The 56,673-nt window shown below is 73.5% G+C and carries 50 protein-coding genes (1 of these 50 cut by a window edge); 30 read left to right on the top strand and 20 right to left on the bottom strand.

The window, feature by feature from the left end:
- Positions 1–880 carry the 5' portion of a polysaccharide deacetylase family protein gene (locus tag ACIRS4_RS15880; RefSeq protein WP_404195416.1) on the bottom strand. Its footprint begins 8 nt before the window's first position, so the window shows 880 of its 888 coding nt (coding positions 1–880); the start codon lies at positions 878–880; the stop codon falls past the left edge of the window.
- Positions 881–1,044: 164 nt separating this feature from the next.
- Positions 1,045–2,184 (bottom strand): glutathione-independent formaldehyde dehydrogenase, encoded by a 1,140-nt coding sequence (locus ACIRS4_RS15875; RefSeq protein ID WP_404195413.1) that lies wholly within the window; start codon positions 2,182–2,184, stop codon positions 1,045–1,047.
- Positions 2,185–2,331: 147 nt separating this feature from the next.
- Between ACIRS4_RS15875 and ACIRS4_RS15870 the strand changes: the two genes are divergently transcribed.
- From ACIRS4_RS15870 to ACIRS4_RS15855, 4 genes are all read left to right on the top strand, one after another.
- Positions 2,332–2,520 carry a hypothetical protein gene (locus ACIRS4_RS15870; protein ID WP_358797823.1) on the top strand — a complete coding sequence of 63 codons (189 nt, stop codon included), beginning with the start codon at positions 2,332–2,334 and terminating at the stop codon, positions 2,518–2,520.
- Between the two features lie 151 nt (positions 2,521–2,671).
- Complete coding sequence (locus ACIRS4_RS15865) at positions 2,672–3,229, top strand: tellurite resistance TerB family protein (RefSeq protein WP_404195410.1); 558 nt, start codon at positions 2,672–2,674, stop codon at positions 3,227–3,229.
- A gap of 131 nt (positions 3,230–3,360) precedes the next feature.
- Complete coding sequence (locus ACIRS4_RS15860; RefSeq protein ID WP_404195408.1) at positions 3,361–4,641, top strand: hypothetical protein; 1,281 nt, start codon at positions 3,361–3,363, stop codon at positions 4,639–4,641.
- A 51-nt stretch (positions 4,642–4,692) separates the two neighbouring features.
- Positions 4,693–5,058: an antibiotic biosynthesis monooxygenase family protein gene (locus ACIRS4_RS15855; protein WP_404195406.1), complete on the top strand. Its 366-nt coding sequence runs from the start codon at positions 4,693–4,695 to the stop codon at positions 5,056–5,058.
- A gap of 21 nt (positions 5,059–5,079) precedes the next feature.
- On the opposite strand, the gene ACIRS4_RS15850 is transcribed toward ACIRS4_RS15855, so the two are convergent.
- From ACIRS4_RS15850 to ACIRS4_RS15835, 4 genes are all read right to left on the bottom strand, one after another.
- A complete protein-coding gene (locus ACIRS4_RS15850) occupies positions 5,080–5,451 on the bottom strand; it encodes a DUF952 domain-containing protein (RefSeq protein WP_404195403.1) in 372 nt (123 codons plus the stop codon).
- Positions 5,452–5,540: 89 nt separating this feature from the next.
- Positions 5,541–7,016, bottom strand: coding sequence for an FAD-binding protein (locus ACIRS4_RS15845; protein WP_404195400.1), 1,476 nt, complete (start codon positions 7,014–7,016; stop codon positions 5,541–5,543).
- Positions 7,017–7,144: 128 nt separating this feature from the next.
- Positions 7,145–10,138, bottom strand: coding sequence for an AAA family ATPase (locus ACIRS4_RS15840; protein WP_404195397.1), 2,994 nt, complete (start codon positions 10,136–10,138; stop codon positions 7,145–7,147).
- On the bottom strand, positions 10,119–10,262 hold the full coding sequence (locus tag ACIRS4_RS15835) for a hypothetical protein (RefSeq protein ID WP_404195394.1): 144 nt from the start codon (positions 10,260–10,262) through the stop codon (positions 10,119–10,121). The genes ACIRS4_RS15840 and ACIRS4_RS15835 overlap by 20 nt, the downstream gene beginning before the upstream one ends.
- Before the next feature lie 289 nt (positions 10,263–10,551).
- On the opposite strand from ACIRS4_RS15835, the gene ACIRS4_RS15830 reads away from it, so the two are divergent.
- From ACIRS4_RS15830 to ACIRS4_RS15820, 3 genes are all read left to right on the top strand, one after another.
- Positions 10,552–11,253 (top strand): LuxR C-terminal-related transcriptional regulator, encoded by a 702-nt coding sequence (locus ACIRS4_RS15830; RefSeq protein WP_404195391.1) that lies wholly within the window; start codon positions 10,552–10,554, stop codon positions 11,251–11,253.
- A 156-nt stretch (positions 11,254–11,409) separates the two neighbouring features.
- Entirely contained in the window at positions 11,410–12,072 is a 663-nt protein-coding gene (locus ACIRS4_RS15825) for a DUF4255 domain-containing protein (RefSeq protein WP_404195388.1), read from the top strand.
- Entirely contained in the window at positions 12,069–14,093 is a 2,025-nt protein-coding gene (locus ACIRS4_RS15820) for an ATP-binding protein (protein ID WP_404195386.1), read from the top strand. Before ACIRS4_RS15825 ends, ACIRS4_RS15820 begins: the two co-directional genes overlap by 4 nt.
- Before the next feature lie 18 nt (positions 14,094–14,111).
- On the opposite strand, the gene ACIRS4_RS15815 is transcribed toward ACIRS4_RS15820, so the two are convergent.
- The 3 genes from ACIRS4_RS15815 to ACIRS4_RS15805 all read right to left on the bottom strand — a co-directional run bounded on the left by ACIRS4_RS15815 (position 14,112) and on the right by ACIRS4_RS15805 (position 18,960).
- The gene (locus tag ACIRS4_RS15815; RefSeq protein WP_404195383.1) at positions 14,112–15,524 is read right to left on the bottom strand and encodes a ricin-type beta-trefoil lectin domain protein; all 1,413 of its coding nucleotides are present in this window, start codon (positions 15,522–15,524) and stop codon (positions 14,112–14,114) included.
- A 109-nt stretch (positions 15,525–15,633) separates the two neighbouring features.
- The gene (locus ACIRS4_RS15810; protein ID WP_404195380.1) at positions 15,634–17,076 is read right to left on the bottom strand and encodes a hydrolase; all 1,443 of its coding nucleotides are present in this window, start codon (positions 17,074–17,076) and stop codon (positions 15,634–15,636) included.
- Positions 17,077–17,166: 90 nt separating this feature from the next.
- On the bottom strand, positions 17,167–18,960 hold the full coding sequence (locus ACIRS4_RS15805) for a DUF4157 domain-containing protein (protein WP_404195379.1): 1,794 nt from the start codon (positions 18,958–18,960) through the stop codon (positions 17,167–17,169).
- 236 nt (positions 18,961–19,196) lie between these two features.
- Between ACIRS4_RS15805 and ACIRS4_RS15800 the strand changes: the two genes are divergently transcribed.
- The 12 genes from ACIRS4_RS15800 (at position 19,197) to ACIRS4_RS15745 (ending at position 33,369) form a co-directional block, all read left to right on the top strand.
- Positions 19,197–20,798: a phage tail sheath family protein gene (locus ACIRS4_RS15800; protein ID WP_404195375.1), complete on the top strand. Its 1,602-nt coding sequence runs from the start codon at positions 19,197–19,199 to the stop codon at positions 20,796–20,798.
- A gap of 52 nt (positions 20,799–20,850) precedes the next feature.
- Complete coding sequence (locus tag ACIRS4_RS15795) at positions 20,851–21,294, top strand: phage tail protein (RefSeq protein WP_130438933.1); 444 nt, start codon at positions 20,851–20,853, stop codon at positions 21,292–21,294.
- The gene (locus tag ACIRS4_RS15790) at positions 21,294–21,815 is read left to right on the top strand and encodes a hypothetical protein (protein ID WP_404195372.1); all 522 of its coding nucleotides are present in this window, start codon (positions 21,294–21,296) and stop codon (positions 21,813–21,815) included. Before ACIRS4_RS15795 ends, ACIRS4_RS15790 begins: the two co-directional genes overlap by 1 nt.
- Positions 21,812–21,964, top strand: a complete 153-nt coding sequence (locus ACIRS4_RS15785) for a DUF6760 family protein (RefSeq protein WP_404195369.1) — start codon at positions 21,812–21,814, stop codon at positions 21,962–21,964. Before ACIRS4_RS15790 ends, ACIRS4_RS15785 begins: the two co-directional genes overlap by 4 nt.
- A 2,757-nt stretch (positions 21,965–24,721) precedes the next feature.
- Positions 24,722–25,789, top strand: coding sequence for a hypothetical protein (locus ACIRS4_RS15780; RefSeq protein ID WP_404195366.1), 1,068 nt, complete (start codon positions 24,722–24,724; stop codon positions 25,787–25,789).
- Between the two features lie 48 nt (positions 25,790–25,837).
- Positions 25,838–26,263, top strand: coding sequence for a phage tail protein (locus ACIRS4_RS15775; protein WP_404195363.1), 426 nt, complete (start codon positions 25,838–25,840; stop codon positions 26,261–26,263).
- 17 nt (positions 26,264–26,280) lie between these two features.
- Complete coding sequence (locus tag ACIRS4_RS15770) at positions 26,281–27,006, top strand: tail protein X (protein ID WP_130438939.1); 726 nt, start codon at positions 26,281–26,283, stop codon at positions 27,004–27,006.
- Complete coding sequence (locus tag ACIRS4_RS15765) at positions 27,006–28,910, top strand: VgrG-related protein (protein WP_404195360.1); 1,905 nt, start codon at positions 27,006–27,008, stop codon at positions 28,908–28,910. The genes ACIRS4_RS15770 and ACIRS4_RS15765 overlap by 1 nt, the downstream gene beginning before the upstream one ends.
- A gap of 43 nt (positions 28,911–28,953) precedes the next feature.
- The gene (locus ACIRS4_RS15760; RefSeq protein WP_404195357.1) at positions 28,954–29,397 is read left to right on the top strand and encodes a GPW/gp25 family protein; all 444 of its coding nucleotides are present in this window, start codon (positions 28,954–28,956) and stop codon (positions 29,395–29,397) included.
- Positions 29,397–31,355 (top strand): putative baseplate assembly protein, encoded by a 1,959-nt coding sequence (locus ACIRS4_RS15755; RefSeq protein ID WP_404195354.1) that lies wholly within the window; start codon positions 29,397–29,399, stop codon positions 31,353–31,355. The genes ACIRS4_RS15760 and ACIRS4_RS15755 overlap by 1 nt, the downstream gene beginning before the upstream one ends.
- Positions 31,352–31,918: a phage tail protein gene (locus ACIRS4_RS15750; protein WP_404195351.1), complete on the top strand. Its 567-nt coding sequence runs from the start codon at positions 31,352–31,354 to the stop codon at positions 31,916–31,918. Before ACIRS4_RS15755 ends, ACIRS4_RS15750 begins: the two co-directional genes overlap by 4 nt.
- Entirely contained in the window at positions 31,915–33,369 is a 1,455-nt protein-coding gene (locus tag ACIRS4_RS15745; RefSeq protein WP_404195349.1) for an NADase-type glycan-binding domain-containing protein, read from the top strand. The genes ACIRS4_RS15750 and ACIRS4_RS15745 overlap by 4 nt, the downstream gene beginning before the upstream one ends.
- Positions 33,370–33,669: 300 nt before the next feature.
- Here ACIRS4_RS15745 and ACIRS4_RS15740 read toward each other — a convergent pair whose 3' ends face one another.
- The 4 genes from ACIRS4_RS15740 to ACIRS4_RS15725 all read right to left on the bottom strand — a co-directional run bounded on the left by ACIRS4_RS15740 (position 33,670) and on the right by ACIRS4_RS15725 (position 38,833).
- Complete coding sequence (locus ACIRS4_RS15740) at positions 33,670–35,058, bottom strand: LCP family protein (RefSeq protein ID WP_404195346.1); 1,389 nt, start codon at positions 35,056–35,058, stop codon at positions 33,670–33,672.
- Between the two features lie 257 nt (positions 35,059–35,315).
- On the bottom strand, positions 35,316–37,046 hold the full coding sequence (locus ACIRS4_RS15735) for a lysyl oxidase family protein (protein ID WP_404195344.1): 1,731 nt from the start codon (positions 37,044–37,046) through the stop codon (positions 35,316–35,318).
- 183 nt (positions 37,047–37,229) lie between these two features.
- The gene (locus ACIRS4_RS15730; RefSeq protein WP_404195342.1) at positions 37,230–37,889 is read right to left on the bottom strand and encodes a flavin reductase family protein; all 660 of its coding nucleotides are present in this window, start codon (positions 37,887–37,889) and stop codon (positions 37,230–37,232) included.
- Between the two features lie 92 nt (positions 37,890–37,981).
- A complete protein-coding gene (locus ACIRS4_RS15725; RefSeq protein ID WP_404195340.1) occupies positions 37,982–38,833 on the bottom strand; it encodes a hypothetical protein in 852 nt (283 codons plus the stop codon).
- Between the two features lie 115 nt (positions 38,834–38,948).
- On the opposite strand from ACIRS4_RS15725, the gene ACIRS4_RS15720 reads away from it, so the two are divergent.
- The 4 genes from ACIRS4_RS15720 (at position 38,949) to ACIRS4_RS15705 (ending at position 41,723) form a co-directional block, all read left to right on the top strand.
- A complete protein-coding gene (locus tag ACIRS4_RS15720) occupies positions 38,949–39,440 on the top strand; it encodes a GNAT family N-acetyltransferase (protein WP_404195508.1) in 492 nt (163 codons plus the stop codon).
- Between the two features lie 87 nt (positions 39,441–39,527).
- Positions 39,528–40,517 carry a glycoside hydrolase family 26 protein gene (locus tag ACIRS4_RS15715; RefSeq protein WP_404195337.1) on the top strand — a complete coding sequence of 330 codons (990 nt, stop codon included), beginning with the start codon at positions 39,528–39,530 and terminating at the stop codon, positions 40,515–40,517.
- Between the two features lie 102 nt (positions 40,518–40,619).
- A complete protein-coding gene (locus ACIRS4_RS15710; RefSeq protein WP_404195335.1) occupies positions 40,620–41,417 on the top strand; it encodes a M23 family metallopeptidase in 798 nt (265 codons plus the stop codon).
- Between the two features lie 117 nt (positions 41,418–41,534).
- Positions 41,535–41,723: a hypothetical protein gene (locus tag ACIRS4_RS15705; RefSeq protein WP_404195333.1), complete on the top strand. Its 189-nt coding sequence runs from the start codon at positions 41,535–41,537 to the stop codon at positions 41,721–41,723.
- Between the two features lie 31 nt (positions 41,724–41,754).
- Here ACIRS4_RS15705 and ACIRS4_RS15700 read toward each other — a convergent pair whose 3' ends face one another.
- Positions 41,755–42,276, bottom strand: coding sequence for a hypothetical protein (locus ACIRS4_RS15700; protein WP_404195330.1), 522 nt, complete (start codon positions 42,274–42,276; stop codon positions 41,755–41,757).
- 185 nt (positions 42,277–42,461) lie between these two features.
- Here ACIRS4_RS15700 and ACIRS4_RS15695 point away from each other — a divergent pair, with 185 nt between their 5' ends.
- From ACIRS4_RS15695 to ACIRS4_RS15685, 3 genes are all read left to right on the top strand, one after another.
- Positions 42,462–43,016: a hypothetical protein gene (locus ACIRS4_RS15695; RefSeq protein WP_404195327.1), complete on the top strand. Its 555-nt coding sequence runs from the start codon at positions 42,462–42,464 to the stop codon at positions 43,014–43,016.
- Between the two features lie 55 nt (positions 43,017–43,071).
- The gene (locus tag ACIRS4_RS15690; protein ID WP_404195325.1) at positions 43,072–44,676 is read left to right on the top strand and encodes an MFS transporter; all 1,605 of its coding nucleotides are present in this window, start codon (positions 43,072–43,074) and stop codon (positions 44,674–44,676) included.
- Positions 44,677–44,853: 177 nt separating this feature from the next.
- A complete protein-coding gene (locus ACIRS4_RS15685) occupies positions 44,854–45,612 on the top strand; it encodes a DUF4142 domain-containing protein (protein ID WP_404195323.1) in 759 nt (252 codons plus the stop codon).
- A 37-nt stretch (positions 45,613–45,649) separates the two neighbouring features.
- Here ACIRS4_RS15685 and ACIRS4_RS15680 read toward each other — a convergent pair whose 3' ends face one another.
- Complete coding sequence (locus ACIRS4_RS15680) at positions 45,650–47,335, bottom strand: glycoside hydrolase family 13 protein (RefSeq protein WP_404195320.1); 1,686 nt, start codon at positions 47,333–47,335, stop codon at positions 45,650–45,652.
- A gap of 240 nt (positions 47,336–47,575) precedes the next feature.
- On the opposite strand from ACIRS4_RS15680, the gene ACIRS4_RS15675 reads away from it, so the two are divergent.
- On the top strand, positions 47,576–48,556 hold the full coding sequence (locus ACIRS4_RS15675; RefSeq protein WP_404195317.1) for an LAETG motif-containing sortase-dependent surface protein: 981 nt from the start codon (positions 47,576–47,578) through the stop codon (positions 48,554–48,556).
- A gap of 139 nt (positions 48,557–48,695) precedes the next feature.
- Here ACIRS4_RS15675 and ACIRS4_RS15670 read toward each other — a convergent pair whose 3' ends face one another.
- Positions 48,696–49,658: a nucleoside hydrolase gene (locus ACIRS4_RS15670; RefSeq protein WP_404195315.1), complete on the bottom strand. Its 963-nt coding sequence runs from the start codon at positions 49,656–49,658 to the stop codon at positions 48,696–48,698.
- A 219-nt stretch (positions 49,659–49,877) separates the two neighbouring features.
- Here ACIRS4_RS15670 and ACIRS4_RS15665 point away from each other — a divergent pair, with 219 nt between their 5' ends.
- Positions 49,878–50,648 (top strand): hypothetical protein, encoded by a 771-nt coding sequence (locus ACIRS4_RS15665; protein ID WP_404195313.1) that lies wholly within the window; start codon positions 49,878–49,880, stop codon positions 50,646–50,648.
- Between the two features lie 73 nt (positions 50,649–50,721).
- On the opposite strand, the gene ACIRS4_RS15660 is transcribed toward ACIRS4_RS15665, so the two are convergent.
- On the bottom strand, positions 50,722–51,438 hold the full coding sequence (locus tag ACIRS4_RS15660; RefSeq protein WP_404195310.1) for a GAF and ANTAR domain-containing protein: 717 nt from the start codon (positions 51,436–51,438) through the stop codon (positions 50,722–50,724).
- A 132-nt stretch (positions 51,439–51,570) separates the two neighbouring features.
- A complete protein-coding gene (locus ACIRS4_RS15655) occupies positions 51,571–52,914 on the bottom strand; it encodes a tetratricopeptide repeat protein (protein WP_404195307.1) in 1,344 nt (447 codons plus the stop codon).
- A 164-nt stretch (positions 52,915–53,078) separates the two neighbouring features.
- Between ACIRS4_RS15655 and ACIRS4_RS15650 the strand changes: the two genes are divergently transcribed.
- A complete protein-coding gene (locus tag ACIRS4_RS15650; protein ID WP_404195304.1) occupies positions 53,079–53,264 on the top strand; it encodes a hypothetical protein in 186 nt (61 codons plus the stop codon).
- Positions 53,265–53,274: 10 nt separating this feature from the next.
- On the opposite strand, the gene ACIRS4_RS15645 is transcribed toward ACIRS4_RS15650, so the two are convergent.
- Positions 53,275–54,540: a hypothetical protein gene (locus ACIRS4_RS15645; protein ID WP_404195302.1), complete on the bottom strand. Its 1,266-nt coding sequence runs from the start codon at positions 54,538–54,540 to the stop codon at positions 53,275–53,277.
- 132 nt (positions 54,541–54,672) lie between these two features.
- Positions 54,673–55,869: a PP2C family protein-serine/threonine phosphatase gene (locus ACIRS4_RS15640; RefSeq protein WP_404195300.1), complete on the bottom strand. Its 1,197-nt coding sequence runs from the start codon at positions 55,867–55,869 to the stop codon at positions 54,673–54,675.
- 111 nt (positions 55,870–55,980) lie between these two features.
- Between ACIRS4_RS15640 and ACIRS4_RS15635 the strand changes: the two genes are divergently transcribed.
- The gene (locus tag ACIRS4_RS15635; protein ID WP_404195297.1) at positions 55,981–56,442 is read left to right on the top strand and encodes a hypothetical protein; all 462 of its coding nucleotides are present in this window, start codon (positions 55,981–55,983) and stop codon (positions 56,440–56,442) included.
- The last annotated feature ends 231 nt before the right edge of the window (positions 56,443–56,673 follow it).

Raw genomic sequence — 56,673 nt, 5'->3', positions numbered from 1 at the left:
AGTCCTCCAGCCGGGCGACCGTGAACCCCTGCTCCTGGATGTGCCGCAGCAGATTGGCCGTCATCTCCGTCATCGTCGTCCCCTTGAGGTCCGACGGCCCCCGGAAGTGGGCCAGGATGATGTCACCGGGATGCAGCTTCTTGTCCCCCCGCTGGTACTGCATGTTCTTGATCTGCATCGACTCCCGCCACAGGACGATCGCCTCGACGCCGCACGACCCCGCCGCGGCCCGCGTGTCCTCGTTCCAGTTGCCGTACGGCGGGCGGAACAGCCGCGGCGCGGCGCCGTACCGTTCCTTCAGCTTGTCCTGCTGTCCGCAGATCTCGCGCTTCTGCGCCGCCGCCCCCAGCGTGCGCAGATTCGGGTGGGTCAGCGTGTGGTTCTGGACTCCCTCGCCGAACTCCTGGAGCGGCTTGAAGTAGTCGTAGTCGCCGCGGATGGCGGAGTCCGTGAGGAACATCGTGAAGGGGATCTTCAGCTCCCGCATCATCGTCACGAACTCCGGGTCCTTCTCGGCCCCGTCGTCGATGGTGAGGAAGACGATCTTCTGGTCGGTGGGTATCTCGCTGATCACCGGTACCCCGGGACCGGCCTTCGACGACGGGGCCGGCTTGGCCGCGGGCGGGGCGGGCGGAGCCGCGAGCGGCTTCAGACCCCACTTGCGGTAGGCGGCCTCGACGGCCGCCCGCCCGCCGGAGCCGCCCCCGGCGCTCCCCGTGCTCCCCGAGGGCGCCGCGGAGGCGCGGGACCCGGTCGGGGACGGGGACTTCGAGCTCTTCGCCGAGGACCCGGTCGAGCAGCCCGCCGTCACGCCCGTCGCGAGAAGGAGGCAGGCCAGCGCCGCCCCCCTGATCCGCCTGTCCACCGCGCCCCACCCCATGTCGTCCGCACCGCAACCCGTTCGCACTGGTTGACGACGAACGGGTGTCCAGGGTTCCGCTGCCCTCGGTGGGCACGATCACACGGCGAATCCCCAGGTCATCGACCTGGGGATTCGAGACGCCCCCTGTGTGCGGGTGCGTGTGTTCACGCGGGCTGCGCCGCCTACATCTGCGGGTGCAGGACGACCTTGGTGTAGCCCTCGATGCGCTTGTCGAACTTCTCGTACGCCGACGGCGCCTGGTCGAGGGGCAGTTCGTGCGAGACGACGAAGCTCGGCCGCGCCCTGCCCTCGATGATCATGTCGCGGAGCTGACGGTTGTAGCGCTTGACGTTGCACTGCCCCGTGCCCACCTTCAGCCCCTTCTCGAAGAGGCGGCCGATGGACACCATCAGCATGCCCTGCTTGGAGTGCTCGTCCGGGCCGCCCGGGTCACGCGGGACGTACAGCCCGGGCACGCCCAGGGCTCCCGTCGGCCGGACCGACTCGACCAGCGAGTTCAGCACCGTCGCCGGCTCCTCGCGATCCTCGCCGCGGGCCTGCGCCTGGTAGCCGACGGCGTCGATGCCCTTGTCGGCGCCCTGGCCGTCGGTGTGCTCCTTGATCTGCTCCACCGGGTTGCCCTTGCTGAAGTCGATCGGCACGGCGCCGATCTCCTCGGCCTTCTGCAGCCGCTCGGTCACCCGGTCGACCACGAACACCTTGCTCGCGCCGCGCAGCATCGCCGAGTAGGCGGCCATCAGCCCGACCGGGCCGCCGCCGTAGACGGCGACGCTCTCGCCGGGACGGACGTCGGCCAGCTCGTTGCCGTGATAGCCGGTCGGGAAGATGTCGGCGAGCAGGATGAAGTCGGACTCGTTGTCGGTGCCCTCGGGAAGCTTCAGGCAGTTGAAGTCGGCGTAGGGCACACGGATGTACTCCGCCTGCCCGCCGACATAGGGGCCCATCGCCACGTAACCGTAGGCGCCGCCCGCGAAGCCCGGGTTCACCGTCAGGCAGAAGCCGGTGAACCCCGCGGTGCAGTTCTTGCAGAAGCCGCAGGCCACATTGAACGGCATCACGACCCGGTCGCCGCGGCTGAGCGTCTTCACGCCCTCACCGGTCTCCTCGACGACGCCGAGGTTCTCGTGGCCGAAGACGATGCCCGGTTCGGCGGCGGTGCGACCTTCGTACATGTGCAGGTCGGAGCCGCAGATGGCGGTGGACGTGACCCGTACCGTCACGTCGTTCGGGTGCTGGATCCGGGGATCCTCCACTTGCTCGACCGCTACTTCGAACGGTCCCTTGTACACGACAGCCCTCATCGTCGAGCACCTCCACTCAGCTCGACTGTCCCTGTGTGCGATTCCTCATATTCCAGATTCGTCCATGCTGGGATGATTTGCATCCAGGGGGACCGTTCGTTCGGCTTTACTCGATCTACTCGAATCCAGCGTGAGAGGACCAGGAACGTGACCCGACGTCTCGGCGTGCTGCTCGTCCCGGTGTGCGGGCTGTCCGGCACCAGTTATCCCGAGGGGACCCAGGTGTCCATCCGCGGCACCGGATCGTCCGTCGACGGCTTCGTGAACGGCGACTGGCTGCCGCTCGCCTGGTGGGAGTTCGCCGACACGCAGCCCGACGACGCGCCCCGGATCTGACGACACGCCCCGGATCCGAGGCGGCGCGCCCCCGTCCGGGTGCCTGTGGGGCCGCTGTGGAACTCCGCGCCGTGGTCGGCCGTTGACACAGTGACGCGTGCGAGGCACGCGGACGACCGGAACGACATGGGCTGAAGCCGAGGTGGCACGCGTGGCGATGTGGGATCGGATCAAGGACCAGGCCAAGGGATTGCAGCAGCAGGCGCAGGGTGCGCGGGGCTCGGGCGGCCACGGCCGGCCGGGCTCGGGTTCCCACGGCGGGTCGGGCTCGCGCGCCCAGCTGGTCAGCGCGCTCAAGTCGCAGCTCACCTCGCTCAAGACCGAGCTGAAGAGCGGCGCCTACCGGGACGCGAGCATGGCCATGTGCGCGCTGGTCGCGGCGGCCGACGGGCATGTCGACCCGGCCGAGCGGCAGCACGTGGAGTCGCTGATCCTGCACAACGACGTCCTGCAGAACTTCCCGTCCGAGCAGCTGCGCCAGCGGTTCAACAAGCACGTCGACCAGCTGGCCTTCGACTTCCCGCAGGGCAAGGCCGAGGCGCTCCAGGAGATCGCCAAGGCCGCGAAGAAGCCGACGGAGGCCAGAGCGGTCGTCCAGACCGGCTTCGTCGTCGCGGGCGCCGACGGGTACGTGGCGCCGGCGGAGGAGCAGGTCCTGCGCGAGGCGTGCCAGGTGCTCGGGCTGTCAGCGCAGGAGTTCGGTCTCTGAGGGCTTACGGGACAGCCCTTGGTTCCGTGAGGTCATCGCGGTAAAGCGACCCGCCCGAGGGCGTCTTGGAGGAGGGCGGCCGCCGGACCTCGCTTGTGCTGCTTGATCGAATGCGCCTACTTTTGCGCGTCATGACCACGACGCGCAGGGCAATCCTGAAGAGCATGGCCGCCGCACCGGTGATCGCGGCCGGCGCCGGCGTGCTGGCGCCGGCCACGGCACACGCGGCCACCGTAGACGCCGGCCAGTTCCGCCTGACCAGCCGGTCCCGCAACAGCCACGGCGAGTTCGCCGACCTGACGGCCGGTCTGGCCGCCGTCCTGCCCAAGGTGGACGCGGCCACCGTCCTCGCCGACACCAACCGCAACGCCCAGCGCCTCACCTCCGCCCCGGGCACCGTCGAGGCGTTCCAGGCGGGCTTCGCCTGGGAGAGCGGCGACAACGGGGTCGACTACTGGGTCCCGCAGGGCATCACCACCAGCGCCGACGCCTACGGCAACGGCCTCTACCCGGCGAACGGGAACAACAAGGCCCTGATCGTCTCCTGGTACTTCCAGACCAACACGGACGACGACCCCGAGCTGGAGTACCCGCTCGACAAGGGCATCCGGCTGAGCTTCGTCGACTACAGCAACGCCGCCGCGCCCACCTACCGGCACGTGCTGCTGGTCGAGCCGGTCAAGACCAGCTCCGGCGCCTACTCCTTCAACCCCGTGCAGCGGCACGCCGGCGGCATCCTCTGGTACGGGGACCTGCTGTACGTCGTCGACACGTACAAGGGGCTGCGGGTGTTCGACCTGCGGAACTTCTTCAAGGTCGCCACCTCCGAGGCCGACGTGTGCGGACTGCACACCGACGGCAAGCACTACGGCTACAGCTACCAGTACGTCCTGCCGCAGAGCCACGCCTACGACAACGCGGGCACCTACCTGCGCTACTCGGCGATCGGCCTCGACCGGGCGAGCAGCCCCGACAGCTTCGTGGTCAGCGAGTACTCGGAGGCCGGCATCGTCGACTACGACGAGAAGGGCTACATCGGCACCGGCAAGGGCACCGTCACCGCGCCCAAGGTGGTCCGCTGGAACCTCGACTACACCACCCGGCAGCCGTCGTCCCTGACCGCGTCCGAGGCCGTCAGCATCAGCCAGAAGTCGATCCAGGGCGTCGTCTCCCGCACCAGCAAGCACTACCTCTCGGTGAGCGACGGCCGCACCCGCAAGGGGGCCCTGCGCACCTTCAACTCCGGCGCCGGCACCGCCACCACCGTCTGTGACCTGGCCATCGGCTGCGAGGACCTGAGCTTCCACAGCAGCTCGGCGTCCGGCTGGGCATTCCCGGAGTCCGTGATCTGGAACCTCAGCGAGTACGACGGCACGCGGTACGTGTACGCGGTGCGGGCGGACGGCTCCTGAGGTCGCCGGGGCCTGCCGCTCCCGGCCGCCGCCGGGGGCGACAATGGGCCCATGAGCATCGTCAAGATCAACGTACTCACGGTCCCGGCGGAGCAGCGCGAGACGCTGGAGAAGCGGTTCGCGGCCCGCGCCGGCGCGGTGGAGGGCTCGGACGGCTTCGAGTGGTTCGAGCTGCTCCGCCCCGTCGAGGGCACCGACACCTACCTCGTGTACACGCGCTGGCGCAGCGAGGAGGACTTCCAGGCGTGGATGTCCGGCCGCGGTCAGGCGGCCCACGCCGGCGCGTCCGGTTCCGCCGGGGGCGGCTCCGCTCAGGGGCACGGGGCCGAGGGCGGTGAGCGGCCGAAGCCCGCGGCGACGGGTGCGACGCTGTGGTCCTTCGAGGTGGTCCAGCAGACCGGCCCGAAGCAGGACTGACACCGCGGGAGGAGGGGCCGGTCAGCCGGTCTCGGCCAGAGCCGCCGCCCGCCCCTCCTCGTCCCACACCACTTCGAGGACCCGTACGACGGCCTCCCGGTCGAGCGGGCCGAAGACGTGCGGGAACAGGACGTCCTCGGCCACCCCGGGCGGCGGTGCGGGCGCCGCCGCCTCCCACTCGCACCGCGCGCCGAGCCGCTCCTCGTCCAGCAGCAGCGCCAGCAGCGGCCGGTCCGGGGTTCGGTAGAACGCGTTCACCACGGCGAGCGTGGTCCGCTCGTCCGGCGAGCAGTGCACGAAGCCGTCCGCCGCGAGGGAGGCGGGGGCGTAGGGCCGGCCGGGGTGCGCGTCCCAGGCGTCCTTCTCGTCCTTCGCCATGACGTGGTAGATCATCGTCCGATTACTCCGCCGCCCGGTGCTCGTGCCGCAACGGGGAGCGGTCAGGCCGGCGGGACCAGGGCCTGACCGCTCGGCCGGGGACGTCAGAAGACGTGCTGGCCGGGGACGAGGATGCCCCGGGGGTCGTACGTGCGCTTGGCCGCCATCAGCGCGGGCCAGGCGGGGCCGAAGTGGGCGCGCCAGTCCTCGGGCGTGAACGGGATGCTGCCGACGGGGTACTGCGTGCCGCCACCGGCGGCGACGGACTCGTAGGCGGCGCGGTTGGCGGCCAGGGCGCCGTCGACGGCGGCGCTGTCGCCCGGCGGGAGGGCCCGCAGGATGTCGAAGAGGTACGACGTCGGCTCGTCGGAGGCGCGCAGCAGCGGGGTGGTGAGGCGGCCGCGCAGGAGGGGGTAGAAGAGGACGACGCCGGGGCCGAGCGTGGCCGGGGTGAGGGCGTCCAGGAGCGGTGCGCTCAGGGCCGCGGCGGAGGAGCCGGGGATCATGAGGTTGAGCCAGGGGTGGGCGTACGTCCAGATGCCGGCGGCTTTCTGCGCGGCGACCCAGGGGGCCAGCCGGTTGAGGAAGTCGAAGTAACCGCGGTCCTCGTGGCGGGCGCCGGCCGCGTCGTGGCGCAGCCCGCGAAGCAGCGCGGCGTCGTCGGGAGCGGGGCCGACGGGCGGGCCGTAGGCGACGGCTTCGAGGGTGTAGACGCGGAAGGCGCCGTCGGCGTCCGCGGAGACCTGGCCCTCGACGTAGTCGAAGCGCGCTTCCTCCACCAGGCGGCGCTGATCGTCGAGAAAGGTCTCCAGGTCGGTGTACGGCAGGTGGTAGTGGCGCACGGTCTCGGGCGCGGGGACGAGGCGCAGAGTGGCCTCGACGATGACCGCGCACTGGCCGAGGCCGGCGAGGACGGCGTGGAAGAGGTCGGCGCGGCGGGTGGGCGAGCAGCGGACGAGTTCGCCGGCGCCGGTGACGACGCGGAGCTCGGTGACGTTGTCGACCTGCGCGCCGTGGCGGTGGGCCTGGCCGCCGAGGCCGCCGACGGACAGCGTGCCGCCGACGGACAGTTCGAGGTAGTCGGTGAAGACCGGCGGGGTGAGGCCGTGGGCGAGGGTGGCCCGGGCGACCTCGCTCCAGCGGGCGCCCGCGCCGACGGTGACGGTGGTGCTGCCCGGGCCGACGGGGCCGATGCTCGCGAGGGGCGCGGTCTCGATGACCAGGCCGCCTTCCGCCTGGGCCTGGCCGAACGGCGCGTGTCCCTGTCCGCGGGGGGCGACGGGGAGGCAGTGGGTGTTGCAGAAGCGGACCATGCTGACGACGTCGCGGACGGAGCCGGGACGCAGCACGGCGCGGGGGCCGCGGTGCACGATGTGGCCGAAGTCGTCGGCGGCGGCGGTGAGGGAAGCGGCGTCGGTGAGGAGCGTGCCGTCCAGCGCGGGTATGCCGGTCGGCGTGGCGACGGACGCCGTGCCGTCGGTGGCCCAGCTGCGGGTGACGGTGTCGAAGCCGACCACCGCGGCTGTGCCGGCGACCGTGAGGCCACGCAGGACGTTACGTCTGGACGGTGTGCGGGGCATGCGCGGTACCACCTTTCGAGCGGTGCGGGAGAAATGATCAAATCTGCGCCAGCGTAAGGCAGTTGAGCCGCTCGAATGTGGTGCCTCCCGGCCATCCGCGGCACTGTTTTGCGCCATGCCCCGTGGACTCAGCGGCTCGGGGTCCGCTCCTTCAGCGCGGCGGGGAGCTCGGTGCGGCGGCGGATGGCGAGCTTTCGGTAAGCGCTGGTCAGGTGGGTCTCCACGGTGCGCCGGGCGATGTGGAGGAGGTCGGCTATCTCCGTGTTGGTGCGGCCGTCGGCGGCCAGTTCCGCGACACGGCGTTCGCTGTCGGTGAGAGCGCCGGAGCCGGTGCGGGCGGCGGCGGTGCGGCGGGCGCCTCCGGCGCGGAGCGCTTCCTCGGCGCGGGCGCGCAGGCGTACGGCGCCCAGGCGTTCGGCGTGCTCCGCGGCCTGGCGCAGGAGGTCCCGCCCCCGGGAGCGGTCCCCGGCGGTGGTGAGCAGCCGGCCCTGGGTGAGGAGGGCGGCGGTCAGTTCGGCGACGGCGGGGGTGCCGCGCAGGACGCCGACCGCGTCGTCGGCCAGTTCCACGCCGCGCCGTCCGCCGGTCGCCCCGGCCAGGACCCGCAGGGCGCGGCCGGTCGTGCGGGGGATGTCCCACACCTGGGCCAGCCGCAGTTCCTCCTGCGCGAGGGCCAGCGCCTCCCGCCGGTCGCCCAGGGCCAGCCGGCACACGGCGGCCGCCGAGCGCCACGGGGTGACGACCGGGCTGAGCACGGCGCGGGCCGACTGGCGACGGCCGCACTCCAGGAAGTCGTGCAAGGCGCCGGTGGTGTCTCCTTCTGCGAGGCGCAGGGCGCCGCGGGCGTAGAGGAAGCGGTTCAGCTCCCAGGAGTCCGGCGTGTCCCGCAGGTCGAAGCCGTCGGCGAACCGGCGTGCCTCCCGGGTGCGACCGGTCTCCACGAGGGCGAGGAGGGCGTGGGCGTCCCCGTTGACGGGGGCCGGCGGGGTGTGCCGCGTGGTTTCCCCGGCCGGGCGCCGGGGGTGCGGGGGCAGGAGACGGCCGTACTCGCCCCTGGCCGCCGCGATGTCGAGGGTCACGTCGTGCAGGGCCCGGTGCATCGGGTGGAGCAGGGACGCTCGCTGGCCGGCCAGGCCCCGTTCGACCAGCCGTTCCGCCTCGTCGAGTTCGTCGGCCCACTGGGCGACCGCGGCGGCGGTGCCCAGCAGGAAGGGCTCGGCGAGGGGGTCGGCGGGCTCGGTGAGCAGGGCGCGCAGCCGGTTCATCGCCGCGTGTGCGGAGGTCGCGCCCGCGGTGGCCGCGTAACGGACCAGCAAGGCCTGGCCGGTGGCGCCGACCAGTTCCGGGGAGCGTTCCGCGATGTCCGTCAGCCGTCGGTACGCCTCCCGGCGGACCGTCTGGTCCTGGTCCGACAGCAGCGCGGAGGCGGTCCGCGCGGTGCCGGCCAGCTCGGGGTGGTCGGTCAGCCGCGTCTCCAGCCGGCGCATCACCTCCATCGCCGTGCGGACCTCGCCGCGGCCCGCGAGGGCGGTGCCGAGCGCCATCGCGGTCCGGACCTGGTCGCGGGGCTCGGCGGTCAGGGTCAGCGCCTCGGCGAGGCGGGGGATGCCGGCGGGAGCGTCGGCCGAGGCGTACTCCAGCGAGCCGAGCTCGGTCAGCAGGCGCTGCCTGAGGTCGTCGGCGAGCGGCTCCCGCAGGGCCCGGCGCAGGTAGACGACGGCGTCGCCGGGGCGGGCCTCGCGCTCGGCGACGGTGACGGCGTCGCGCAGTACGCGCAGCGCCCAGGGCAGGCCGACCGCGCCGCTGTCCAGCAGCTGCCGGGCGACCTCCTCCACCCGGTCGCCGCGGCGCAGCATCGCCTCGGCGACCGCTTGGTGGGCCTCCTGCCGGCGGGCGGTGGACCAGCCGGCGAGGACGGCGTCCCGCAGCAGCGGATGCGCGTAGCGCGGCCGCCCGTCGCCCTCCCCGCCCGGCCGCAGCATCCCGAGCCGCACCATCGCCGTGAGCCACCCGGCCACCCGGGCCGGATCACACCCGGTGGCATCGGCGAGCAACCCGACGAACGCCTCCGGCGGAGGGGCGAGGGGTTCGACGCGGCTCGCGTCCGGCTCGGCCTCCCCGGGCAGGTGCACGCCACCCGGGACGGCGAGACCGGGCTGGGCGCAGGCCGAAGCGAAGGCGTCCGTGCTCTGCCGGGCGGCCGGGGCTGCGGGGGCGGTGCCCGGGCGGGGGCAGGCGTCGGCTCCCGGCTGGGCGCAGGCCGAAGACGGGGTGGTGGGCCGGGGCTGGGGTGTCGGATTGTTCTGGTGCGGTGGTTCCAGGGTTGCCAGGGTTCGGGCCAGCCTCGCTGTGTCCGGGCCCGCGTTGTCCAGCCACCAGTTCACCGCCGCCGGGTAGGCCCCCGGGTACAGGGCCGCGCAGGTGTCCGGCACCGGGGCCGGGGGCGGGGCGCCGTGCAGGTCCTCCAGGAGGGCGCGCAGGAGCAGCGGGCTGCCGGCGCCGGCGCGCACGCAGTCCGCCGTCCACCGCGCCGGAGCCGTCGGCACGGCGGCCGCGACCAGTTCCGCCGACGCGGTGTCGGAGAGCGGCGCGAGCGTGTGGGTGCGGACGAGGGAGGGGGAGAGCGCGTGGGTCAGACCGCTGGGCTGCGGGCCGATGTCGTACTGGCTGCGCTCGGTGGCCACCGCCAGCACCGGTAATCGGTCGATGCGCCGGGCCGCCTCCACCAGCCAGCGGCGGGACGCCGCGTCGGCGAGGTGGACGTCGTCCACCGCCACCAGCAGGGGCGACCGCGCCGCGTACGAGCGCAGCACCCGCCACAGCCGCGCCGCGCTGCCCCGGTCGTCCGGACCCGGCGCCACATCCGCGAACTCCGGCACAGGGCCGAGGAGATGAAGGACCGCGGAGAACGGCACCCCCGTGTCCTCGGGGGAGCAGCGGGCCCGCAGCACCCGCATACCGCGCCCGGCCGCGTGCGCCGCGGCCGCCTCCAGCACGGCGGAGCGGCCGGTGCCGGTGGCTCCGCGCAGCAGGACCAGCCGGCCACTGCCCGCGAGGGCGCGTTCCGTCTCGGACACGAGCAGCGCGTGCGCGTCCTCGCGCTCACGCAACGGTGCGGTCATCCCTGCCTCCTGTGCTCCTGTACTCGTGGACGGTGGTGGTGGCGCGTACGGCGTGGTAGACGTCGGTGACGTGTGCGGGGTCGCGGCCGGGGGCGACGCGGGCGGCGGTTGTGGTGAGGCTCACGGCGGGGCGCGGCCCTTCCCCCGCTAGCCGCCGGCACACCGGCGTACAGCCCCTGACCTGCGGCGATACCGGGCGTACCGCTTCTCGTGGCGGCGGCACGAGCGTTGCTCTCGTGGTCCGCCTCGTGGTGCTCCACGATTGCGCCCGCCGCGCCCCTCGCAGAAATGTGGGACACGATCTCCCGTCACCGGTCCCGCGCCGGTCGGCGGGTCCGTGAACAGGGGGGATTCGGTTGCTCAGCGCGCCCCGGACGCCAGACCACCCGACGGCGAGGACGCACGACCGGCCCATGCCGGGAACGCCGGACCGCCCGGCGCCGAGGGCGGCCGACCGCTCCCCCGAGCACGCCGCGGACACCGTCGCCGTACGGACCCCGCGCCGTACGCCCGTCGTCGTGCAGGCCTGCGACCCCATCAGCCACGAGGGCGCCGTCAGCCAGCTCCGCGCCCGCCCCGAGATAGAGATCCGCGAGGAGAGCGGCGTCGGCACGGTCGCCCTGCTGGTCGAGGACACCCTGGACGAGGCCTCCCTCGCCCGGCTGCGCCGGATCACTCGCAGCGAGGGCGGCCGGGCCGTGCTCGTCGTGGGCACGATCCGCGAGAACGAGCTGCTGGACGTCATCGAGTGCGGCGTCGGCGCCATCGTCTGGCGGCGGGAGGCGACCGCGCACCGGCTGGTGACGGCGGTCCAGGCCGCCGCACGCGGCGACGGCGACCTGCCGGCCGACCTGCTGGGCCGGCTGATCAGCCAGGTGGGCACCCTGCACCGGGGCGCGGCGAGCCGCGCGGGTGCCCCCTCGCTGGGGCTCGCGCCACGCGAGGTGGACGTCCTGCGGCTGGTCGCCGAGGGCCTCGACACCGGAGAGATCGCCGGCAAGCTGTCCTACTCCGAAAGAACCGTCAAGAACGTGATGCACGGGCTCACGACGCGCCTGCATCTGCGCAACCGGGCGCACGCCGTGGCATATGCCCTCCGGGAAGGCTACATCTGACCGAACGGGCAATCGAAGGCGGACACACGGGCAGCGCACCTGCCCGTCCGCCGACCCCGCCGCGCGTGCGGCCCCCACGACGTTCGGGGGACGATCGACGACAGGGCGGGACGCTTGTGAACGACCGTCATCAGCAGTGCAGTTGAGGAGCACGACGTGATCCACGAGGTGGACGAGGTCCTCAAAGGGCTGCTCGGCGGCGGCGCGTTGACCGGCTCGGGCATCGAGGTCTCCTTCGAGGCGCCCACCCGCGACTGGGCCGCCCGCCGCAACGCCCCTGTCGTCAACGCCTACTTGTACGACATCCGCGAGGACGTGGCCCGGCGGCAGCGCGGGCAGATGCCCGTGCGGGACGAGCGGGACGTCGTCGTACGCCGCCGCCAACCCCCTCGCTGGTTCCGGCTGTCGTACCTGGTGACGGCGTGGACGAAGACCCCGCAGGACGAACATCGGCTGCTGTCGGCGGTGTTGGCCACACTCATCCCGCGCGAGCTGCTCCCCGCCGAGGAACTGCCCGGCGCGCTGGGCGCCTTGGGGCTCGCCGTGCCGTTGACCGTGGCCGGTCTGCACACCGAGTCCCGTTCCCTCGCCGAGATCTGGTCGGCGCTCGGCGGCGAGCTCAAGCCGTCCCTGGACCTGGTGGTCACCGCGCCCTTCCCGGCCTACCCCGAGTACGACGCCGGACCGCCCGTCACCGAGGGCGCGGCGGTGCGCCTGCGCGGCATGGACGGCGAGCCGCCGGAGTCCGGTGAACGCGCCCACCGCCCCCGCCAGGTGGCTGCGGCCCGCGCCGCCCTCGAGACCCGGAACCCCCGATGACCGATCTGCGCGCCGAGGCCCCCGCCGACCCCGATGTCAGCCCCCTCCTGGCCCGGCTGGCCCGGCTGCGCGAGCGCGTCGCCGCCCTCGTCGACCACCGCGCCGCCACCGACCCGACCGCCGACGACCCCCTGCGCGGCCTCTACCTTTCGCAGGACGCGGTACGACACCTGCTCACCGCCCCGGCGACGGCAGCGGCGATGGCGCCGGCGCCGGCAGCGGCGGCACCGCCGCCGGACGCCCCCGCAGACCCCCTCACCGACCTCGCCGCCCGCCTCTCCCTCACCGGCCTCGACACCGCGATCCTGCTCGTCGCCCTCGCCCCCGACCTGGACCGCCGCTTCGAGCCGCTCTACGGCTACCTCAACGACGACGTCAGCCGGCGCCGGGCCACGACCGGTCTGGCCCTCGACCTGTGCGCCGTGCCCGCGCATCTCGCCGCCGCCCGCGCCCGCCTCCACGCCGGCGCACCGCTGCGCGCGCTCGGTCTGCTGGAGGTGGAGGAGCCGGAACGCCCCTTCCTCTCCCGCTCGTTGCGCGTCCCGGACCGGCTGCTCGGCCATCTCCTCGGCGACGACACCCCGGACGCCGCCCTGCACGGGCACCTGCATCCCCTGCCGGACCCGCTCCCCGCCGACGACGAGCACTTCGCCTCCCGCCTCGCCGCCCTCCTGAGGACCGGCCCCCTCACCGCCTACCTGCGCGAACACCGCGAAGGCGACGGAGTGGCGTCGATCGCGGCCGCCCTGGAGGCGGCCGGCGTGCGCGCCCTGCGGTTCACCGGGCCCGAGGACCGGGTGCCCGAACTGCTGCGCGAGGCCCGCCTAGGCTGCCTGGCCCTCGTCCTGTCCGGCCTGCCCGAACGCCCCGGCCCACTGGTCACGGCACTGACCGCGGCCACCGACGTCACCGTCCTCCTGACGGACCCCCGCCCCTACGACCCGCACTGGGCCCCCCACGACCCGCTGACCCTGGACGCCCCCCGCCGCCGCACCGGCGGAACGGCGGCGTGGTCGGCGGCACTGGAGGCGGCGGCGACACGGAAGGCCGAGCCCGCCGGCGATCTCGACCTGACCGCCGCCGTGGCGCCGTACCGGCTCGGCGGGGAACGGATCGCCCGGGCCGCACGCGCCGCGCGAGGGCTCGCCGCGTTCGAAGGGGGGCCGCTCACCGCGGCGCACATCCGGCTTGCCGCACGTCAGCAGTCCGCGTCCGGCCTGGAGCGGCACGCGCGCCGGATCCGGCCCGCGGTCGGCTGGGAGGACCTCGTCCTGCCCGAGCGGCCGCTGACCCAGCTGCAGGAGCTCGCTCTGCGCGCCCGCCACCGCGACCGCGTCCTCGGCGACTGGCGGCTCAGCGCGGGCGGCGGACGGGGCCGGGGCGTGCTCGGGCTGTTCGCCGGCGAGTCCGGCACCGGCAAGACCCTGTCCGCGGAGGTCGTCGCCGCCGAACTGGGGCTCGACCTGTACGTGGTGCAGCTGTCGTCGGTCGTGGACAAGTACGTCGGCGAGACCGAGAAGAACCTGGAGCGCATCTTCACCGAGGCCGACCGCACCGACGCCGTGCTCCTCTTCGACGAGGCCGACGCGGTCTTCGGCAAACGGTCGGAGGTGAAGGACGCGCACGACCGGTACGCCAACATGGAGAGCGCCTATCTGCTCCAGCGGCTGGAGTCCTTCGACGGGATCGCGCTGCTCACCACCAACCTGCGCGCCAACATCGACGAGGCGTTCACCCGGCGGCTCGACCTGGTCGTCGACTTCCCGTTCCCCGACCCCGGGCAGCGGCTCGCACTGTGGCGGCACGGGCTGTCCCACGTGCCGTGCGCCGACGACGTCGACCCCGCCCCGCTCGCCGCGCAGTTCGAGCTGGCCGGCGGGTCCATCCGCAGCGCGGTCGTCACCGCCGCCTACCTCGCCGCCGGCCGGGGCGAGCCGGTCGGCGACGGGGACCTGCTGGAGGGGGCCCGCCGCGAGTACCGCAAGGCGGGCCGCCTGGTGCCGGGCGAGGCCGGCTGGTAGGCCACCTCGCCAAGTGCCTTACTGCACCCGCCACTTCTGGTTCGGCGTGCCCGAGCACGACCACAACTGGAGCCGGGCGCCGTCGCCGGTGCCGTTGTCCTTGACGTCGACGCACTTGTCGGCCTGCGGGTTCACCAGGTCGCCCCGGACGCTCAGCACGAACTGCTGCGCCGGGTTGCCGCTGCACCGGACGAGCTGGATGACGGCCCCGTCGTCACGCGAGCCCCAGGCGACGTCCATGCACATGCCGAGCGTGCGGACGGTGCCGTCACCGTGGAACACCCACTTCTGGTTGGCGGTCCCGGCGCATTCCCACAGCTGGAGCGGGGTGCCGTCCTTGCCCTTGCCGTCCGCCGCACCGGTGACGTCGACGCACCGCCCGGAGGCCTGCCCGATGATCAGCTGCCCGGGGACCGGCTTCGGGGCCGGCTTCGGCGTCGAGCCGGTGTTCGGCTTCCCGCCCCCGGAGCCCGACGATCCCGAACCCGACGATCCCGGCTGCGACCCCGCCGCGCCCGTCGAGCCGGTCGTGCCGGAGCCGGGATCCAGGGTCTGTGCGGGCGCGGACGGCGCCTCGGGGACGGGCAGCGGCGCGGCGGAGGCGTCGGCCTTCGGCGCGGCCGGCGCGGAGGCGACCGGGCTGGGCAGCGTGGTGCGGCCGGCCTCGGCGAGCTTCTCCGAGGCGCGGCTGGTGACGGACGGCTTGTACGTCAGCCAGATCATGACGAACGCGATCGCCAGCGCCAGACCGACGCTGAACGCCGTCGCCAGCCACCGCGGCAGGAACCCGCGCTGCACGAACGTCCCGTCCAGGACGAGCGGTTGTGCGCCCGAACGCTGCACGGTGAGCGCGTACGGCCGCTGCTCCTTGGACCCGAACCAGATGATCTGCCGGGGCCGCAGCGTCGCGTCGACGAACGCGGCCCGCCCCGGTTCGATCTGCACGTTGCCCGGCCGGATCTCGTACGACAGGGAGTCGCCGTTGTCGGACCCGGCGACGGAGGCGGTCAGCCGGGTGTTGCCGAGGTTGTCGACGGCTAGCCGGGGCCTCCCCCGGAAACGGCCCTTCACCGTGGGCGGGACCAACTCGGCCCGCATCTCCGTGAACGGGGTGATCGTCAGGTTGCCCTCGGGGACGGTGACCGCGTCGGGGTGCTCCGTGGGCGTGATGCGCACCGCGTAGGGACTGGGGCCCGCCGCCGCGTCCGGGGTGCGGGGCGGGGCGAAGGTCAGCTCGACCGTGCCCGTCGTCCCCGGGTAGAGCCGCAGCGTGGGCGGCTCCACCGTGGTCCAGGGAGCCACGCTGCCCACCGGCTCGAAGCGGTACTCGTCGACGACGTCACCGGTGTTGCGCACCCGCAGGCGGACGGTCGTGCTGCCGCCGGGGTCCACGGTCGCCGCCGCCGGTTCCAGGGAGGTCCACAGAGTCACCTGTCGACGCTATGGGTGAGGGCGGCGGGCCGTCAGGAAGCGTCGGGGCAGGGGCGCTGCCCGAAGGGGACGACCTGCCCTGCCCCGAAGTCCTCGCACCGCCGCGGACTCAGACCGTGAACTCGACGGCCTCCAGCTGGTGCCCCTCGTCCATGTTGCTGCCGCCGTACCTCCAGTCGCCGGGCTTGGTGCAGCCGAGGCCCATCCAGCCCTTGTCCTTGACGTTCGCGTTCTGGCACACGGAACCGTCGTTGACCTTGATGGTGAAGCCCTGGAGCGGCGAGACGGCTTCCTTGCTGCTGCCGATGTACATGTCCTTGCCGTCGGCCGCGCTCGACCACTTGTCGCCGGTCAGCCAGTCCTCGACCACGTGCGCGCCGTTGCCGCTGACGCCGCCGGTGCCGGCCACCGCGATGTTCAGCGCCTTGATGGGCAGGCCCTTGCCGGTGGTCCCGGCCTCGGAGCCGTCGCACACCGGCTTCTGCCAGCCCCGGTCGGCCACATAGGCGCGGTAGCAGATGTGTCGGCCCTCGCTGCGGGCGGCGAGCTGCTTGACGGCGGTGGCGGCGGTCTCCGGCTTGGGCTTCGGCTTCGGTTTCGGCGCCTCGTTGCCGCCGCCCCCGCCCCCGCTCTCGCCGCCGCCACCGGAACCGCCCGTGCCGGCGGCCTCGGAGGTGGCCGGCCCCTCGGGCTTCGCCGCGGGCACGGGGACGGCCGCCGACGGGGGCGCGCTCGGCGCGGCGCTGAGGCTCGGGCTGGGCGGCGGGAGGGTGCTGACCCCGGCCTGCGCGAGCCGCTCCTCGGCGAGGCTGCGCACCGGCGGCTTGTAGCCGATCCAGATCATCACGAACGCGATCGCCAGCGCGAGGGAGACGCTCAGCGCGGTCGCCAGCCAGCGCGGCAGGAACCCGCGCTGCACGAACGTCCCGTCCACCGCGAGGGGTTCGGCGCCGGAACGCCGTACCGCCAGGGAGTAGGGCTGCTCCTCCTTGGACCCGAACCAGATGATGTCGCGGGGCCGCAGCGTCGCGTCGACGAACACCGCACGGCCCGGCTCGATCTGCACGTTCGACGGCTTCAGCTCGTACGACAGCCGGTCACCGGTGTCGCCGCCGCTGAGCGAGGCGGTGACGCGGGTGTTGCCGACGTTGTCGACGGCGAGCCGGGGCCGCCCCCGGAAACGGCCCTTCACCGTCGGCGGGACCAGTTCGGCCCGCACCTCCGTGAACGCCGTGACCGTGAGGTTCCCCTCCGGGACGGTGACCGCGTCCGGATGCTCGGTCGGCGTGATCCGTACCGCGTACGGGTTCGGGCCGGCCGCGGCGTCCGGGGTGCGGGGCGGGGCGAAGGTCAGCTCGACCGTGCCCGTCGTCCCCGGGTAGAGCCGCAGTGAGGGCGGCTCCACCGTGGTCCAGGGCGCGGTGGGGCCGACGGGCTCGAAGCGGTACTCGTCGACGACGTCACCGGTGTTGCGCACCCGCAGCCGCACGGTCGCCCGGCTGCCGGGGTCGACGGTGACGGAGGCGGGTTCGAGAGAGGTCCACAGGGTCACCCCGGCGAGGCTACGTCCGGCCCGCCGGGGGCGTCATGAGGCCCAGGGGCAGGAGGGTGTGCCCGTTCGGGCAGCTCCGCAGGCCTGGTGTCAGAGGGTCTGGTGGTAGCGGTCGGCCTCGTCCGTGATGAAGTGGGAGAAGGCCGTGGCCGCGAAGCTCCGCCACTCGTCGACGGGGAGGACCGGAACGCGCCGCAACTCGACCAGCACCTGCTTGCGGTCGGCCGTCGCCGGCCCGCCGGCCTGCGTCGGGGCACCGATGTCGACGGAGTCCAGCGGACCGGCCCAGACCGGGTCCACTCCCTGCATCACCTTCCTGACGATGCCCTTGCAGATGCCCGTCTCCTCGACCAGGTCCCCGTGCAGCCGGCACATCAGCGCCACCACGTCGTTCAGGGACACCGTGGATCCGATCACACCGTCGGCGACCAGGTCCCGCCACAACCTGCCCATGTGGGTCTTGAGCAGGACCGGCTGGTCCTTGGGCAACGCGCTGGGGAAGAACGCCTGGTGCACGGCCGCCACGGTGAGCACCTGGAGCAGACCGCGGACGCTTCCGAGCTTCTCCCCGGATGTGTCCTCCATGCCGAAAGTTCGGGCGAGCACGTCGGCGTCGAGGCTGAGCACGTTGCCGGCGACCTCGGCGCTCTCCCGCATCTCGTTCTTGGTGTCATCCGCCTTCCAGAACGCCTGGTCGGCGCCGTAGAAGTCCTGGAGGTGCTGTTCGTCGCCGGCCGCGTGCTGGTAGAGGCCGGGCAGGGAGTCCAGCGGCACATCGGGGTTGACCTGAGGCTGACCGGAGTCGTCGGCGACGTGGACGGTCACGTAGGTGTCACCGGGGAGCTCGAACTGCGGCCTCGCCCTGGGGTCCTCGGCCTGCTCCGCCCTGGTCGCCTGGTGGATGCTTTTCGCCACTCGCCAGATCTCGTTCATCACCTCGGTGAGTTCGTCCATGCTCTTGAACGGCCGGGTGACGAACTCCAGGTTCTGGCCGTCCTTGACGACGTACCAGAGGCCGCTTGCCCTGCCGTAGTGCTCGGCCTTGATCTCGTACACGTCAGGATCGGACTCCGACTCCGACTTCGTCTCCTCCGTGGCGAAGAGGCCGTCGTCCGAACCGGACTCCGAGTCCGAGCCGCCCTTGACGTCGACCTTGCTGTTCAGCTGCTGGAACTCGAAGCCCACCCGCGCCGGGGTCTCCGCCCGCCGCTGGACGAACGCGTCGGTCCCGCCGGTGTGCGCCGCGTCCGGGGACGCGTGGCCGTGCCCCCCGCCGTGCTCGCCGCTCGGGGCGTCCTGCTCCATCGCCCGCTGCACCGGCGCCGACATCACGCGGTGCGCGTTGGCCTCGGCGGCGCGTTCGAAGCTGTCGCCCGGGTCGCTGACGCGCAGGCCCGCGCCGTTGTCGGCGCCGGAGACCGGGCCCTGGCGCTGCTGGACGACATGGGTGAGCTCGTGGGCCAGGGTGTGCTTGTCCCGGCCGTTCCACACCACGTGCTCGCGCGAGGTGTACGCGCTCGCGCCGATCTCGGCGGCCGAGCGCTGGGCGACGGCGTCCGTGTGCACGCGTACGGAACTGAAGTCGACGCCTCCGAACCGGGCCGACATCTCACCGGCCAGCGGTGTGTCGAGGGCGCGGCCGGGCGAGTTCAGCACCTGGTGCACCAGGGAGCTGCGCTGCACGGCGGGCTGCTGTTCGTGTCCGCAGCCGGCGGAGTGCTGGTGGCGCTCCGCGTCGACGGCGCGGGAGACCGCCGCGTTGCCGGCGAGCCGCTGGAGGTCGAGCACCGTGGCCGCCGGCCCCGGGGGCCGGGCCGCGCGGGCGGCGGGCCGGGAGCCGGGCGTCCGTTCGTTCGGCGAACTGCCCTTGTCCTGCGCGCGCACGAGCGCTCCCCTCGACGGCCTTGACGGTGAAGAAGCCACGTCAGCGGATCAGCCTGGCCGAGAACTCGAGTGCGGGGCAAGGGCCTTCGGGGCAGAGAGGGCGGGCGCGGCCGACGGGCGTTGCCCTTCGGGGCAGACGGTCTGCCCCCGGTTCGGCACCCGCAGACGTTTCGACCGACGCGCTTCGCGCGTGACCGTGAGAGATGTCCTGACGCGTACCCCGAGGAGAGCACAGCATGCCGTCCTACCTGTCGCCCGGCGTATACGTCGAGGAGGTGGCCAGCGGCTCCCGCCCGATCGAGGGGGTGGGGACCTCCGTCGCGGCCTTCGTCGGACTCGCGCCGACCGGCCCGCTGAACGAGCCGACGCTGGTCACCAACTGGACCCAGTACGTCGCGGCGTTCGGTGACTTCACCGACGGGTACTACCTGGCGCACTCCGTCTACGGCTTCTTCAACAACGGCGGTTCGGCCGCGTACGTCGTCCGCGTCGGCGGCAGCCCCGCGGGCGCCTCCGGTGACGCCAAGTCGCCCGCCGCGGTGGGCGGTTCGCAGGCTCCGGCCGCACTGCCCGCCGGCGAGCCCACACAGCTCGGCGCCTTCGCGGTGACGGCGACCGCGGCCGGCCAGAGCGGCGCCCCGCTGAGCGTGGAGGTCGCCGACCCCGAGGGCGAAGGCCCCGCCGAACGCTTCCGGCTGATCGTCAAGGACGGCGACAAGGCCGTCGAGACGTTCGACGTGACCGCCAAGAAGGGCAACCGCTCCTACGTGGTCACCCAGGTCAAGGAGCGCTCCAAGCTCATCACCGTGGCCGAGGCCGCGCCCGCCGCGCAGCTGGTCCGCCCGGACAACCAGACGGTGACGCTGGCCGTGCCGCCCGCGGCCGCCGCCCCCGCCGGCCCCACCGGCGCTACGGCCCAGGACGGGACCGTCGGCCCGGCCCAGTACCTCGGCGACAGCGCCGACCGCACCGGCTTCGGCGGCCTGGAGGCCATCGACGAGGTGTCCATGGTCGCGGTGCCCGACCTGATGGCCGCCTACCAGCGCGGGGCGATCGACCTGGAGGCCGTCAAGGCCGTCCAGCTCGGACTGATCGCGCACTGCGAGCTGATGGGCGACCGCGTCGCCGTCATCGACCCGCCGCCCGGCCTGAACGCCCGTCAGATCCGGGTCTGGCGGCAGGAGACCGCCGGCTACGACAGCAAGTACGCGGCGCTGTACTACCCGTGGATCAAGGCCTTCGACCCGGCGACCGGCCAGGCCCGCCTGGTCCCGCCGAGCGGCCACGTGGCCGGCGTGTGGGCCCGTAACGACTTCGAGCGCGGTGTGCACAAGGCCCCGGCCAACGAGGTCGTGCGCGGCGCGGTCGACCTGGAGATCCAGATCACCCGGGGCGAGCAGGACCTGCTCAACCCGATCGGCGTCAACTGCATCCGGGCCTTCCCGGGCCGCGGCATCCGCGTCTGGGGCGCGCGCACCCTCGCCTCCGACCCGGCCTGGCGCTACCTGAACGTGCGCCGGTACTTCAACTACCTGGAGGAGTCGATCCTGATCGGCACCCAGTGGGTGGTGTTCGAGCCCAACGACCACGCGCTGTGGGCCCGCATCAGGCGCAACGTCTCGGCGTTCCTGGTCAACGAGTGGCGGTCCGGCGCGCTCTTCGGCGCACGGCCCGAGGAGGCCTTCTACGTCAAGTGCGACGAGGAGACCAACCCGCCGGAGTCGGTCGACGTCGGCCGGGTGGTGTGCGAGATCGGCATCGCACCGGTCAAGCCGGCCGAGTTCGTGATCTTCCGGCTGGCCCAGTTCTCCAGCGGCAGCGGTGAGCTGGAGGAGTAGCCGCGCCTTCCACTCCACCCCCTGTCGCCAACTCCCCTAGAAGGAATGCAAGATGAGTCTCCAGCCGGGTGACGCCCTCACTTCGCACAATTTCGGCCTGCAGATCGACGGCGTGATGGTCGAGTACCTCGCCGAGGTCAGCGGCCTCAGCATCGAGCAGGACGTCATCGAGTACCAGCAGGTCTCCGCGCAGGGCAAGCCGGTCACCAAGAAGCTGCCGGGCGTGAAGAAGGCGGGCACCTGCACGGTCGTGCGCGGCATGACCCAGTCCGCGGCCTTCAACCAGTGGATCACCGAGTCGATCAACGGCGCGATGGGCACCGCCCGCAAGAACGCCACGATCATGGTGATGGACTACCAGAACAACCCGGTCAAGCGGTACAACATGCGCAACGCCTGGTGCAGCAAGATCGACACCAGCACGGTGAAGGCGGGCGAGGCCTCCGCGCTGACGGAGACGGTCACCATCACGTTCGAAGAACTGGTCATCGAGTAATGCGGCGTACGGCTGCGCGGGGGCCGGCGGCGGCCGGGGTTCCGGCCGCTGTTCCGCCCGCGGGCGGGGAGCCTGGGCCGGCGTCGGCTCCGGCGCCCTTCCCGGCCGCCGCCGCACCGGCGTCCGCCGTGCCCCCGCCGGTTCAGCAGCGTCTGCAGACGGAGTTCCCCTTCGAACTGCCGCGCGGCTACGTCGACGAGGCCGGCGTCGTCCACCGCGACGGGGTGATGCGCCTGTCCACGGCCCGGGACGAACTCGTCCCGCTGCGCGACATCCGCGTCCAGGAGAACCCGGCGTACCTGTCGGTCGTCCTGCTCGGCCGGGTCATCACCCGCCTCGGCACGCTGCCGCTCGTCCACGACGGCGTCGTGGAGAACATGTTCGCCTCCGACCTGGCGTTCCTCCAGGACTTCTACCGCCAGATCAACGCGGAGGGCCACACCCGCGCGACCGTGGAATGCCCGCACTGCGCGGAGCCCTTCGAGGTCGAACTCGGCGGGAGCCGCCTGGGGGAATCGTGACGTACGCGACCGACCGGCTGCACGAGGAGATCGCGTACGTCGCCTTCCACTTCCACTGGAGCCAGGACGAGATCCTGGACCTCGAACACCACGACCGCCGCCGCTACACGGACCGCATCGCGTCCCTCGTGGCAGGGACGGGGAGCTGAGGACTGATGGGCTTCCTGGAGAGGTTCCGCGGGGGCGCCGGCTCGGGCCGGAAGCGGTCGGGGCCGGGGTCGGGGCCGGGTGGCGACGGTGCCGCTGGTGGCGGTGGCGCGGCTGGTGGTGACGCCGTAAACGGCTTCGCCGTCGGCGGCTCTGGCGATGCAGCGGCTGCGGGGAGCTCGGCCGATCCGGGAGCCGACGGCGGGCCGGGCGGTTCCGCTGTGGGCGGGGCGGCCGGCTCGGCCGGCGGTGCGGTGCGTCCCCGTTCCGCCGGGTGGACCGCGTTGCCTGCTCTCCAGCGGGCCGCGGCCCGTCGTACGGCGGGGGTCGCCGACGCCGGCTTCGGTGGTCGGCTGGCCACCTGGCAGAACCCTTCCTTCACCGGCGCGCGGTCACTTTCCGTCCTGGACGGCAGCCGGGGCGAGCGGATGACCACGCTGTCGTCCGGGCCCTCACATCCGGCCGCGTCCACCGAACCTCCGACCGCCGCGCCTCCGGCGTCGGTCCCCGCTCCCGTCACACCCGCCCCCGTTCCGGCGCCCGCCGTGCCGACGCCGACCGTGAACCCGGGCCCGGTCGTCGCGGCGCGGGGCGTCCACGTGCTCCCGGCTCCGCCGGCTGCGTCGGCTCCCGCACAGCGGCGCGCGCTGTCCGCCCGACCGCCTTCGACGCCGCCGGCTTCCGCGCCGCTGACCAGGTCGGCCGCCTCGCCGGTGCAACGGCGTGCGCTGCCCGCGCGGGCCCCGAGCACCCCGAGGAGCGGCTCGGGCGCGAGCACGCCCCCGCCCGCCGACGGCGGAACCCCGGCCTCCGCCCAGGAGCCCGCCCCCGACCGCTCCGCGACGGCCGCACCGGCACCGGGGGCGCATGCCGTCGCGCCCGCCGTCCAGCGGGCGCCGGTCGGCGCTACGGCCGCGCAGCCGACGCGCGCTGTGCCGTCGCCGGAGTCCGGCGACGAGGGCGCGGTCGTGCAGCGGGCGTCGGCGGTCCGGCCCGCTCCGAGCGCGAACCATGGACGCACGCCGACGCCGACGGGCGCAGCGGGCCCGGCAGACGGTTTCGGCCCCGCTCCGGTCGGGGAACGCCCGTCGAGTCCGGCAGGCGGGGCCGCCGCCCGTACGGCGGGTGAGCGGACGACCCGTCCCGCGGACGTGCGGGCGACCGGCCCCGTGGCCCCCACCTCGAACCCGACGACCAGGCCTGCCGCAGGCCGAGCGGGCGGTGCCGTGTCCGGGCGGGTGGGAACGCCCACCGCAGGCCCGGCGGGCACCCCGGCCCCGGGGCCGGCGTCCCCGGCCGCACCGCCGACGACAGGCAAGCGTGCCTCGGTACCGACCGTTCAAACCGCAGCCGACCCCGCCCACCAGCGCCCCACCCCTGCGACGGGTCGGCCCGCGGTCGGTCCGACGGGCACGCCCACCGCAGGCCCAGCCGGCACCCCGGCACCGGCGTCCCCGGCCGCACCGCCGACGGCAGGCGCCTCCGCCCAGACGCGTACCGCCGCCTCCGGACCGACGGTTCAAACCGCAGCCGGCCCCGGCGGCAAGCGCCCTGCGACTTCGACCCGTCGGCCCGCCCCCGGCCCGACGGACACGCCCACAGCGGGCCCGTCGCCCCTGTCCGCGTCGAACCCGGTGGGCGCGCCCACCGCAGGCCCAGCGAGCACCCCCGCTCCGGGACCGGCAGCCCCGGCCGGATCACCCCCGGCGATCGCGCGCGCCTCCGGCCCAACACGCACTGCCGCCCCGGAACCGACCGTTCAAACCGCAGCCGACCCCGCCCACCAGCGCCCCACACCTGCGACGAGTCGGCCCGCAGTCGGTCCGACGGGCCCGACGGGTGTACCCACCTCGGGCTCAACAGGTCAGCACACGGCCGCACCCACGGTTCAGCCCGCGCGAGGCCCGGTCGTCAGGCCCGCCTCCGCAGTGCCGGCGGAGTCCGCATCCACTTCCGCGAGCGGCCGCACGACCGACCAGGCGCCCCTCGCCACGTCCAGCCCGGCGGTCAGGCCTGCCGCAGGCCCGGCGGCCCACCGTCCGTCCGCACCGGCGGATCGGACCACGCCGGGCCCCGCCGTCCAGCGCACCCCCGGTCCGACAACCGGTCCCACGCCCACCCCCGCAAGTGAACGCACGCCGGTCCCACCGAGCGGGCCCACTACGAACTCGCCAGGACACCGTCCGCCCGCACCGGCGGATCGGACCGCGCCGAGCCCCGCGGTCCAGCGCACCCCCGGCCCGACGACCCGTCCCGCGGGCGACCGCACAGCGACCCCGGCGACCCACGCCCCCTCTGCCGCACCGGCGCCGACGAACCAGACCGCGCCCGGTCCCGCAGGCAAGCGCGCCTCGACGCCCCCGGCGGTCCGAAGCGCGGTGGCCCCGGTCGGCAGGCCCGCCGCAGGACCGTCGAGCCACCACGCGACCGGTCCGGACAGCGGTGCCGCGCCCATGCCGCCGACCGCGCCGGGCGCTACGGCGAACACGCCCCCGGCGTCCGCTCCCTCGGCCCGCGCAGCGAACGTGCAACGCGTCGGCCTCGCTCCAGGATTCGCCGCACCCACCTCCCCCGGCCCCGTGACACCGGCTCCCCGAGCGATCAACTCACCTGCCGCCCAATCGACTTCGGCCCCCGCTGTCCAGCGGAGCGCCGCCCGGAGGCCCGGCCTGGGCGCCCCCGCGCGCGGCAGCGCGGCCGTGCCCGGCAGCGGCCAGGCGCCACCCGCCCAAGCTGCGTCCTCCCGCCCGTCCGCTCCCGTGGGCCCTCAGCCACCGCTCCCCGCGCAGCCGGCCCCTGCCGTCCCCTCGGCCCGGAACGCGGCCGCCCCGCAGACCGAGCGGCCCGCTCCCGCGAGCGGACGAGCCCGCCCGGCCCTCGGCGCCCCACTCCCCACCCGCCCGGCGGGCGCAAGGCCGGTCGAAGCACCCGCCGCACACCACGCCGCGCCCGCCGTACAGCGCACGACGGACCCGCAGCCCACCCGGCACACCGCTCAACACACCACGCCAGCCTCCCCCAACCTCACCCCGAACCCCACGCCCGCCGCACACCACACCGCGCCCGCCGTAACGCACACGACGACCCCACAGCCCACAACCGCGCACACCCGGCACGCCACGCCTGCGTCCCCCAACCTCACGCCCTCCGCACCCGTCGCACACCACACTGCACCGGCCCTGCAGCGCACGACGACCCCACAACCCCCCACCGCACCCACCCGGCACACCGCTCAGCACACCACGCCCGCGTCCCCCGGCCTCACCCCGAACCGCACGCCCGCCGCACCCGCCGCACAGCGCATCAGCGCCCCTCAACTCCCCTCCTCACCCACCCATTTCGCCCCGGCGACCCCCACCGTCCGCCCGACACCGCCCGCCCCCGTCCAGCGCCGCCCCGCGCCCGCCGTCGTGCCCCTGCGCCGGACCACCCCCCACACCGCCCCCCTCCCCGTCGTCCAGCCCCGCACCGCCCAAGCGCCCCAGCCGCCCGCACCGCCGGCTCCACCGGCTCCACCGGCACAACCGGCGGAGCCCCCCGCCCCGGTCCCGCCGGCCCTCGCAGCGATCCAACGCGTCCCGGCACCCCGCAGCGCCGCCCCCACCGCCACCCCCACACCCCCCGCGGCCACCACCCCGACCCCGCGGGCCAAGAGCTCCGCAAAGCCGGCACCCGCCGCCCCCACCTCTTTCGACCCCCGCGCCCTCACCGACTTCCAGCTCGACGAACTCACCCATCGGCTGACCGGCCGCATCACCCGTCTCCTGCGCACCGAACTCCGCCTGGACCGCGAGCGCATCGGCCGTCTCCGCGACCCCCGCACCTGAGGCCCGCCGCCCCCGAAGCCCACCGCACCCCAGAAAGGCCCACCCCCGATGTCCCGCGATCTCGACCCGGGCTCCACCATCTTCTTCACCCTGACCATCGACGGCGAGAGCCTCGGATACTTCAACGGGTGCGAGGGCCTGTCCTCCGAGGTGGAGATCGAGCACCGGCAGGAGGGCGGGAACAACGGCTTCGTCTGGCAGCTCCCCTCCCGCGTCACGTTCTCCACGATCCGGCTGACCCGCCCCCTGACCCCGGACACCACCAAGGTCGCGAAGTGGATCTCGTCGGTCACCACCGGGGTGACCCGCCCCACCGCCCAGATCGCCGCGCTGCGCGCCGACGGCTCGGAGGTGGCCCGCTGGGGGCTGATCGACGTGCTGCCGGTCAGATGGCAGGGCCCGTCCCTGGACCCCGCCAGCCCTGGCGTCGCCACGGAGGTCTTGGAGATCACCCACCACGGGTTCACGGACTAGGCGGAGGGAAGCACCACATGGCCAAGGGAAGCAAGGGCGGCGCCGGCAAGAGCCTGGTACGCGCCACGCTCGCCATCCACGAACCGCCCGTGGGGTCCAGCACCACACCGGGCGGCATGATCAAGTCGTTCGCGTTCGACTTCAACCCGGCGCAGTTGCAGCTCGGCCGCCGCGCCCAGTGGAAGGTGACGCCGACGGCCGCCGTCCGCGACGGCTCCGTACCGGAGTTCATGGGCCCCGAGCCGCGCGAGATGACGCTGGAGATCTTCCTCGACTCCTCCGACCAGCCGGGCGGCAACACCGTGCTGAAGAAGGTCGAGTCGCTGCTCGAATGCTGCGAGGTCACCGCGAAGAGCATCGCCGCCAAGCAGCCCTCGCCGCCCTGGGTGGTCTTCCAGTGGGGCTCCTTCTCCACGGCCCGCTTCACCGCCTACGTCAGCAGCGTCGACGTCGGCTACTCCCTCTTCGGCACCACCGGCGTCCCCATCCGCGCCACCTGCCAGGTGCGGCTGCACGAGATCCCCAGCAAGACCAAGGGCCAGAACCCGACCTCGGGCGCCCTCACCGCGCGTCGCGTGCACCGCGTCGTCGCCGGGGACTCCCTCCAGTCGCTGGCCTGGCGGGAGTACGGCGACACGGCGGCCTGGCGGGCGATCGCCGAGGCCAACGACATCGACGACCCCGCCCGGCTGCCCAACGGCGTCGAACTGGTGCTGCCCGCGGCGGAGGAGGTGCGTCACTGATGGTGCAGTCCGCCTACTCCAGCGTCGTCCAGGTCACCCTGGGCGGCCGGCCCCTGCCCGCCGACTTCGCGCCGCTCCTCGTCGAGGGCTGGGTCGACCAGGGCCTCGGCGTCCCGGCCGCCTTCCGGCTGACGTTCCGCGACCCCCACCGGCAGGTCCTGCGCAAACTCGGCGTGCGCTTCGGGACGCCGGTCGTCATCGCCCCCGTCGCCGACGGCCAGGGCGCCGCCGATCCGCTGCTGACCGGCGAGGTGTCCGGGCTGGAGGCCGACTACGACGGCACCGGCTCCTTCACCGTCGTCCGCGGCTACGACCACGGTCACCGGCTGATGCGCCAGCGCCGGATCGCCGCCTACCGCAACCAGAGCGCCTCCGACATCGCCCGCAGACTCGCCGCGCAGGACGGCGTCCCGGTCGGGCGGATCCAGTCGACGAAGACGGTGTACGAGTTCATCAGCCAGGCCAACGTCACCGACTGGGACTTCCTCGCCCGTCTCGCCGACGAGAACGAGATGGTCATGTCCGTCGACGCCAAGGGCAAGTTCCAGTTCGTCCGGCCCGACCCCGCCTCCGGGGCGCCGCCCGTGTCCACCCCCGGCGAGAAGAGCCCCTTCGTGATGGAGGCGGGCACCGACATCCTCCGGCTGCGCGCCGCCGTCACCGCCGCCGAACAGGTCGGCACCGTCGAGGCGCGCGGCTGGGACGTGACGACGAAGAAGACGCTCACCGCGACCGTGCCGGCCACCTCCAACCCGGGCATCAGCATCGGCACCACGCCCGCCGAGGCCGCCGTGAAGTTCAAGCCGGCCAAACTGGTCGACGCCCAGACGCCGTACGACCGGCAGTCGGAGGTGAAGTTCGCGGCGGAGGCCCTCGCCGACGAGGTCACCGGCTCGTTCGCCGAACTGGAGGTCGTCGCCCGCGGCACCCCCAAGCTGCGGCCCGGGCTGCCCGTCACGCTCGCCGACGTCGGCGCGCCCTTCGAGGGCAAGTACACGGCGACCTCCGTGCGGCACGTCTTCGGCGACGGCAAGCACTACGAGGCCTGGGTCACCGTCAGCGGACGGCAGTGGCGCTCGCTGTACGGGCTGTCCTCGGGCGGCGGCGGCGCGGCCAACGGCCTCCAACTGCCCGGCATCGCCAACGCTTTGGTCACCGACGTCCAGGACCCGCTGAAGCAGGGCCGGGTCAAGCTCCGCTTCCCCTGGCTGGACGACGCCTACGTCAGCGACTGGACGCGGGTCGCGCAGTGGGGCGGCAAGGACGGCGGATCGATCTTCCCGCTGGACGTCGACGACGAGGTCCTCGTCGCCTTCGACCGGGGCGCGCTGGACCACCCGTACGTCATCGGCGGCCTCTACAACGGCCGGGACAAGCCGACGCCCGTCCGCGACGTGCCGCTGCACGACGGGGCCCGCAACCGCGCCGCCCGGCACACCCTCTCCGACCGGGACGGCAACCGGGTCGACCTGCTCAGCCAGCGCACCGGCGGCAAGCAGGGCGTACGGCTGACCAGCGGCGACGACAAACTCGTCATCAACCTGGACCGGACGAGGACCGAGATCACCGTCGACAGCAAGGGCACGGTGAGCATCACCGGCGGCCGGTCGGTGACGGTGGAGGCGGGCACGGACCTCACCCTCAGCGCGCGGCGCAACCTGACCGTCAAGAGCGGCGGCACCCTCACCATGCAGGGCCGCGGCCTGGTCAACCTCAAGTCGCTCGGCGGCGCGGTCACGGTGGACGCGATGGGCGCCCTCAACCTCAAGGCCGTGGGCGCCACGCTGATCAGCTCGGGCGGCACCCTCCAGGTCAACTCCATCGCGAACGTGGGCATCCGGGCCGTCACCCTCATGCTCCAGGGCGCCGTGCTGGTCAACAGCAAGCCGTACCCGCTGCCGTGACGAAGCAGCGCCTCAGGAGAAGGAAAAGGCAGGTGGCCCTCTGATGGCCGAGCAATTCGTCGGATCCGGCTGGGCGTTCCCGCTCCGCATCGGCCCCACCGGGGGCATCGCCCTCGTCAGCGGGGAGCGGGAGATCGAGGAGGCGATCCGGCTGGTCCTCGCCACCGCGCCGGGCGAGCGGCCCATGCGCCCGGAGTTCGGCTGCGCCATCCACGACCTGGTGTTCGCCCCCGTCAACGAGGCGACCGCGGGCCGCATCCAGCACGAGGTGTACGCCAGCCTGGACCGCTGGGAGCCGCGCATCGAGGTCCACGACGTCGAGGTCACCGCCGGCGCCGAGCAGGGCGTGCTGTTCATCGACGTCCGCTACTCGATCCGCGGCACGAACAACCCGCGCAGCCTCGTCTTCCCCTTCTACGTCATCCCGTCCCACGAAGAGCCGGACTCCCCGAGCTCCTCCGGTACGGCTTCCGAAAGCGACCGCTGATGGCCCTGCCCTCCCCCAACCTGGACGACCGCCGCTTCCAGCAGTTCGTCGACGACGCCAAGCGCTACATCCAGCAGCGCGCGCCGGAGTGGACCGACCACAACGTCTCCGACCCGGGCGTGACCCTCGTCGAGACGGTCGCCCACATGGCCGACCAGATCGTCTACCGGCTCAACCGCGTCCCGGAGAAGAACCACCTCGCCTTCCTCGACCTGGTCGGCATCCACCTCTTCCCGCCCTCGGCGGCCCGCACCGACGTCACCTTCTGGCTGTCCGCGCCGCAGGAGGAGACGGTGCTGCTGCCCATCGGCACGGAGACGGCGACCGTGCGCACCGAGAGCGAGGAGGCCGTCGTCTTCGCCACGGAACGCGAACTGGCCGTCGTGCCCTCCGCGTTGCGGCATCTCGTCGTGCAGCGGCAGGGCGAGCCGGTGTCGGACCGGACCGCCGACCTCGCCGAGGGCAAGGACGTGCTGTGCTTCGCCGAGGCCCCCCGGCCGGGCGACTGCATGCTGTTCGGCCTGACCGCGGCCGTCCCGCACTGCGCCGTCGACCTCGAACTCGACAGCCGCGTGGACGGCGTCGGCGTCGACCCGCGCCAGCCCCCGCTGGTCTGGGAGGCGTGGACCGAGGACGGCTGGCAGGCTTGCGAGGTCGACCGCGACGGCACCGGCGGCCTCAACCGCCCCGGCGAGGTGGTCCTGCACATCCCCGGCGGGCACGTCCTGTCCCGCTCCGGCGGCCAGGAGGCCGGCTGGCTGCGCTGCCGCGTCACCGAGCCGCTGGCCGGCCAGCCCTTCTACACCACCTCCCCCACCGTGCGCTCGGCCGAGGCCTTCACCGTCGGCGGCACCGCGCCCGCCGTCCACGCCGAGACCGTGTACGACGAGGCCCTCGGCGAGTCCACCGGTCTGCCCGGGCAGCGGCTGCGCCTCGAACACGCTCCGGTCGTCGGCGACGACCCGCCGCTGCTGCTCCAGACCGCAGAACACGACGGCTGGACCGACTGGTCCGTCGTCCCGCACTTCGCCGCCTCCCGCCCCGACGACCGGCACATCACCCTGGACGCCGCGACCGGCGAGATCGCCTTCGGCCCCTCCGTGCGCGAACCCGACGGCACCCTGCGCCAGTACGGCGCCGTCGCCCCCAAGGGCGCGGTGATCCGCGCCCGCCGCTACCGCACCGGAGGCGGCCGCGCCGGCAACGTGGCCCGCGGCGCGGTCCAGGTGCTGCGCACCTCCGTGCCGTACGTCTCCGAGGTCGTCAACCGCGAGGCCGCGCGCGGCGGGGTCGACGGGGAGACGGTGACAGAGGCGAAGGTCCGCGCGCCCATCACCCTGCGCGCCCAGGAGCGGGCCGTCACCCTGCGCGACTACGAGGAGCTGGCCCGCCGCGCCGCCCCCGAGACCGCCCGCATCACCTGCCTCGAAGGCAAGCCCGACGAACACGGCGCCTACGCGGTACGGGTGTTGGTGGTTCCGCAGGCCGTCCCCGATCCGGGTGGACGGCTACGTTTCGAGCAACTCGTGCCCGGCGACGCACTGCTGGACCGGATCACCCGCCATCTGGACGAACGCCGCCTGATCGGGACCCGGTTGGCGGTCGGCCCGCCGTTCTACCAGGGTGTCACCGTGGTCGCCACCGTGCACGCCTTCCGCGGCGTGGACACCGACCGGGTGCGCCGGCAGGCCCACGACGCCCTCTACCGCCACCTCGACCCGCTGACCGGCGGCGCGGACGGCCGGGGCTGGCCCTTCGGCCGGCCCGTCCAGTCCGGCGAGGTCTTCGCCGTCCTCCAGCGCGTCCCCGGCGTCGAACTCGTCGACCAGGTCACCCTGCACCCGGCCGACCCCCTCACCGGCAAACGCGGCGAGGCCACCGACCGCATCGACCTGTCCGCGCCCTCCCTGGTCTTCTCCTACGACCACCGCGTCCGCGTGATCGGGGACGGCGCGTGAGGGGCTCCGTCGACGGTCTCGGCTCGTCCGCACCGATCGGCGCCATGCTGCCCGCCGTGTTCGCCGACGACGACCTCGCACAGCGGTTCGTCGGCGGACTCGACGAGGTGATGGCGCCGATCCTCAACGTCCTGGACTGCCTGCCCGCCTACTTCGACCCGGCACTCGCCCCGGCCGACTTCACCCGCTGGCTGGCCGGCTGGGTCGGCGCGGAGACCGACGGCAGCGAACCGGAGCCCCGGCTGCGGGCCGCCGTCGCCGCCGCCGCGTATCTGCACCGGGTGCGCGGCACCCGGCGCGGTCTCGCGGAGGCGGTACGGCTCGCGTTCGGCGTGGAACCGGAGATCTCCGAGAGCGGGGCCGCCGCGTGGAGTGCCCGCCCGCTCGGCCCGGTCCCCGGCGATCCCCGTCCCCACCTGCACGTCTCGCTCCGCCTGCCCGACCCGGGCCCGGCCGACGAACACCGGCTGGACGCCCTCGTGGCCGCCGCCCGCCCCGCCCACATGCCGTACACGGTCGAGGTGACCGCCGCGACCGCCGCCGAAAGGACCCCGGAGAGATGACCACCCACAACTGCGCCGAATGCGGCACCCGGGCGGAGCCGGGCCAGTCCTTCTGCGACGCCTGCGGAGCCGTACTGAGCTGGACGGACCGCTCTCCGGCCGGCAGGACGCCGGCCGCGACACCGGCGGGCGCGAGCGCGGGCGCCGAGCGGAAAGCCTCGGGCGCCGGCGCCGGCACGGCGGCGGCCGCTGTGACGACGTCCCCCGCGACGGCGGCCGGTACGCCGGCGACCGCGCCCGCCGTCGTGGCTGCTCCGGACGGGGCGGAGGCCGGCGCTCGGACCGCGCCCGCCCCGGCGGAGCCCTCGGGCCCGGCGGACGCTCCCCCCTCCTCGGAGGACGAGGACACGGCGGAGACCCCGCTCCCCGCCCTCCCACCGGACCAGCCCACCTCGCAGGAGGCGCCCTCCGCGCCCCCCGCGGCCCAACCGGCCCCGGCAACCCCGCAGCCCACACCCACACCCGCACCCGCACCCGCACCCGCACCCGCACCGACCACGGCCCCCACGCCCGCCCCCGCGATCCCCTCCCCCGCCCCCGCGCCCGACGACACCATGACCGCCCGCGCCCGCTCCCTCCTCGTCCCCGTCGCCGAACCGGAACCCCAACCCGAGCCGCAGCCCCCCGTGGCGCCGGTGCTGCCGGGACGGCCGGTCGTCGACCGTCCGCAGGTGCGGGCCCCGGGACCGCAGCAGGGCGAGATGAACGGCGTGCCCTGCCCCTGGTGCGCCACCCCGAACAACCCGGATCGGCACTACTGCGTGCGCTGCGCGATGCCGATGACCCTGGTCGACGACGCGCCGGCGCGACGCCCGTGGTGGCGCCGCCTGCCGGGCTTCCGCAACGGCCGGACCCCGTGGGCCGGCGACCGCCCCCGGCTGCGGCGCACCTTCGACCGCGTCGTGACCTGGGTGGTCGCCGCGGCCGTGCTCAGCCTGCTGGTGTGGGTCGGGTTCAGCACACCGGGCTGGATCGACGCCACCCGCGACCACTTCGCCAAGCGCGCCCCCGTCGCCCCGGACCAGATCACCGCCTCCCGCTCCTACCCGGGCCACAAGCCCGAGCTGGCCTTCGACCGGCTCAACAACAGCTGGTGGGGCCCCGGAGTGTCCCAGTCGGGCCAGGGCGAGTGGATCGAGGCCCGCTTCGCCGAACCGACCCGGCTGCTGGACCTGATCATCACCCCGGGCGTCTCGACCCGCGGCGACCAGCTCCAGGAGTCGGCGCTGCCCCACCGGGTGAAGGCGACGATCACGAAGAAGGACGGCACGACGACGACCCGGGACCTCGTCCTGGACCAGGGCGCCGGCGGCCAGCGGCGCGCGTTCCGCGTCGGCGAGGTCACCAAGGTGCGTCTGACGATCGAGTCCGCGTACGCGGCGTCGGCGAGCAAACAGGTGGCCATCGCCGAGATCGAGTTCTTCGGCCCGTCGACGGCGAACTCCGGCTGAGTCCGGGCGGCTTCACATGACCGAGGGCGGCCTCCCCGACCGGGGGCCGCCCTTTTCCGCGGCCACGCCGAAGCCTCGGGGGCCAGAGCGACCGCCGGACCGCACAACGACACGAGGCCCACCCCGTGTGACACGGGGCGGGCCTCGCAGTGAGAGCGCCGGGCAGGCCTTGCACCTGCATCTCCCCACAGGAAGTGGGGCGTCTTTCCTTGGACCACCAACGCAGAACCGGTTTTTCACTGTCGTGCTGACCGGCTCAAGATCAATAGTACACGATCTCCGCCGCTTGTCGAACCACCGTCATTCGAGCTTCTCCAGCTTCAGGTCCGGCCCGACGACGAGCGTGACCATCCCGGCCGCCGCGTCCGCGGACACCGTCGACGGCGTCCCGGGGAAGCGCGCGGCCAGGACCGCGGCCTGCTTCTCCATGCCCGCCGGGAAGGTGAGCGCCGACTTGGCCACCGTCCTGCCCGCGTTGCCGGTGGCGACGACGTTGTAGCCGGCGGCGCGCAGCTTCTCCGCGACCTGCCCCGCCCGGCCGGACACCCCGGTGCCGTTGAGCACCTGGACCCGGACCTGCGAGGCGTAGACCAGGTTCTTGACGGAGGCCTGCAACTGGGCCTTGCTCGTCTCCTTGTCGTTGGCCAGGGCGGTGAACACCTCGGTGGCCTGCGGATACTGCCAGACGACGTTGGCGATGTCCTTCGGGAAGTCGGCCCCACGCGGATAGTTGGGCACGGTGAGGAAGGAGAGCCGCTCGGTGGGAATGCCCTTGAGTTCGTTGGCCAGGGCGTAGATCGGCTTGATGCCGGCCATCTTCGGGTCGGTGGTGAGCGACTTGGTACCCGCCTGGAGGAAGCCGTACAGCGAGTCCGGGCTGGTGAGCTTGTCCTTCGCCTTCTTCACCAGGGCGTTCATGAACTCCTGCTGACGTCCGATGCGCCCGATGTCGGAGCCGTCGCCCACGCCGTAGCGGACCCGGACATAGCCGAGGGCGGTCTCGCCGTCGACGGTCTGGCAGCCGGCCTTCAGCTTCAGTCTCGCCTTGTCGGAGACGATGTTCTGCTTCGGGCAGACCTCGATCCCGTCGAGCGCGTCGACCATTCCCTTGAATCCGGAGAAGTCGATGGACATGAAGTTGTCGATGCGCAGGCCGGTGTGGGCCTCGACGGTCTTGATGCTGCACGCGGCGGCCCCGGCCACTTCGCCGCTGCTGCCGCCGATCGCGAACGCCTCGTTGATCTTGGCCTTGTGGGGGGAGGACATGGAGCCGTTCCCCCGGTCGCAGGACGGTATCTGCACCCAGGAGTCACGGGGGAAGGACAGCACCGTGGCCCACTCCCGGTCCGCGGGGATGTGCAACACCATCAGGGTGTCCGACTGCATCGTGGTCAGATCGGGGCCGCCGTACTCGGAGTTGGCGCCCTCACGGGTGTCGGAGCCGACGACCAGGATGTTCTTCGAGCCCGGGCTGAGGTTGTCCGGGCGCTCACCGCCCAGCTTGTCGTCGATGTCGGCGGAGTGGATGTTGCCGTTGAGATCCTGGTAGATCCAGGCGCCGGCGCCGCCGACCCCGAGGAGCATCACCGTGATCACGCCGCCGGTCCACGCCAGTACGCGTCCCCGCCGAGTCAGCCTGGTCTGCCCCCGGCCGTCCGCCGTACGCCGACGCCCTCGTGTCCCGCTCATCGGCGCTGCCCTCCGCTCGGCCGTTGTGTCACCCCGTACACCGTGCTCGGATACTCGGCGCTGGTCACCGCCGTTCGACGGAACTCCACCCGCAGGCAGGAATACGTCCCGAAAGCACAGACGTCTCACCAGACTCGCCAGAGGGGGACAGGGTTGCCCCAAGTGACCTTTTACATAGGTCAAATGACTGACCGTGACCCGCACCGGACCGGTCGTGAGAACCGGCCGGTGCGGGTCAGGCCGTCACCGGAGCGTGGTCAGGGCGCGTTGACGAGGTCGTACGGCGGGACGCTCACCGTGCGGGCGCCCGTCGTGCCACCGAGGACGACCTTGCGCAGGGAGGTGTTGTTGGTGAGGTCGGTCTCCTTCAGGCGCTTGGCCGGGTTGGCGAGGACCTCCACGTAGTACGTGCCGTTGGGCAGTCCGGTGATGTCGAAGGACTGGCCGGGCCGGTACTGGGTGTAGGTGTCGCCGGAGCCGACGTCGAGGACCTCACGCACGGAGATCGAGTTCTGCTCTCCGCACGCGGTGGACAGGTCGGTGTTGTGCGGGTGCCAGTTGGCGTTCTTCACCGTGTAGTCGACGGCGTCGGTGTTGGCCAGGCAGAACGCCTCCTTGCCGCTGCGCACCTGCTTGGTCTTGTCGGCGCTGAGCAGGCGGTAGCTGGCGAAGTCGGTGAAGTGCCAGTGCTCGTGGCCGATGCGCGGGTCCCACTCCATGGTGCCGGTGGGGGTGTAGCCGACCTGCTTGCCGCTCGCGTCGTAGAAGTACTGGTAGGCGTCCATCAGGTCCTTGCCGGGGCTGCGGAAGCCGTCCACGACGAGGGGGGCCGGGCCCGCGTTCCAGACGTTGGCGCTGAAGGCGAGGTAGTCCTTGCCGGGTACGTCGCCGTCCTCGCCGTCGGTGATCTCGAAGCCCCAGGCCGGCAGGGAGCGCAGGTCGGGCTTGGGCACGTTCGCGGGGACGGTCGCCCGGCCGGTGGGCCGCTGGGCGTTGGCCTTCAGCGCGGGAGCTATGCGGGAGCCGTCCGTGTGCCCCTTGCCGTCGCCCAGGTGGCGGGCGAGGCCACGGGCCTCCAGCGCGTGCGGGAAGGCAGGCGCGGTGGGCTCGTCGGCGCCGCGCGAGCCGTAGTGGTGACCGCCGCCGGGGGCCGGTTCGGCGCCCTGCTGCGCACCGTGCCCCGCGTGGGCGCCGTGCGCCCCGTGGGCCGCCTTGGCACCGTGGGAGCCGTGCGCGCCGGAGGACCGCAGCCCCACGCCGCCCTCGCCGCCCTCCGGGGACTCGCGGACCGTGAGCTTGACGGTCTGCGGCGCGTCGGCCATGCCGAAGTAGTCGCGGTACTTCTTCGCCACCGACACCTTGGCCGTGTACTCGCCCACCGCCAGGTCGGTCGGCTTGTCGCGGTCCCCGGTGCTGGTGTTGGCCGCCCAGCCCTTCTCCACGCCCCACACCGAGCCGAGGGTGAAGGGGTTCGCGGGGCAGCTCTGCGGATAGTGCGAGGTGGCCGGCGCGTCGGGCCGGATCCGCCCGGAGGCGTTGTTGGGGCAGAAGTCCCCCTTGGCGGTGAGGACCTGGGCGCCGGCGGCGTTCTTGATGGACACCTCCAGGAAGCCGGACAGCCCCTGGAAGTCCCGGACGAGCCCGGCGGGCAGCGTCTTCGTCTTCACCTTCTTCCCGTCGCGCAGGATCTGCTGGGCGACGACGGGGTCCTTGTAGGACTTGCGGGTCACCTTGAACTCGAGCGGCGCGTTGTCGACGGACACGTAGGTGCCCAGGTCCAGGTTGACGCCGGCCTGGCCGTCCCACTCCCACCGGTCGAGGGTGACGGACTTCGACGCGGCGATCAGCTTGAGCTGCGGCGTGCCGGGCGTGGCCTTCGGCGCCGCGCCGGCGCCGGGCGCGGCCCCGGCGACGGCGACGACGGCGAGCACCGCTCCGGCGGCGAACGCCGTTCTCTGCAGCTCTCCACGGTGTTTCTGACTGGTCATCGGGTTCCTCGTCTGCGAGTGCCATGGTCGATGGCATCGGACTGGACAGCCCGCGGATCCGGCCTTGTGCGACGGGCGCTCCCCTGGGACGTGCGTCGAACACGCCCATGCGCCCCGGCCGACTCTGTGGGCACCCTGTGAGAGAGGCAAATTGCTTCCGCGGGTTGCCTGCCGCCGCGAGATTCACCCGCCGGAGGCCACCCCTTCCCGCGTCGGCGTCAGCGAGCGGAACCCGAACCCCACCTCCGGCGAAAGTCCGTGATAATGCCGGAAGTTGTAGATCAGCGGGCTCCACGCCGACGGATCCACGTGCTGGGTCCCCGGCACCACGAGATCGTCGCGGGCATGCACCCGCACCACCTCGCACTCCACGATCCGGAACTCCCCACCGCCGCCCGACGTCATCTCCGTGACCCGCGCCTCCAGTTGGAGGGGACACTCGGCGACCCGGGGAGCCCGTACGCCCTCGGCGGGCTGCGGGGTGAGCCCGGCGGCGGCGAACTTGTCCGGCTCGTACCGGTAGACCCCCCGCTTCTCCTCGGGCACGGGCTCCGCCCCGGTGAGCGGAGCCAACGCCTCGACCTGCCGCCACAGTTCGGGCCCCGGCAGATTGACCACCACCTCCGCCCTGGCAGCCAGATTCTCGACGGTACGGCTCCCCCGCCCCACCCCGAGCACCACACTCCACCCCAACGCCCACACCGACGAGACGGGCGCGAGATTGGGCGACCCGTCCTCGTTCACGGTCGCCAGCAGAGCGACGGGAGTGCCGAAGTAGAGAATCCCCGGAGCAATGGCCACATGCCGCCCACCCACCACGCCCGGGCCCACTGAAGAAGTCATGCCCGAACGCTAAACACCCGACACTTCGGCCCCGCCCGAACAGTGAGGACGGCAGGCGTCGGTGAGGGGGCGGTTCGACGCCTGCCGGGGTCTCAGAGACCGTAGCGGGGCTTCAGGTGGCGCCAGAAGTCTCGGAGCATCCACTTGTCGAAGTCGGTGATCCGGGTGGCGGAGCCGGCGTTCATGACGAAGCAGCACTGGCCGGTCGGGGTCCAGTCGTAGAAGTCGTCCAGGCCGAAGGTGTGGCCGACCTCGTGAAGGTAGATATGGATGTTCTCCTGGGCGAGGGCGGAGGTGAAGTACTCCTGGCCGACGCGCTGGCCCCAGTCGCCGCCGGCACCGCCCTGGAAGCCCTTGGTGAGCCAGAGGGACTGGTCGTAGTGGCGGGCGGTGCCGCCGGGGCACCTGAAGTAGTTGCCGTCCTGGTGGAAGAAGCGGCCGCAGTCGGGGGCGCACTGCGGGGCGCCGGCGCCGTCGAGGACGTTGGTGTACACGTCCACCGAGCTGTCGCTCCACTGGAGGGTGGCACGGTTCTTGACCGCCCATCCGACGATGTTGACCGGCACGTCGGCGTACGGCCAGTCGTTGTAACCCCGGCCGTTCTCCACCTGGGCCGCCATCCACTTGCCGAACTGCTTCTTCACCGCCGCGTGGATCCGGTCGCGCAAGGCCGCGCTGACCAGAGCGTCGGACTCCCAGCGGACGCAGTAGTTGATGCTGCCGCGGTTGGCCATGACCTGGTCCCAGCCGTAGTTGCGGAAGCCGTAGAGGTCGGGGTAGGTGGTCGAGACGTGGTTCCAGACCTCGTTGAGCGGCTGGACGAGGTTCGACGGCGGGTTCCACTGCGGGGCGGCCTCGGCGCGTGGGGCTGCCGTGCCGGTCGTGTGGAGGATGGCAGCCAGCGCCGCCAGTACGGTGAAAAGCCTGGCCAGTCGTCTGCGCATGAGGTGAACTCCTCGTGTGGGGAACGGGATTCACGAACACGTACGTCTTGAGGTCGCCGCGGCTCCGGCGGAGGTTGCCGCCGGTCCTGGGAGCGGCGGTCCGGCGGGCTGGGCACTGCGACCGGCCGTTTCCGCCGATGTCGACGCCGTGGCGGAGATACGGGCCGTCGTGCTCCGCGCCGATCTCGAACGGCTCGGGCGCTACGACGGGCACCGCGTGCGGCAGCGTCTGCGCGACGGGTTCGACCCCGCGCACACGCACGTCATCGAGGTCGCCGGAGCACTCGCCGGCAGCGTCGCCCTGCGTCCCGCGGCCGACGGGCACTGGCTGGAGCACTTCTATCTGGCCCCGGCCGCCCAGGGCCGCGGCGTCGGCTCCGCCGTCCTCGCCCGGATCCTCACGGCCGCCGACCGCGCCGGCGTCCGTGTACGTCTCAACGTCCTCCAGGGCAGCCCGGCCCGGCGCCTGTACGAGCGGCACGGGTTCGTGTTCGAGAGTGAGGACGCGGTGGACCTGTTCCTGGTGCGGGAGCCGAAGGGCGTACGCATGTGCGGAAGAACAGACGTACGGCGCAACGAACGCCCAGGTGAACACCTGTCCGTCTGAACAGACGCCCGAACTGGCGTCCGACGCGGCGCGCCCGATCCGGGCAATCCCGGTGATTCACCGTACGGGTGCACTTTCCTCGGCATCATGAGCCCGGTGCCGTACCCCCTTCGCTCGCTCCTCGCCGTCGTCGCCGTCCTCGTCCTCGTCTGCGGGGCGGCCTGCGCCCCCCTCGGGGACGACCGCGACGCCGTTCCGCCCGGCGACGCTCCCGCCTTCGGGGCCTACGTCGGGTACGACTCGGAGGGCGTGCGGCGGATCGCCGGGCTCGACGGCTGGGTGGGCGCGGCCACGCCCCGGGTCGGGCGGGCGTATCTGCCCGGGGACCGGTGGAGCAACATCGAGGGAGCGCCCGGGTACCTGACGTACTGGGCGCAGTGGCGCAAGGCCCGCGCCGACCGGATGTTCGTGCTCAACGTGCCGATGCTGGAGCGCACCGAGGGCGGTCTCGGCGACGCCACCGTGCGGACCGAGCTGGGCCGGGGCGCCCGGGGCGAGTACGACGCGCACTTTCGCGCGCTCGCCCGGCGGCTGGTCGCGCTCGGGGTGCCCGACACCGTGCTGGTCGTCGGCTGGGAGATGAACGGCATCACCTATGCCCACCGCTGCGGCCCCGACCCGGCGGCCTGGAAGCGGTACTGGGCGCGGATCGTGACCACGATGCGTTCGGTGCCGGGGCAGCGGTTCCGGTTCGACTTCACGCCCAACCGGGGCCTCGACGCCGTCCCGTGGACCGAGTGCTACCCCGGCGACGGGTATGTCGACGTGATCGGCATGGACGCCTACGACCAGCCCCGGGGCATGTCCTTCGAGGAGCAGGTCGCCGAGCCGTACGGCCTCGCCGCGCACGTGCGGTTCGCCGAGGCTCACGGCAAGCCGGTGTCGTACCCCGAGTGGGGTCTGTGGCGCAACGGCGACAACCCCGCCTACATGCACGGCATGCTCGACTGGTTCGACCGCCACCGCCCCATGTACCAGACCATCAGCGACTACTGCCCCCACGGAGTCTGGCGCTGCCGCGCCAATCCGCGTTCGTCGCAGGTGTACCGGGAGGTGACAGGGGAGCTCGGGAGCTGAGGCGCCCTCGCGCCGTCCCCGAGCGGGCGCTCCGGGGGCCGTTCGGGGGAGCGGGCGGTGCGTCGCCGGGGGACGGACAGATCGCGGTCAGATGATCGCAAGATGCGACGAGATCACCCCGCGTACCCGCCGCTGACGCGCCTCGGCACCGTGAGCGGGGGCGCCGTTCTGGCGGCCGTACTCCTGGTCGTGCCGGCCGTGGCGCCCGCCGGCGCCGGGGGCGACGACGCGTTCCGCAAGGCGACCGCCCGGTCCGTGCAGGCCCATGAGGAGGCCCGCCGGCACGTCGACCGGCTGCGCGCCGCCGACGCCGCCCCCGTGAGGATCAAGGCCGCCGAACGCCGCCGCAAGGCGCTCCGCGCCGAGCTGTGGGACCGGCTGTGGACAGCGGCGAAGGCGTCCGGCGACCCGGTCGCCGTCGACCCCGGCGGGCACGCGGGGGGCTGTTCCGCCCGTGACCGCGACCGCAGCCACCCGCCCCGGCGCCCCCGCGCCTGGACCGCTCCGACCCGCGACTACTGGCTCTCCGCCGGCTACGCCGACCGCGGCGCGCACTGGGCCCACCGGCACACCGGACAGGACTTCGCCGTGCCCACCGGCAGCCCCGTGCTCGCCGTGGGACCCGGCACCGTACGCGTCACGACCTGCGGCGACGGCTTCGGCCGGCAGGTCATCGTCCGTCACCCCGACGGCTACTTCACGCAGTACGCCCATCTGTCCCGCATCGACGTCCGCCCCGGCCGACGCGTCGTGGCGGGCCAGCGCCTCGGCCTGTCCGGGGCGACCGGCAACGTCACCGGCCCCCATCTCCACTTCGAGGTCCGGGTCACGCCGTACATGGGCTCGTCGGTGTCACCCCTGCCCTGGCTGCGGCGCAAGGCCGTGAAGGTGACGGACTGAGCAGCCCCTCGTCCCCGGACCGACCGGCCCCGCGTAATCCGCGCGCGGCGGTGCGCCGCCTCCCGGCACACTGGTGCGCCCGGCGCGACGCGCGCGGAAGCGGGGGAGGGACGAGGAGTGAGCAGACGGCGTTACGTCGCCCGGGGCGTCCCCGGCGGCTACCGCATCTGGGACAACCGGGGACGCCGCTACTGGGGCGACTTCTACGAGTTGTGCCCCGACGACCTGCTGGCCGAGCTGAACGGACCGGCGGACCGGGACCGCGTCGTCGCTCTCATGCGCCGGTACAAGAAGGCCAGGCGCTGAGCGGTCCGGGCGCCGCCCCGGGGCCGGTCGTTCACATCGGCGGCGTGCCGGTCCGCGCGTGCTGGGCGTGCGTCGGGCGGTAGACGGCGAGCGCCCAGATCACGAAGACGTCGATCGCGATCAGGATGATCGACCAGACTGGCGCGTACGGCAGGAACAGGAACTGCAGGACCAGGCTCAGCGACGCCAGCACGATGCCCGTGAAGCGGGCCCACGCCGCGCCCTTGAGGATGCCCCAGCCGGCGACGGCGGCGATCACGCCGAGGATCAGCAGGATCCAGCCCCAGCCGGTGAGGTTGATCTCGTACACGTAGTCGCCGACGCGCGCGTACACATCGTCCTCGGCGATCGCGGCGATGCCCTGGAAGACGGCGAGGATGCCGTTGACGATCATCAGCACCCCGGCGAAGACGGCCCCGCCGACGGCCCAGCCGCTCTCCGCGGCGGGGTGGGAGGACCAGCCGGGCGAGCCGGACGGGCGGCCGGTGCCCTGGTGGGAGGGGTCCCAGACGGGGGAGTCCTGGGACGTGTGGGAGCGCGACGCGTCGGTCATGGCCGTACCCGCCTCTTCTCTGTATCGGGGACTGTCCTCACGACCATCCGCCGCGCCCGGCGCCGCCACCACGGGGGCTGCTCCGAACGGGTGAGGCGGCGGGAGACGGCATGTCGCATCCCGCCGACGCGGGGGGCCGGACCTTCACTGGACGCCAAAGGACCCCACCCCACGCCGGAGGCGACATGGCAGCCCACCGCACCCCCACGGCGACGTCGACCCGCGCCCGCCCCGCCCCTCTCCTGCCCGTCCTGGTCGCGGTGTTCACCCTCACCGCCTCCCTCGTCCTCACCGGATGCTCCGACGGGGAGAGCCCCTCCACCGTGACCAGCAAGGCCGCCTCCGCCGCCGAGTCGCTGGAGAACCGGGCGACCGCCGCCGCGTCCTCGCTCGCGGCGCAGGCCACCGGGGCCATCGCGTCGGCCACCGCGGAGATCGGCCACAAGCTGGACGGCATCAAGGGCGGCCAGGACGCCAAGAAGGACGTGAAGCTCGGGCCGCCGAGCAAGGATTCCGACGGCCGCGCGAAGGCCGAGGTCACCGTCACCAACCCGGACGACGCGAAGAAGTCCTTCGCCGTCCAGGTGAACTTCACCAACACCGGCGGCAACACGCTCGACAGCGTCCTCGTCACCGTCCCGGACGTCCCCGCCGGCGGCACGAGCACGGCCACCGCGCGCAGCAGCCACGGTCTGTCCGGCGAGGTGAAGGCCCAGTTGGGCCGGGCCGTCCGCTACTGAGCGCTCCCGCCGCCGCGCGGATGCGCCCCCGTGCCGCCCGACGCAGACTGGTCGGATGAAGGCCCCGCACCCGCGTAGCGACACGGCCGCACCCGCCGCCGGGGAGGCGCCTCGGCAGACGACGGCGCTCGCGGCGATGCTCTTCGCGGTCGCGATGACGTTCATCGACCAGACCATCGTCGCCATCGCGGCCCCCGACATCGTGGACGAGCTGCACCTGTCGGCCTCCGGCATGCAGTGGGTGGTCAACTCCTATCTGCTCGCGCTCGCCGCGTTCTTCGCGCTCGGCGGCCGGCTCGCCGACCTCCTCGGGGCGCGCCGCGTGGTCGTGGTCGGCACCGTCGTGTTCGTGATCTCGTCGGTGCTGTGCGGCTGCGTCCCCGAGGGGAGCCTGGCGCAGACCTGGCTGATCGTGTTCCGGGCGACCCAGGGGCTGGGGGCGGCGCTGCTGTTCCCGGCCGCGCTGGCCGTGGTGGTCGCGGTGTTCCCGGTGGAACGGCGTGGGCGGGCACTGGCGTTGTTCTTCGGTCTGTCGGGGGCGCTGACCGCTGTGGGACCGCTGCTCGGCGGCTGGCTCACCGCGTGGACATGGCGGGCGATCTTCTGGGTGAACGTGCCGGTGGCGCTCATCGCGCTCGCGCTGACCGCGCTGGCGCACCTGTCCGACCGGCGGCGGGCGGAGCCGCTGGACGTCAAGGGCGCGGCGCTGATCGCGGTGGGCATGGGGCTGAGCGTGCTCGGTTTCCAGCAGGCCTGGTCGTGGGGCTGGGGCAGCGCGGCGACCTGGGGCTGCGTGGCGGGCGGGCTCGCGCTGCTGTGCGTCTTCGTCCGCTACGAGCGGGGCGTGCGGCATCCGCTGATCGACATGCGGGTCTTCGACGACCGGGCCTTCCGTGCGGACGCCGCGGTGCTGTTCTTCTCGATGCTCGCCTTCGTGCCGCTGTTCTTCTTCGCCTCCGTCTACGCGCAGGTGTCGCTGAGCGCCTCCCCCAACCAGGCCGCGCTGTTCCTGCTGTACTTCTTCGCCGGCTTCGCGATCGCCTCGCAGTGGGGCGGCCGGATCCTCGACGACAAGGGCGCGCGTCCGGCACTGAAGCTCGGGACGGTGCTGGGGGCGGTGGGCTTCGCGCTGTGGGCGGGCGAGCTGACCGATCTGTCGATGCACGACCAGTGGCCCTACGCGGCGCTGGCAGGCGCGGGCATCGGCCTCGTCCTCGCCCCGGCCTCGACGGACGCCGTCAACCGCTCGCTGGGCGCCTCGTACGGCGAGGTCACCGGCATCACCCAGACGGTGCGCAACTACGCGGCGAGCGTCGGCCTCGCCGTCTACGGGACGATCCTCACGCATGTCACCGCGGACCGGGTGACGAGCACGCTGCGCTCTCGGGGCCTGTCCGAGGAGGAGGCCCGCGAGGTAGCCCGGGGGGTCGCCCAGAGCGTCACCGGCAGCGGCGACACCCGGGTGACGCAGAGCGGCGGGCGGGCGGCCGAGGTCATGCGGGAGACGATGCCGGCGGTGCGGACGGACTTCGCCGAGGCGAACCAGTGGGTGTTCTACGGCATGGCCGTCGCCCTCGGTCTCGGCTTCCTGTGCGCCCTGCGCCACCCGGGCGGGCGGGTCACGAGCGACGCCGGCCGCAGCGACCGTTCACCGGTCTGATCTGCGCCGCGCGGCGTCGCGTCCTTCCCTCCGCGAACCTCCGGGCATATTTTTTGCGGCCCCGGATGAATCTTCGTGCCCTCGCGTGCGTACTCCTGTGCGTCGACCCCGCCGAGCACGAGCACAGGCGGTATCCCCTACGGGGCAGGAGGAACGGTGCGTTTTTCTCGGAACGTGATGGGAACTGCCTTTGTGGGCGGCGCCCTGAGCTTGACCCTGGCCGCGCTGGCCTATCCGTCGATGCTGGGGCTGGACACCGTCTCCACGTCCGCCGACCGGGTCATCGCCAACACCCAGTGGGGTCCTCTGACCGAGAGCGACCGCAACTTCGTGGTGGCCGTGCGGGCGGCGGGCCTGTGGGAGTACCCGGTGGGCTTCATCGGTCTGCAGAAGGGTCAGAGCCCGGCGGTGAAGACCGCCAGCGAGCACCTGATCGACGGTCACGCGGCCCTGGACACGACCTGCCGCAAGATCGCGCCGATGCTGAACGTCACGATCCCCAACGTGGCCAGCCCCCAGCAGATGGGCTTCGTCAGCACCCTCCAGGCCGCCCAGGGCAAGCAGTTCGACATCGAGTTCGCCAACATCCTTCGCATGACGCACGGTTCCATCTTCAACACTGTGGCGAAGGTCCGCTCCACCACCAAGAACACGCTCGTGCGGGCGCTGGCCGACCAGGCCAACGACACCGTGCTGGACCACATCACGGTGATGGAGAAGACCGGCATGGTCGACTTCGACCAGACGCTGTTCAACCAGACGACGCCGCCTAAGCTGCCCAAGTCGGACATGACGCCGCCGCCGCCGGCCGCGGGCCAGCCGATGGTCGTCCTCACCCCGCCGGCCACCGCCACGTCCACGCCGGTGGACGTCGACGCCGCGTCGGTCGTCGGAGGAGTGGCCCCGGCGCCCGCGCCCGCCGCGCCCCAGCAGTAGACCGTCTCTCAAGGGCCCGTGGGGGTGCCGCGCACCCTTACGCCAGCCAGACCGTCGTGTCCGGGCCGAGCGCGCCGTCGTCGAGCGGCGCGCTGCTCAGCAGCACCTCGCCGGGCGGCAGCGGCACGGGCTTTGGGGACAGGTTGACGACGCACCGCCATCCGTCGGTGCGGGCGAAGGCCAGCACACCGGGCGGGCTGCCCCGCTCCCAGGCCAGCTCCTCGCCCTGAAGCAGTTTGCGGCGCAGGCGCAGGGCCGTGCGGTAGAGCTCCAGCGTGGAGCCCTCCACGCCGTCCTGCGCCTCGGCCGCGTAACGGGCGAAGGACTCCGGCTGCGGCAGCCACGCCCCGCCCGCGCCGAAGCCGTACGAGGGCCCCGTCGTCGTCCACGGCAGCGGCACCCGGCAGCCGTCGCGGCCCTTGCGCACCCGCCCGGACTGTTCCCACAGCGGGTCCTGGAGGACCTCGACGGGCAGGCCGGCCACCTCCGGCAGCCCGAGTTCCTCGCCCTGGTAGACGTACGACGAACCCGGCAGCGCCAGCATCAGCAGGGTGGCCGCGCGGGCACGGCGCAGGCCGGCGTCCTCGTCGACGCGCGGTGCCCGTCCCCCGGACAGCAGCCAGGCGTTGTCGTCGGCGCCCGCAGGGAGCATCAGCCGGGAGGCGTGACGGATCACGTCGTGGTTGGAGAGCACCCAGGTCGCCGAGGCTCCGACGGCCCGTGCGCCGGCCATGGACGACGTGATCACCTCGCGCAGGGCGTCCGCCTCCCAGGGCGCTTGCAGATATTCGAAGTTGAAGGCCTGGTTCAGTTCGTCGGGGCGGGCGTACAGGGCGCGGCGGCCACCCGGCACCCACGCCTCGGCGACCGCCGTACGGGGCGGGGAGTAGGCGTCGAGGACGCGGCGCCAGTCACGGTAGACGGCGTGGACCTCGTCGCGGTCGTAGAAGGGGTGGGCGCCCGGCGCCATCGCGGCGAGGGCCGCCTCGCCGGACGCGCCGTCCGGGCCGAGGTCGCGCAGCGGCTCGTTCAGGTCCTTGACGAGCGCGTGCGCCACGTCCACGCGGAAGCCGTCGACACCGCGGTCGGACCAGAAGCGCAGGGTGGTGCGGAAGTCCTCGCGGACCTCCTCGTGGTCCCAGTTCAGGTCGGGCTGCTCGCGGGCGAAGAGGTGCAGGTACCACTGGCCGTCCGGGACCCGCTGCCAGGCGCTGCCGCCGAAGACGGACTGCCAGTCGGACGGCGGGCGTTCGCCGTGCGCTCCGCGCCCGTCACGGAAGACGTAGCGGTCGCGGGCGGGCGATCCGGGGCCGGCGGCCAGCGCCTCCTGGAACCAGACATGCAGGTGGGAGGTGTGGTTGGGGACCAGGTCGACGATCACCTTCAGGCCGAGACGGTGGGCCTCGGCGGTCATCGCGTCGAAGTTGTCCAGGAGGCCCAGTCGCGGGTCGACGTCCCGGTGGTCGATGACGTCGTAGCCGCCGTCGGCCAGCGGGGAGGGGTAGAACGGGCTGAGCCACAGCGCGTCGACGCCGAGCGCGGCGAGGTGCGGCAGCCGTTCGGCGACGCCCCGGAGATCGCCGAGTCCGTCGCCGTCGGCGTCGGCGAAGCTGCGCGGGTACACCTGGTAGACGACGGCCTGGCGCCACCAGTCGGGGTTGCGGGAGGACAGGTCGGGCACGGCGCTGTTCGCGTGGTCGGTCACGTACCGAAGCCTGTCCATTTTGCCGGGAAGGCGAACGTCGTGCTGCGCGGACCGTCGCATTCCACACTTGGCGAAGTCGTGAAGGAAGCTTGAACCTCCCTTCCGTTGACCCAAGTTGACAGCTGTCCACCGGTCGACCCACGATGTGCGCACACTGTGGCGCGTGTGTTCGATGAGCCCGGTGTTCCTTCTGTTCCGACCCGTCACCCCGGGCTGCTCCGGCATGCCGTGACGGGCCCTCGCCGAGATGGGATTCACATGTCCATAGCGAGACGTGTTTCCGCGGGCCGCCTGCTGGGTGCGGGCGCCGCTTCGATCGCCCTGTGCGCCGCGTCCGTCGCCGCCGCCTCCGGCGCCTTCGCGGGCACGGGTGCTCCCGGCGGCGACGGCTGGAAGTCCGGCGGCCAGTACCAGCCGGGCACCGGCGCGGGCACCGAGACGGGCACCGACCGCTGCCAGTTCTCGCTCGACGGCAAGCAGTTCTTCGACTCCGTCCGCGTCGACGACCAGAACCTCAAGCCCGGCGGCGACGGCAAGGTCCACGTGACGGTCCGCACCGCCGGCGACGCCTCCTCCTGCACCGCCTCCCTGGCCTCCTATCTCGCCCACGGCGCCACCTTCGGCACCTCGGGCCTCCAGGTCTTCGCCGACTTCGACACCGTGACGGTCAAGGCGGGCCAGACCGACACCCTCGACATCGCGGTGCCCGACGCGGGCTGCTACGCCCAGATCGACCTCTACCGGGGCGCGGTGAAGTTCGACGGCAAGCTCGACGCGAAGGACGGCTTCGCGCACGGGGAGCTGCCCAAGGGCCCGGACCGGCCGGTCATCAAGGACAAGCTGATCGCCGCCTGGAACGGCGGCACGAAGGACTGCGCGTCCACCGAGCAGCCGCCGGCGAGCCCGCCCGCCAGCCCGCCGGCGAGCCCGCCGAGCGTCCCCTCCTCGCCGCCGGCTTCGGCCTCGAAGCCGCCGGCCGACACGCCGTCGCAGGGCACCTCACAGCCTCCGACCGACACCCCCTCGACGAACACCGAGTCCCCGTCGCCGTCCGCCCCGGCGCCCAGCGCCTCGGAGTCGACCCCGGCCCCCGCACCCACGCCCGACGGCGGAGGCGGCGGCCTCGCGAAGACCGGCGCGGACGGCAACACCGGCGTACTCGTCGGCGGATCGGCGGCGCTGCTGGCGGCCGGCGCGGCGATCGTCGTGGCCACGCGACGCCGCAGGGCCACGCGCTGAACGAACGCGACGCGCTGAGGATGTGACCCGCCGAGCGGGGGCGTCCCGGGGCTCGTTCAGGAACTCGACGCCGGCCGGGCCGTGGGAAACCGGCCGGCGTCGGTCGTCACCGCAGGTCCGAACCCCTTCTCCGGCCCGGTCACGGCTTCTCGACCGTCGTCAGCCACAGGCTGACGTACCGGTCGGCGTCCACGCCCAACGCCACGTCCACCAGCCTCTGTTCGCGTCCGCCGTCGTGGATCTCCGACTCGCCCGGGACCGGGCGGCGGTCGACGACGGTCTGGCCGCGCGTCGGGCCCGGGGCCAACGACACCTCCACCGGCAGCAGTTCGGTGGTCAGGCCCGCCGGATCGACGACCGCGCACACCGCGCCCGCGTCGCCCAGACCTCCCGTCGGCGTCGGGTCGCCCGAGGAAGCCGGATCCCGGTGGGCGAGGAGCTCCCCGGCCAGGCGCAGCCGCGGCTCGGAACTGGCGCGCAGCCGCTGCACGTCCGCCGCCGGGACGAGCACCCGCTGGAACACGTCGAGCCCGTACATCGTGATCGGCACCCCGGCCGTCAGCAGGATCGCCGCCGCCTCCGGGTCGTGCCAGACGTTGAACTCCGCCACCGGGGTGGCGTTCCCGGTCGCCACCGCCCCGCCCATGAACACGATCCGCTCGATGTTGCGGACCACCTCGGGATGCGTGCGCAGCAGCAGGGCGATGTTGGTGAGCGGCGCGGTCGGGATGAGCGTGACCGGGCGCGGCGAGGCGAGGATCTCGCGCCGCAGCAGCGTCACCGCGTCCACGTCGACCGGCACCCGGGTCGGCGCGGGCAGCCCGAGATCGCCCATCCCGTCCATCCCGTGCACATGCCGGGCCGTGCGCACCGGCTCGATCAACGGCCGCTCCGCCCCGCGCGCCACGGGGATGTCACCGGCGCCTGCCTGTTCCAGCACGGTCAGCGTGTTGCGGACGACGCCGTCCACATCGGTGTTCCCCGCCACGCAGGTCACCGCCCGCACATCGAGCCCGGGGTGCCGGACGGCGAACAGCAGGGCCAGGGCGTCGTCGACGCCCGTGTCGCAGTCGATGATCACCGGGACGGGCTGACCGGTCACGGCGGACCCCCTCTTCCTGGGAACTCCCTGGCACTTCCTGCCAACGGCTCTTCGACAGCGACCTTACGCACCTGCCCGCACCCGTGCGGCCACCCGGGTGCAGCAGTCGCGTAGCCCGGACGGATCGTCCCGGTCGTCGGCGGGTGGGCCAGGTGGTGGCGTGGGGGTGGCAGTGCCGTGTGTCCGCCCCCCTTCGGCCGATGCGGGAGGAACCCTCCGATGAACCGCCGTGCCCTCCTCGCCAGTGCCCTGTCCGGCGCCGGGATCCTTCTCGGCGCGGCCGCCTGCGCCACGCTCGGGCTGGAGCATCCGCCCACCGCGCGCCTGCCGCAGCCGACCGTGGGGCAGTCGTCGGCGAAGCCGTCCGCGCCGGCCGCCTCGTCGGTGCTCACCGACGCGCAGGCACAGGCCGCGCTCATCACCGACACCGACCTCGGCGCTCCCTGGATCCCCACCCGGGGCGCCGCGACCTGGCGGGACGGCATGCTCAAGGCGACCACGCCCACCGCCGAATGCCAGAGACTCCTGGACGGCCTGTACGCGGACGAGCTGCTCGGCGGGCAGGCCCGCGCGGTCGTCGCGCTCGACGACGGCGACACCGGGGCCCAGCTGCGCCACCAGCTCACCGACCGGCGCCCCCGGGACGCCGACCGTGCCCTGGACTGGATGCGGACCATGCCGGGCCGATGCGCCCGGTTCACCGCCCGGGCCCCGGACGACACCGTGCTGGACGTGGTCGTCACCGACCTGGCGCTGCCGGAGGTCGGCGACGCCCGCCAGGGGCTGCGGGTGACGCTCACGAACTGGGAGACCGACGGCGACCCGATCACCCTCTCCCTCGACGTCGCCGCCGTCCGCGCCGGCGAGGACACCTTCGTCCTCACCAACGGCAGCATGGGCGACGTACCGAACGAGGCCACCCAGGCCGCGGTGCAGCTGGGGGTGCAGCGGCTGACGGAGGTCAGGAAGCAGGGCCGGGTGCAGGTGTGACGGCGGTGCCGACCGTCGTCGGCGCGCCGGACGTCACTCCGACCCGCGCCCTCGGTGGCGCGCCTGCCCGGCGTCAGTCCGTGTCGAAGCGGGTCTGTCGGGCGACCACCTGGTGCGCCACGTCCAGCACCGTGCGGCCCGCCGCGAACGCGTGGGCGCGCAACAGGGCGAGCGCCTCGGCGGAGGCCACCCTCCGCTGGGCCATGACCATGCCCACCGCCTGGTACACCTCGTCGTGGTCGGTGGCCAGCGGGCTCAGCCACAGCCCGTCGCCGCGCCGGCCCGCCTCCTCCCCGCGCGGCAGCGCCATCAGCGCCACCGTCAGCGCGTCCGCCACCAGCCGGGCCGTACGCACCTCGTCGGCGGCCAGATCGCCGGGCACGTCACGGTAGAGGTCGAGGGTGCCCACGCACACCGAACGGTCGCCCAGCGGCAACGCGTACACCGCCCGCACGCCCGCCGCGGCGGCCTGCTGGGCGAACACCGGCCAGCGGGAGGCGTCCCGGCCGGCCGTGAGATCGCGGGCGAAGACGGGCGCGCCGGTCTCCGCCGCCCGCAGGCACGGCCCGTCGCCCAGCGTGGCCTGCATCTCCATGAGGTGCGCGGCCCGCGCGCCGCTCGCGCTCAGCGGCACGGGCATCCCGTCCCCGCACAGCGACACGCTCGCCCCGCTCACCGGCAGCAGCCGCACCGCGGCGGCGCACAGCCGCTCCGGCACATCACCGGGGTCGACGCCCCGCACCTCCCGGGCGAGCACCTCGGCGGCCGGATCCCGTTCCCGATCGCGCACGGCGACCACCACCTCCGCGCACGCGCTCCCCGACGCCTCTTCTTCGTCGTCGGGCCGGGTATCCCCGCCGCCCCCGCCGGAAACCGGTCACGGCACCGCCTGTCGCACGGGGGGGGCGGCGTGGGTGGGGCCCTACAGCGGCGGCTGCGCCGGGGCGGGGCCCAGCGTCGTCGTGCCCGGGGCCGTGCGATGGCCCAGGCCGGTGCGGTAGGCGTCGAGCGCGGCCTCGACCCGTCCGGTACGGCGCAGCAGATCGCCCAGCAGCCGGCACAGGTCGGCGAGGTCCCCGGCCGCGCCGGCCCGCTCCAGCAGGCTGAGCGCGCGTACGTAGTGCTCCTCGGCGGTGTCGGTGTCGCGGGCGTCCTCCGCGATGATGCCGAGCAGCCGGTGCGCCGCCGCCGAGTGCAGGGCCCCGCGCTCGGCGGTGAAGTCGCTGAGCACCCCGTGCAGCAGCGCGGCGGCCTCCTCGGACTTGCCGCGCCGGTGCAGCACGTCGGCCAGCTCCACGGCCACCTGGCTGGAGTAGAGGGCGGCCCGCTTGGCGGAGAGCATGTCCAGGGCGAGCCGCATCTCGCTCTCGGCGCGCTCCAGTTCGCCGTTCTGCGCGCACACGTACCCGCGCATCCAGTGGCAGTTGGCGAGCTCGGTGCGGATCTGCAACTGCCGGTACAGCTCGGCTGCCTTGGCGAGGGAGGCGTCGGCCTCGGCGACGCGCCCCTCGGCGAGGAGCGTGCGGGCGACGGACCGGTGCATCCGTGCGACCAGTTCCGGGTCGCCGGCCTGCGGGGCGAGCGCGAGGGCGAGTTCGGCGGCCTGGGCGGCGCGGGCCTGGGCGCCCATGTCCATGTAGGGGCCGATGACACTGGCGTAGAGGAGGAGCAACGCGTCCGGGTCGTGCAGTCCGCCGCGGTTGAGCTCGTCGAGGGTGGACTCCAGCAGGTAGACGGCGTAGCGGAGTTCACCGCCCAGGTAGTGGGAGACGGCGCGGCCGCGGATGGCGGGGGCCCGGGCGGGCAGCGGCGCGTCGGCGAGGGCCCGCTCGGCGCGCTCGAAGTAGCCCCGTCCGAGCTCCAGTTCGCCCGTGACCAGCCCGCACTCGCCGAGTCCGAGGAGGGCGGCGGCCTGTTCGGCCGTAAGGGCGTGTTCCTCGGCCTCGGCGAGCACCGACTCGAACTCCTCGGCCGCCGCCTCGGTGGCGCCCGTGGCGAGGGTGCGCTGTGCGCCCGTGAGGCGCAGCCGCAGTTCGGTGACCAGGCGGGCCGAACGCCCGGTGGCGAGCTCGTCGAACTCGACGCCGAGCCGGTCGGCGAGATGCCTGAGCGCGTCGTCCGACGGCCGGACCCGGCCGGACTCCAGTGTGGAGATGTAGGCCGGCGTGTACGCCGGCTCCGCCAACTGCCTTTGCGTCAGCCCGCGTTCGATGCGCAGCTGCTGAACTCTTCTGCCGATGACGCTGGGATCATCGCGGTCCGCCATCGCCCAACTCCCCTGGTGCCCCTTGCCGTTCGGCTCCCCCAGCGCCTAGGTTAAACGGCGGGTTAAGCATCCGTACGGACGATGCTTAACTCGCGACAGCCTCAGTTCGCACTCCTGTCACGCCAAGCCGCTCCTGTTGCTCCTGCCGCTCCTGCGAGGTAGCCGTGCTCGAACGCACCGACACCCCCGGGCGTCTCACCAGGGGGCTCGCCGCCGCCGTCATCGCCGTGACCGCACTGGTCCTGGCCGCGAACGCGGGCCCGACCCGAGGGTCGGAACCCTCCCGCACCCAGCACACCACCCACGTCGGCCCAGCCGCGGACTCCTCGGCGGGCACCGGCGTCCGCTGAGGTCGCGGGCTCAACTCTGCGTCTGGGGTTGCAGCCGGCGCAGCTGCCGGTGAACGTGGTCCAGCGCGCCCTCCCGGCGGCCGGGGACCCTGGCGCGCAACTCCGCTAGAGCCGGGCCCAGTTCGCGGGCGCTGTCCGTCTCGCCGATGCGTCCCCACTGGTGGTGCGCCCGGTCCACGGCCGCCTCCACCGCGGGGGCGTCGGCGGGCTGTCCCGCGCTCAGCCGGGCGTCGGCCACCGCCATCCACGCACGGCAGCTGCGCGCCGCGTCCCCCGCGAACATCGCCAGGTCGGCCCGCACCTCGGCCCAGTGCAGCGTCTCCTCCGACCCCGCACCGTGCTCGACGGCGGCGGACCGCTCGCAGCGGGCGGCGAGGGCGTCGGCGTCGGCATGCCGCCCGGCCTGGACGGCGGCGGTGATGGCGAGGTAGGGGTCGGTCTCCACCGGGGCGGGCGGGGCGGGGACCTCGGGGAGGTGGGCGGGGGCCGGGGGGAGGGGGCCGGAGGGGGCGGGGACGGCGAGGGCGGCGCGGCCGGCACCCGGCTCCGTCCGCCGGGCCGCCACCGCACCGGCGCCCGTGTTCACGCCCGCGCCCGCGTGCACACCCATGCCCGCGCCCGTGCTCCCGCCGCCCGGAAGGCCGGTCCCCGTACCCGACAGGACCAGGTCCCCCACTTCCCCCTCGCCCGCGATCCGCGCCGCCGCCATGTGGTGCAGTTGCTCCAGCGGAGGCCGGCCCCCGCTGCGCAGTACCGTCGCCACGGCCTTCATGTACGTCGGGACAGCGACCCGCCGTCGGCCGGGCGGCGGCGCGACCCGCCCGTGCACGGCCACCGTCGGCCCGCAGTCCAGCGCGTTCGCCCGCAGCCACACCCAGCTCTCCGCGTCGGCGTGCAGATCGAGTACGACGGTCGTCGTCCCCGCCGCCCGCAGCCGCAGCTCCTCACGGAACCAGTGCCAGGGGAACCCGGTGTACCGCACGGTCGCCGGCGTGGTCCGGGCCAGTGCGAGATGGGGCAGCCTCTGACGCCGGTCGAGCTGGAGCTGCCCGGTGACGAACAGGGTCAACGGCCCCGGCGAGGCCGCCGCGGCCCGCAGCCGGGTGAGGACGGCCTGCGGCTCCAGCGGGTCGGCGAGCTCGACGACGTTGGCGGTCTCGGTGCCGGCCAGCACGGCCGGCGGCACCGCCGCGAGCACGGGAAGCACCGAGGCCGCGTCGACCAGGCACCCCTTGCCCGCCGGCGAGGCCGCGAGCAGCAGCACGGTTCCGGGCATGGTCCCTCCCCTGTCGATCACGTACGCAGCACGGTAACCGCTGCGCCGACGAAGGGTGGCCTCAGCCCGTCAAACGTCCCCATACGGAGCGTTCGTCGCCCCACCCGCCCCCACCACGCTCTCCGCCTGCCGTCACACCGCGCCCGCGCCCCGTGGAGCGCTCCCCTGCCTCCGCACCGCGAAGATCGTCGTGTCGTCGGCGAGACGCCCCCCGCAGTGCCTCAGCGTGCGGTCGCGGACGAAGGCGACCAGGCGGGTGGGATCGGCCGTGCGCGGATCCCGGGCGAGCGCGGCGGCGACGTCCTCGACGAGCGGGTAGAACGCGCCGGCCCGGTCCCGGGCCTCGGTGACCCCGTCGGTGACCAGCAGCAGCGTCTCCCCGGGGGCGAGCGCGGTCCGCAGCACGGGCGGCGGACCGCCGTCGGTGAGCTCGGCGAGACCGAGCGGAAGCCCCTCCGCCAGCGGCAGCAGCCGTACGCCGCCCGGCCCGACCGCGAGCGGCGGCTCGTGCCCGAAGTCGACGACCTCCACGGCCCCCGCCTCCCCCTCGGGGAACCCCAGCAGCACGGCGGTGGCGAACCGGTCGCCGTCGTCGCGGCCGAGGGCCACGGTGTGGCCGCGGTGCCGCCGCATCCGGGTCTCCAGCCGGCCGGCGACGGTCGCGATCTCCGGCTCGTGGTACCCGGCCTCCCGGAACGTCCCCAGCAGCGCGGCGGCCGCCTCCACCGCGCCGAGCCCCTTGCCCTGCACGTCCCCGAGGAGGACGCGGGTGCCGTTCGGGCCGGGCTGGATGTCGTAGAAGTCGCCGCCCATGCGGGCGTCGGCGTCCGCGGCGAGATACTCCTCGGCGTGGTCGAGGCCTCCCCAGCCGGGCGGCAGGGGCCGCAGCACGGTACGGCGGGTCGTCTCGGCGATGTGCCGCATGTGCAGCATCCGCCGCTCGCCGCGCACCCGGACCGCGGCGGCGAGGACGGAGAGGACCCCGCCGGCGAGGACGAGGACGAAGTCGGCCGGCCCCGCCCGGTACTGGACGGGCCAGGCGGAGTCCGCGGCGACGTAGGTGAGCAGCGCGAGCACCGCGAACAGCGCCGTCGTCCACACCCCGCACAGCGCGGCCGCGATCGCGGCCACGAACACGCACCACGAGACGATGCGGAACTCGCCGCTGGTGTTGTAGTCGACGAAGGCGATGACGACCAGGGTCAGCAGCGGCACGAGCCAGGTCACGCTGCGGCCCCGGACCCGCAGCAGCTGATGGCGCTGGAGGACGTGCCGACGCCGGGTCCGCGAGGAGCGGTCGAGCAGCCCCTGACGCCCACGGTCGCTCACCGCTTCAGCGAAACACGGGCCGCGCCCGGCCGCATCCGGGCAGCCGACTTGCCACCGCACCCCACCCAGGTGTGCTCTGGAAGGCGGGGGCGAGGAGAGAGGAGTTCTCCCATGGCTCACGCGGTATCCGCCTCGGGCATGCCCCGCACGCCCATCGGGCCCGGAACCGGAGTCGCCGGCCTGCCCGACGTCTTCGACGCGCGCACCCATCTGATCGCCAAGTGGGCGGTGCCCGTCACCCTCGGGCTGGTCTACGGCTACTGGGCCGCCGCCAACCAGCGCAGCGGCGGGCCGATCACCGGCTGGAACGTCCTGTTCGGCTTCGTGACCGCCCTCGTGTTCATCGCGCTGTACGTCGGCGTGCGCGCCCTCACCCGGCACCGGCGGCGCGAGCTGCACGCCCTGCTGTGGGCCGCGTTCGCCGGCTGCGCGATGGGCTTCCTGGTCAACCAGGCCGGTCCGAGCGTGCTCTACTCCGCGGGTGTCGCAGTCGCGACCGCGGCCGGTTTCTTCGCCGTGCTCTTCTACCGCTACTACACGCACGAGGACGCGGAGGGACACCGCATCGGCTGAGCCCCGCATCGGCTGACACGGACACGACGGCGGCGCTCGGGAGCCGACGGCGCACGCGGGCCCCGGCGGTCTTCGCCGGGGCCCACGCGTTTCCCTCATCCCTCCACTCACCGGGCGGACGGGATCGCCTCCCACCGCCCGACGAGGCTCTCGGACTCCCCAGAACCATGAGACACCCGTTCGGGTGAACGCTCCACCGGAGGCCGCCCCGCGCCGTGCCCCCGGCCCCCG

This window comes from Streptomyces sp. NPDC101166 (assembly GCF_044768125.1).
Lineage (GTDB): Bacteria > Actinomycetota > Actinomycetes > Streptomycetales > Streptomycetaceae > Streptomyces.
Note: the sequence above shows the minus strand (reverse complement) of the source record. Positions and strands in the feature narration are given on the sequence as shown.

Coding starts and splice junctions, on each gene's coding strand:
- ACIRS4_RS15875 (WP_404195413.1), bottom strand. CDS start 2,184: ATGAGGGCTGTCGTGTACAAGGGACCGTTCGAAGTAGCGGTCGAGCAA.
- ACIRS4_RS15860 (WP_404195408.1), top strand. CDS start 3,361: ATGACCACGACGCGCAGGGCAATCCTGAAGAGCATGGCCGCCGCACCG.
- ACIRS4_RS15855 (WP_404195406.1), top strand. CDS start 4,693: ATGAGCATCGTCAAGATCAACGTACTCACGGTCCCGGCGGAGCAGCGC.
- ACIRS4_RS15850 (WP_404195403.1), bottom strand. CDS start 5,451: ATGATCTACCACGTCATGGCGAAGGACGAGAAGGACGCCTGGGACGCG.
- ACIRS4_RS15845 (WP_404195400.1), bottom strand. CDS start 7,016: ATGCCCCGCACACCGTCCAGACGTAACGTCCTGCGTGGCCTCACGGTC.
- ACIRS4_RS15840 (WP_404195397.1), bottom strand. CDS start 10,138: ATGACCGCACCGTTGCGTGAGCGCGAGGACGCGCACGCGCTGCTCGTG.
- ACIRS4_RS15830 (WP_404195391.1), top strand. CDS start 10,552: ATGCCGGGAACGCCGGACCGCCCGGCGCCGAGGGCGGCCGACCGCTCC.
- ACIRS4_RS15820 (WP_404195386.1), top strand. CDS start 12,069: ATGACCGATCTGCGCGCCGAGGCCCCCGCCGACCCCGATGTCAGCCCC.
- ACIRS4_RS15800 (WP_404195375.1), top strand. CDS start 19,197: ATGCCGTCCTACCTGTCGCCCGGCGTATACGTCGAGGAGGTGGCCAGC.
- ACIRS4_RS15795 (WP_130438933.1), top strand. CDS start 20,851: ATGAGTCTCCAGCCGGGTGACGCCCTCACTTCGCACAATTTCGGCCTG.
- ACIRS4_RS15790 (WP_404195372.1), top strand. CDS start 21,294: ATGCGGCGTACGGCTGCGCGGGGGCCGGCGGCGGCCGGGGTTCCGGCC.
- ACIRS4_RS15775 (WP_404195363.1), top strand. CDS start 25,838: ATGTCCCGCGATCTCGACCCGGGCTCCACCATCTTCTTCACCCTGACC.
- ACIRS4_RS15770 (WP_130438939.1), top strand. CDS start 26,281: ATGGCCAAGGGAAGCAAGGGCGGCGCCGGCAAGAGCCTGGTACGCGCC.
- ACIRS4_RS15765 (WP_404195360.1), top strand. CDS start 27,006: ATGGTGCAGTCCGCCTACTCCAGCGTCGTCCAGGTCACCCTGGGCGGC.
- ACIRS4_RS15760 (WP_404195357.1), top strand. CDS start 28,954: ATGGCCGAGCAATTCGTCGGATCCGGCTGGGCGTTCCCGCTCCGCATC.
- ACIRS4_RS15755 (WP_404195354.1), top strand. CDS start 29,397: ATGGCCCTGCCCTCCCCCAACCTGGACGACCGCCGCTTCCAGCAGTTC.
- ACIRS4_RS15745 (WP_404195349.1), top strand. CDS start 31,915: ATGACCACCCACAACTGCGCCGAATGCGGCACCCGGGCGGAGCCGGGC.
- ACIRS4_RS15740 (WP_404195346.1), bottom strand. CDS start 35,058: ATGAGCGGGACACGAGGGCGTCGGCGTACGGCGGACGGCCGGGGGCAG.
- ACIRS4_RS15735 (WP_404195344.1), bottom strand. CDS start 37,046: ATGACCAGTCAGAAACACCGTGGAGAGCTGCAGAGAACGGCGTTCGCC.
- ACIRS4_RS15730 (WP_404195342.1), bottom strand. CDS start 37,889: ATGACTTCTTCAGTGGGCCCGGGCGTGGTGGGTGGGCGGCATGTGGCC.
- ACIRS4_RS15725 (WP_404195340.1), bottom strand. CDS start 38,833: ATGCGCAGACGACTGGCCAGGCTTTTCACCGTACTGGCGGCGCTGGCT.
- ACIRS4_RS15715 (WP_404195337.1), top strand. CDS start 39,528: ATGAGCCCGGTGCCGTACCCCCTTCGCTCGCTCCTCGCCGTCGTCGCC.
- ACIRS4_RS15710 (WP_404195335.1), top strand. CDS start 40,620: ATGCGACGAGATCACCCCGCGTACCCGCCGCTGACGCGCCTCGGCACC.
- ACIRS4_RS15700 (WP_404195330.1), bottom strand. CDS start 42,276: ATGACCGACGCGTCGCGCTCCCACACGTCCCAGGACTCCCCCGTCTGG.
- ACIRS4_RS15695 (WP_404195327.1), top strand. CDS start 42,462: ATGGCAGCCCACCGCACCCCCACGGCGACGTCGACCCGCGCCCGCCCC.
- ACIRS4_RS15690 (WP_404195325.1), top strand. CDS start 43,072: ATGAAGGCCCCGCACCCGCGTAGCGACACGGCCGCACCCGCCGCCGGG.
- ACIRS4_RS15685 (WP_404195323.1), top strand. CDS start 44,854: ATGGGAACTGCCTTTGTGGGCGGCGCCCTGAGCTTGACCCTGGCCGCG.
- ACIRS4_RS15680 (WP_404195320.1), bottom strand. CDS start 47,335: ATGGACAGGCTTCGGTACGTGACCGACCACGCGAACAGCGCCGTGCCC.
- ACIRS4_RS15675 (WP_404195317.1), top strand. CDS start 47,576: ATGTCCATAGCGAGACGTGTTTCCGCGGGCCGCCTGCTGGGTGCGGGC.
- ACIRS4_RS15665 (WP_404195313.1), top strand. CDS start 49,878: ATGAACCGCCGTGCCCTCCTCGCCAGTGCCCTGTCCGGCGCCGGGATC.
- ACIRS4_RS15655 (WP_404195307.1), bottom strand. CDS start 52,914: ATGGCGGACCGCGATGATCCCAGCGTCATCGGCAGAAGAGTTCAGCAG.
- ACIRS4_RS15645 (WP_404195302.1), bottom strand. CDS start 54,540: ATGCCCGGAACCGTGCTGCTGCTCGCGGCCTCGCCGGCGGGCAAGGGG.
- ACIRS4_RS15635 (WP_404195297.1), top strand. CDS start 55,981: ATGGCTCACGCGGTATCCGCCTCGGGCATGCCCCGCACGCCCATCGGG.